This window comes from Halomonas almeriensis (assembly GCF_030409235.1).
GTDB lineage: Bacteria > Pseudomonadota > Gammaproteobacteria > Pseudomonadales > Halomonadaceae > Halomonas > Halomonas almeriensis.
Map to the genome: position 1 here is coordinate 224,842 of NZ_JAUFPO010000002.1, position 57,671 is coordinate 282,512.

Annotated in this window: 48 protein-coding genes, 3 tRNA genes and 1 pseudogene (2 of these 52 only partly in view); 32 read left to right on the top strand and 20 right to left on the bottom strand. The window is 62.7% G+C overall.

All coding sequences use genetic code 11. From position 1 onward, the window contains the following. A protein-coding gene (locus QWY74_RS01235; RefSeq protein ID WP_264827757.1) for a LysR family transcriptional regulator ArgP crosses the window boundary here: on the bottom strand, positions 1–821 show its 5' portion. It extends 49 nt beyond the left edge of the window; the window shows 821 of its 870 coding nt (coding positions 1–821); its start codon is at positions 819–821; its stop codon lies beyond the left edge, outside the window. Positions 822–917: 96 nt separating this feature from the next. Here QWY74_RS01235 and QWY74_RS01240 point away from each other — a divergent pair, with 96 nt between their 5' ends. Both QWY74_RS01240 and QWY74_RS01245 read left to right on the top strand, forming a co-directional pair. Further along, positions 918–1,538, top strand: coding sequence for a LysE/ArgO family amino acid transporter (locus QWY74_RS01240; RefSeq protein WP_264827755.1), 621 nt, complete (start codon positions 918–920; stop codon positions 1,536–1,538). Positions 1,539–1,729: 191 nt separating this feature from the next. Further along, complete coding sequence (locus tag QWY74_RS01245; protein WP_290313598.1) at positions 1,730–4,795, top strand: EAL domain-containing protein; 3,066 nt, start codon at positions 1,730–1,732, stop codon at positions 4,793–4,795. A gap of 95 nt (positions 4,796–4,890) precedes the next feature. Here QWY74_RS01245 and QWY74_RS01250 read toward each other — a convergent pair whose 3' ends face one another. Then, positions 4,891–5,610, bottom strand: coding sequence for a YebC/PmpR family DNA-binding transcriptional regulator (locus QWY74_RS01250; protein ID WP_290313599.1), 720 nt, complete (start codon positions 5,608–5,610; stop codon positions 4,891–4,893). A gap of 144 nt (positions 5,611–5,754) precedes the next feature. On the opposite strand from QWY74_RS01250, the gene QWY74_RS01255 reads away from it, so the two are divergent. From QWY74_RS01255 to QWY74_RS01265, 3 genes are all read left to right on the top strand, one after another. Beyond that, positions 5,755–6,942 carry a M24 family metallopeptidase gene (locus tag QWY74_RS01255; RefSeq protein ID WP_290313600.1) on the top strand — a complete coding sequence of 396 codons (1,188 nt, stop codon included), beginning with the start codon at positions 5,755–5,757 and terminating at the stop codon, positions 6,940–6,942. Positions 6,943–6,963: 21 nt separating this feature from the next. Then, positions 6,964–7,239 carry a YrhK family protein gene (locus tag QWY74_RS01260; RefSeq protein WP_141321527.1) on the top strand — a complete coding sequence of 92 codons (276 nt, stop codon included), beginning with the start codon at positions 6,964–6,966 and terminating at the stop codon, positions 7,237–7,239. 134 nt (positions 7,240–7,373) lie between these two features. Next, positions 7,374–8,114: an outer membrane protein assembly factor BamE gene (locus QWY74_RS01265; protein ID WP_290313616.1), complete on the top strand. Its 741-nt coding sequence runs from the start codon at positions 7,374–7,376 to the stop codon at positions 8,112–8,114. A gap of 22 nt (positions 8,115–8,136) precedes the next feature. Here QWY74_RS01265 and QWY74_RS01270 read toward each other — a convergent pair whose 3' ends face one another. Then, positions 8,137–10,437: a CHASE2 domain-containing protein gene (locus tag QWY74_RS01270; protein ID WP_290313601.1), complete on the bottom strand. Its 2,301-nt coding sequence runs from the start codon at positions 10,435–10,437 to the stop codon at positions 8,137–8,139. Then, the gene (locus tag QWY74_RS01275; protein WP_290313602.1) at positions 10,418–11,677 is read right to left on the bottom strand and encodes a FecR family protein; all 1,260 of its coding nucleotides are present in this window, start codon (positions 11,675–11,677) and stop codon (positions 10,418–10,420) included. The genes QWY74_RS01270 and QWY74_RS01275 overlap by 20 nt, the downstream gene beginning before the upstream one ends. A gap of 428 nt (positions 11,678–12,105) precedes the next feature. On the opposite strand from QWY74_RS01275, the gene QWY74_RS01280 reads away from it, so the two are divergent. Further along, on the top strand, positions 12,106–12,849 hold the full coding sequence (locus tag QWY74_RS01280) for a response regulator transcription factor (RefSeq protein WP_290313603.1): 744 nt from the start codon (positions 12,106–12,108) through the stop codon (positions 12,847–12,849). A gap of 674 nt (positions 12,850–13,523) precedes the next feature. On the opposite strand, the gene QWY74_RS01285 is transcribed toward QWY74_RS01280, so the two are convergent. Continuing rightward, positions 13,524–14,543 carry an IS30 family transposase gene (locus tag QWY74_RS01285; protein ID WP_290313604.1) on the bottom strand — a complete coding sequence of 340 codons (1,020 nt, stop codon included), beginning with the start codon at positions 14,541–14,543 and terminating at the stop codon, positions 13,524–13,526. An 86-nt stretch (positions 14,544–14,629) separates the two neighbouring features. Between QWY74_RS01285 and QWY74_RS01290 the strand changes: the two are divergent. Beyond that, positions 14,630–15,613 (top strand): annotated as a pseudogene (locus tag QWY74_RS01290) (IS481 family transposase); the annotation flags it as partial. Continuing rightward, complete coding sequence (locus QWY74_RS01295; RefSeq protein WP_494337328.1) at positions 15,614–17,998, top strand: cadherin-like domain-containing protein; 2,385 nt, start codon at positions 15,614–15,616, stop codon at positions 17,996–17,998. Between the two features lie 431 nt (positions 17,999–18,429). Here QWY74_RS01295 and QWY74_RS01300 read toward each other — a convergent pair. The 3 genes from QWY74_RS01300 to QWY74_RS01310 form a co-directional block, all read right to left on the bottom strand. Further along, positions 18,430–18,505: transfer RNA gene (locus tag QWY74_RS01300), tRNA-Thr, on the bottom strand. A 74-nt stretch (positions 18,506–18,579) separates the two neighbouring features. Beyond that, positions 18,580–19,890 (bottom strand): glycine cleavage T C-terminal barrel domain-containing protein, encoded by a 1,311-nt coding sequence (locus QWY74_RS01305; RefSeq protein ID WP_290313605.1) that lies wholly within the window; start codon positions 19,888–19,890, stop codon positions 18,580–18,582. A gap of 199 nt (positions 19,891–20,089) precedes the next feature. After that, positions 20,090–20,911, bottom strand: a complete 822-nt coding sequence (locus QWY74_RS01310; protein ID WP_290313606.1) for an acyl-CoA thioesterase — start codon at positions 20,909–20,911, stop codon at positions 20,090–20,092. Positions 20,912–21,005: 94 nt separating this feature from the next. Here QWY74_RS01310 and tadA point away from each other — a divergent pair, with 94 nt between their 5' ends. Next, on the top strand, positions 21,006–21,479 hold the full coding sequence (tadA, locus tag QWY74_RS01315; RefSeq protein WP_264827740.1) for a tRNA adenosine(34) deaminase TadA: 474 nt from the start codon (positions 21,006–21,008) through the stop codon (positions 21,477–21,479). Between the two features lie 41 nt (positions 21,480–21,520). Here the strand turns inward: tadA and mltF are convergent, their stop codons facing one another. Next, complete coding sequence (gene mltF, locus QWY74_RS01320) at positions 21,521–22,990, bottom strand: membrane-bound lytic murein transglycosylase MltF (protein ID WP_290313618.1); 1,470 nt, start codon at positions 22,988–22,990, stop codon at positions 21,521–21,523. 233 nt (positions 22,991–23,223) lie between these two features. Here mltF and purL point away from each other — a divergent pair, with 233 nt between their 5' ends. After that, entirely contained in the window at positions 23,224–27,177 is a 3,954-nt protein-coding gene (purL, locus tag QWY74_RS01325; protein WP_290313607.1) for a phosphoribosylformylglycinamidine synthase, read from the top strand. A 102-nt stretch (positions 27,178–27,279) separates the two neighbouring features. Here purL and QWY74_RS01330 read toward each other — a convergent pair whose 3' ends face one another. Then, entirely contained in the window at positions 27,280–27,480 is a 201-nt protein-coding gene (locus QWY74_RS01330) for a hypothetical protein (RefSeq protein WP_264827722.1), read from the bottom strand. 134 nt (positions 27,481–27,614) lie between these two features. On the opposite strand from QWY74_RS01330, the gene radD reads away from it, so the two are divergent. From radD to QWY74_RS01370, 8 genes are all read left to right on the top strand, one after another. Then, positions 27,615–29,393: a DNA repair helicase RadD gene (radD, locus tag QWY74_RS01335; RefSeq protein WP_290313608.1), complete on the top strand. Its 1,779-nt coding sequence runs from the start codon at positions 27,615–27,617 to the stop codon at positions 29,391–29,393. Positions 29,394–29,504: 111 nt separating this feature from the next. Further along, positions 29,505–30,515: a segregation and condensation protein A gene (locus QWY74_RS01340; RefSeq protein WP_435389096.1), complete on the top strand. Its 1,011-nt coding sequence runs from the start codon at positions 29,505–29,507 to the stop codon at positions 30,513–30,515. Then, entirely contained in the window at positions 30,512–31,444 is a 933-nt protein-coding gene (gene scpB / locus QWY74_RS01345; protein ID WP_264827724.1) for an SMC-Scp complex subunit ScpB, read from the top strand. The genes QWY74_RS01340 and scpB overlap by 4 nt, the downstream gene beginning before the upstream one ends. Beyond that, positions 31,437–32,300: a 23S rRNA pseudouridine(2605) synthase RluB gene (rluB, locus tag QWY74_RS01350; protein WP_264827726.1), complete on the top strand. Its 864-nt coding sequence runs from the start codon at positions 31,437–31,439 to the stop codon at positions 32,298–32,300. The genes scpB and rluB overlap by 8 nt, the downstream gene beginning before the upstream one ends. A gap of 143 nt (positions 32,301–32,443) precedes the next feature. After that, positions 32,444–32,519 (top strand) — tRNA-Lys (locus QWY74_RS01355). Between the two features lie 32 nt (positions 32,520–32,551). Further along, a tRNA-Lys gene (locus tag QWY74_RS01360) sits at positions 32,552–32,627 on the top strand. 300 nt (positions 32,628–32,927) lie between these two features. Then, positions 32,928–33,956 (top strand): quinolinate synthase NadA, encoded by a 1,029-nt coding sequence (gene nadA, locus QWY74_RS01365; protein ID WP_264827727.1) that lies wholly within the window; start codon positions 32,928–32,930, stop codon positions 33,954–33,956. A 262-nt stretch (positions 33,957–34,218) separates the two neighbouring features. Further along, positions 34,219–35,319: an oxidoreductase gene (locus QWY74_RS01370; RefSeq protein WP_264827729.1), complete on the top strand. Its 1,101-nt coding sequence runs from the start codon at positions 34,219–34,221 to the stop codon at positions 35,317–35,319. A 32-nt stretch (positions 35,320–35,351) separates the two neighbouring features. On the opposite strand, the gene nudE is transcribed toward QWY74_RS01370, so the two are convergent. Beyond that, a complete protein-coding gene (nudE, locus tag QWY74_RS01375; protein WP_264827730.1) occupies positions 35,352–35,933 on the bottom strand; it encodes an ADP compounds hydrolase NudE in 582 nt (193 codons plus the stop codon). Between the two features lie 114 nt (positions 35,934–36,047). Between nudE and yrfG the strand changes: the two genes are divergently transcribed. The 6 genes from yrfG (at position 36,048) to leuA (ending at position 42,787) form a co-directional block, all read left to right on the top strand. After that, on the top strand, positions 36,048–36,728 hold the full coding sequence (gene yrfG / locus QWY74_RS01380) for a GMP/IMP nucleotidase (protein ID WP_264827731.1): 681 nt from the start codon (positions 36,048–36,050) through the stop codon (positions 36,726–36,728). Continuing rightward, the gene (locus QWY74_RS01385) at positions 36,721–37,101 is read left to right on the top strand and encodes an RNA-binding S4 domain-containing protein (RefSeq protein WP_264827732.1); all 381 of its coding nucleotides are present in this window, start codon (positions 36,721–36,723) and stop codon (positions 37,099–37,101) included. Before yrfG ends, QWY74_RS01385 begins: the two co-directional genes overlap by 8 nt. Before the next feature lie 109 nt (positions 37,102–37,210). Beyond that, entirely contained in the window at positions 37,211–38,086 is an 876-nt protein-coding gene (gene hslO, locus QWY74_RS01390; RefSeq protein WP_264827733.1) for an Hsp33 family molecular chaperone HslO, read from the top strand. Positions 38,087–38,583: 497 nt separating this feature from the next. Further along, the gene (locus QWY74_RS01395; RefSeq protein WP_264827734.1) at positions 38,584–40,164 is read left to right on the top strand and encodes a phosphoenolpyruvate carboxykinase; all 1,581 of its coding nucleotides are present in this window, start codon (positions 38,584–38,586) and stop codon (positions 40,162–40,164) included. Between the two features lie 110 nt (positions 40,165–40,274). Next, positions 40,275–40,772, top strand: coding sequence for a peptide-methionine (R)-S-oxide reductase MsrB (gene msrB / locus QWY74_RS01400; protein WP_264827735.1), 498 nt, complete (start codon positions 40,275–40,277; stop codon positions 40,770–40,772). Positions 40,773–41,080: 308 nt separating this feature from the next. Further along, positions 41,081–42,787, top strand: a complete 1,707-nt coding sequence (leuA, locus tag QWY74_RS01405; RefSeq protein WP_264827736.1) for a 2-isopropylmalate synthase — start codon at positions 41,081–41,083, stop codon at positions 42,785–42,787. A gap of 130 nt (positions 42,788–42,917) precedes the next feature. On the opposite strand, the gene epmB is transcribed toward leuA, so the two are convergent. Further along, positions 42,918–43,934, bottom strand: coding sequence for an EF-P beta-lysylation protein EpmB (gene epmB, locus QWY74_RS01410; protein WP_264827737.1), 1,017 nt, complete (start codon positions 43,932–43,934; stop codon positions 42,918–42,920). Positions 43,935–44,037: 103 nt separating this feature from the next. Here epmB and efp point away from each other — a divergent pair, with 103 nt between their 5' ends. Then, positions 44,038–44,604, top strand: a complete 567-nt coding sequence (gene efp / locus QWY74_RS01415; protein ID WP_264827738.1) for an elongation factor P — start codon at positions 44,038–44,040, stop codon at positions 44,602–44,604. 199 nt (positions 44,605–44,803) lie between these two features. After that, on the top strand, positions 44,804–45,778 hold the full coding sequence (gene epmA / locus QWY74_RS01420; RefSeq protein WP_264827739.1) for an EF-P lysine aminoacylase EpmA: 975 nt from the start codon (positions 44,804–44,806) through the stop codon (positions 45,776–45,778). Between the two features lie 28 nt (positions 45,779–45,806). Here epmA and asd read toward each other — a convergent pair whose 3' ends face one another. From asd to rsgA, 4 genes are read right to left on the bottom strand one after another with little or no spacing between them, the layout of a single operon-like run. Next, on the bottom strand, positions 45,807–46,664 hold the full coding sequence (asd, locus tag QWY74_RS01425) for an archaetidylserine decarboxylase (protein ID WP_264827742.1): 858 nt from the start codon (positions 46,662–46,664) through the stop codon (positions 45,807–45,809). After that, complete coding sequence (locus QWY74_RS01430; protein ID WP_290313609.1) at positions 46,661–46,939, bottom strand: hypothetical protein; 279 nt, start codon at positions 46,937–46,939, stop codon at positions 46,661–46,663. The genes asd and QWY74_RS01430 overlap by 4 nt, the downstream gene beginning before the upstream one ends. Further along, positions 46,936–47,766 carry a sulfurtransferase gene (locus tag QWY74_RS01435; RefSeq protein ID WP_264827977.1) on the bottom strand — a complete coding sequence of 277 codons (831 nt, stop codon included), beginning with the start codon at positions 47,764–47,766 and terminating at the stop codon, positions 46,936–46,938. Before QWY74_RS01435 ends, QWY74_RS01430 begins: the two co-directional genes overlap by 4 nt. A 28-nt stretch (positions 47,767–47,794) precedes the next feature. Beyond that, entirely contained in the window at positions 47,795–48,856 is a 1,062-nt protein-coding gene (gene rsgA / locus QWY74_RS01440; RefSeq protein ID WP_264827979.1) for a small ribosomal subunit biogenesis GTPase RsgA, read from the bottom strand. 86 nt (positions 48,857–48,942) lie between these two features. On the opposite strand from rsgA, the gene orn reads away from it, so the two are divergent. Then, positions 48,943–49,536 carry an oligoribonuclease gene (gene orn, locus QWY74_RS01445; protein WP_264827981.1) on the top strand — a complete coding sequence of 198 codons (594 nt, stop codon included), beginning with the start codon at positions 48,943–48,945 and terminating at the stop codon, positions 49,534–49,536. A 68-nt stretch (positions 49,537–49,604) separates the two neighbouring features. On the opposite strand, the gene QWY74_RS01450 is transcribed toward orn, so the two are convergent. Continuing rightward, on the bottom strand, positions 49,605–50,408 hold the full coding sequence (locus QWY74_RS01450) for an SIMPL domain-containing protein (RefSeq protein ID WP_264827982.1): 804 nt from the start codon (positions 50,406–50,408) through the stop codon (positions 49,605–49,607). 187 nt (positions 50,409–50,595) lie between these two features. On the opposite strand from QWY74_RS01450, the gene QWY74_RS01455 reads away from it, so the two are divergent. Next, on the top strand, positions 50,596–51,705 hold the full coding sequence (locus QWY74_RS01455; RefSeq protein WP_264827983.1) for an AI-2E family transporter: 1,110 nt from the start codon (positions 50,596–50,598) through the stop codon (positions 51,703–51,705). 112 nt (positions 51,706–51,817) lie between these two features. On the opposite strand, the gene trxA is transcribed toward QWY74_RS01455, so the two are convergent. Next, entirely contained in the window at positions 51,818–52,141 is a 324-nt protein-coding gene (gene trxA, locus QWY74_RS01460; RefSeq protein ID WP_264827996.1) for a thioredoxin, read from the bottom strand. Between the two features lie 260 nt (positions 52,142–52,401). On the opposite strand from trxA, the gene cysB reads away from it, so the two are divergent. After that, entirely contained in the window at positions 52,402–53,373 is a 972-nt protein-coding gene (gene cysB, locus QWY74_RS01465) for an HTH-type transcriptional regulator CysB (RefSeq protein WP_264827984.1), read from the top strand. An 81-nt stretch (positions 53,374–53,454) separates the two neighbouring features. Here cysB and QWY74_RS01470 read toward each other — a convergent pair whose 3' ends face one another. After that, entirely contained in the window at positions 53,455–54,075 is a 621-nt protein-coding gene (locus tag QWY74_RS01470) for a phosphoadenosine phosphosulfate reductase domain-containing protein (protein ID WP_264827986.1), read from the bottom strand. 118 nt (positions 54,076–54,193) lie between these two features. Further along, positions 54,194–55,534 carry an aminodeoxychorismate synthase component I gene (pabB, locus tag QWY74_RS01475; protein WP_264827988.1) on the bottom strand — a complete coding sequence of 447 codons (1,341 nt, stop codon included), beginning with the start codon at positions 55,532–55,534 and terminating at the stop codon, positions 54,194–54,196. 216 nt (positions 55,535–55,750) lie between these two features. Here pabB and QWY74_RS01480 point away from each other — a divergent pair, with 216 nt between their 5' ends. The 3 genes from QWY74_RS01480 to prpC all read left to right on the top strand — a co-directional run. After that, positions 55,751–56,473 carry a GntR family transcriptional regulator gene (locus tag QWY74_RS01480; RefSeq protein ID WP_290313610.1) on the top strand — a complete coding sequence of 241 codons (723 nt, stop codon included), beginning with the start codon at positions 55,751–55,753 and terminating at the stop codon, positions 56,471–56,473. Between the two features lie 64 nt (positions 56,474–56,537). Beyond that, positions 56,538–57,422 carry a methylisocitrate lyase gene (gene prpB, locus QWY74_RS01485; protein WP_290313611.1) on the top strand — a complete coding sequence of 295 codons (885 nt, stop codon included), beginning with the start codon at positions 56,538–56,540 and terminating at the stop codon, positions 57,420–57,422. Positions 57,423–57,477: 55 nt separating this feature from the next. After that, positions 57,478–57,671: the beginning of a bifunctional 2-methylcitrate synthase/citrate synthase gene (gene prpC, locus QWY74_RS01490; protein WP_264827992.1), read on the top strand. It continues 934 nt past the right edge of the window; only the first 194 of its 1,128 coding nucleotides appear in the window; its start codon is at positions 57,478–57,480; the stop codon falls past the right edge of the window.

A 57,671-nucleotide genomic window follows, 5' to 3' on the forward strand; every position in this document is an offset into this window, starting at 1 on the left:
TCGCCGCTGTGACGCCAGAAGTGCCAGTACAGCGGAACCTCCAGCGCATGCTGTGGCGCCAGGCTGATCAATTCGCCACGCCGAACGGCGTCTCGGACCTGCATCATCGGCATCATGCCGTATCCCATGCCGGCGCAGGCCAGGCGCACGAAACCTTCCGACTCCGGACACAGGTGATAGGGGAAGGGGCCGTGGTAGCCGAACTGGGCGAGAAAGCGGTGCTGTAACTGGTCATTGGGGCCATAGACGATGGCGGGGGCCCGTCGGAAGGCCGCCTCGCAGGGGCCGTCGGGGAAATGGTCGGCCGCATACTCGGGCGTGGCCATAGGGTGATAGGTCATCGAGCCCAGCGGCACGCACCGTGCGCCGGTAATCGGCTGGTCGTTGGCACACAGACAGGCGGCCACATCCCCATCTCGCAGGCGTTTGAGGCCGACGTCCTGATCCTCGACCACCAGGTCCATCAATACTTCCTCGCGTCGGCAGAAGCCGGTGACGGCCGAGGCCCACCAGGTCACTAGGCTATCGGCGTTGAGGGCGATACGCAGTCGGGGCGAGGCGACTTCCAGTGTTGGCAGGGCCTGGCCGAGCTCGCGCTCGAGCAGGCAGACGCGTTGATAGTGATTCAGCAGTCGCTGTCCGGCGGGGGTCGCCGCCAGTTGCGGGTGGCGTACCAGCACCGGCTGGCCCAGACGAATTTCCAGTGCCTTGATGCGCTGTGAGACGGCGGACTGGGAAAGGCCGAGTGCCTCGCCGGCGCGTTCGAACCCGCCGCATTCCATGACCGTCGCCAGGGCGCTGAGCAGTTTATAGTCCAGCATAAGCAAAATTAATGTGGGCTAAAGAGAATGATTTTTAAGTATAGCGGTATCCCGCTACGCTGGCCTCATTCCGGTGATACCAGAAGGACGATACCGATGTGGGAAAGTTATCTGACGGGGCTTTTGGTCAGCGGCGGCATCATCATTGCCATTGGCGCGCAGAATGCCTATGTACTGGGGCTAGCCGTGCGTCGCGAACACCACTGGTGGTCAGCAGGGCTATGCATGAGCGCCGATCTGCTGCTGATCACGGCGGGCATGTTCGGGGTCAGTGCGATGCTGGTGGCCATGCCGGAAGCCATGGCAGTGCTGCGGTGGCTGGGTGTGGCGTTCCTGATGTGGCTGGCGGTGCAAGGGTTTTATCGGGCCATCGCCGGCCGCCAGGGGCTCGAACGTGCGGAAGCCGAGAAACGCAGCCTGGTCGGAGTGATGCTGGCGACCCTGGCCGTGACGGTACTCAATCCCCAGGTCTATCTGGACACTCTGCTGCTGATACCTTCGGTCGGTGCTCAACAGCAGAGTGAGGCGGCCTTCGTTGCGGGGGCGGGCAGTGCCTCGGTCCTGTGGTTCGGGTTGCTGGCCGGGTGCGGCGCCCTGCTGTCGCCCTGGCTGGCGACACCCCGTGCCTGGCGGCTGATCGACGGCGGGATCGCCACGATGATGGCAGTGATTGCGTTGAAGCTGGCGCTCGATACTGGTTTTCAGGCAGCTGCGTGACCCACTGTGCATCTGTGGCGGACATTCAACGCAATATAGATTGCGTTTTCTATCAGCATTATCTTAACTCTGGGACGGATAACCTGATTTTGAAAGGTTAACGTTTTTTCACCGCGGGGGTGGGGACCCCCGCCCTCTCAGGATTGGCGTGGCTCGTCAGGCATCGCTGATACCGTCTTGGAGACTATCGAGTGCGTGCTTCACGTTTTTCCCAGTGGCTTTGGGGCTTGGGAATCGTGCTGTTGACGCTGGCATCCGTGACACCGCTGGTCATGGCGTACCTTGGTTCAGAAAAACTTCTGCATGAGTCTCAACAGCATACACTGCAGCGTGACCAGCGCCTCCTGGAAGAGGTGCTGGGCGAACGGTTCATGGATATTCGCTCCCAGAGCCGGGCGATTGCCGGTTCGCCGGATTTGCACAAGGAACTGGGGGATGCCGACTTCGACAGGATTCGGTCGGTCTTGCAGCAGCAACTGGCCAACGGGGGGCGCCGACATATCGATGCACTGGCGCTCGGGTATCGCGAAGAGCGGGTCGTGGCATCGCGGCAGATCAGCCCGGATCGGGTACAGGCGGTGCTGAATGACAATGTCACGGTCAACGAGTGGCAGAGCGTGACGGAGGCGTCCGAAACGTCTGCTGGTGAGTGGTTGGTATTGCCGGTCCAGCTGGATCATCAAGTGAGCGCGGAGGGGCCGGCCTGGCTGTATGCTCTGGTGCGCTTGAATGACAATGATTGGCTGGCCAGCGTCCTGATGAGCACCTTCGGCGCGTCAGCGGTAACGCTGCAACGCAACGACACCGTCCTGGTATCGCGCGAGACAGGCGCCGGCCAGCTGGAGGCACTGGCCGGCATGCGTGACGCTCGGGGCTTGGTCGAGCAGGATTCCGGCATCCTGCGACACCATACATGGCAGGTCGGCAACAGTACCCAATACCAGGTTCGCTCTTGGTTGCCGAATACCGCGTCGCCGCTATGGAGCGACATCTATCTGAGCATGCTGGTCGTGGCCTGCCTGACGGTTGTGGTGCTGGTCGGCATCTGGCTGTTTGCCGTGCGCCATTTGACGGGGCGCTTGTTGGCGGACCCGCTGAGTGATGCACAGGCGGCTCTTCGCCCCGAGACGCGGCCCGGCCGGTCATCGGTGTCGGGTGACCCGGCGACGACCGGCCAGCGCCTGGAACGCACCAGCGACGCCGGGCTGTGGCAGGCGCATGAGCAGGACTCCTTCTTTTCCGGCATTATTCGATATTCCCCCGAATGCATCTTCGTCAAGGATGTTGAAGGCTACCACCGGCTGGTCAACAAGCAGTATGCGCGAACCCTCTGGTCGTCTCCCGAGGCCATGGTCGGCAAACGCGATGACATGGTGCTGCCGGAACACATGCTCGATCAGGCACGCTCCTCGGACAGGGACGTGCTGGACTCCGGCAAAGCGGTGAAATACGAGGCGACGATCCGCACGCCGGATGGTGTCAGAACCTTCCTGGTCACCAAGTTTCCGATCAGTGATGGCGGAGGAGAGCCTCATCTGCTGGGCGGTATCGCGACCGATATCACCGAACTCAAGGAGACCCAGGAGCGTCTGGGGCTGGTACAGAATGTCTTCGCCGAGACCACCGAGGCCATCATCGTGCTGGATGACCGGCATAATGCGCTGATCGCCAACCGTGCCTTCAGCGAACTGAGCGGCTATGACCAGAGCCAGGCGACGTCGGCCATTCAGTCATTTCTGCTCGAGCACCCTGAAGTGGCCAATCAACTGGACAAGCAGCGTCGCTGGCAGGGGCAATGCTTCTTTGCGCATCGCCAGGGCGGCATTCTGCCGGTACTGGTCTCGGTGACCACGCTGCCCAAGTCATCCGGTGAGGCGCGGTATGTCCTGCGTTTCAACGACATCACCGAGCTCAAGCTGGCCGAGCACCGTCTCGAACATCTGGCCTGGTACGACCAGTTGACGGGTCTGCCGAATCGCAGCCTGTTTTCCCAGCGCCTGGAAGAAGCACTGGAACAGGCGTCGACGATGACGGCCATCCTGTTCATCGACCTGGACCACTTCAAGGATATCAATGACAAGTACGGGCACTCCCGGGGGGATCAGGTGTTGTGCCAGGTCGCTGACAGGTTGCGCACCTGCGTCCAGGCCAAGGATGTCATCTCTCGGTTCGGTGCCGATGAATTCACCGTGATGCTGCGGGATATCGATACCGAGGCCCAGGTCATGTCGATTGCCTCGCGGGTGATGAAGACCCTCGAGATGCCCTTCGAGGCGGGCGAGGATGAATGCCTCAACTCGGTGAGCATCGGCATCACATTGAGCATGCGGCATGGTGGTACCGCCGAGACTCTGCTGCGTAACGCCGACCAGGCCATGTACGTGGCCAAGGAGCGGGGGCGGCAGCGTATCGTGTTGTTCGACCCCAGCATCGATGCGCGGCAACAGCAGCGCCTCAATTACGAGATGGGCTTGCGTGAAGCCCTGAACAAGGGTGAGCTCTTCGTGCGTTACCAGCCGCGTTTCGAAATCTCGGGTCGCAGAATCGTCGGCGCCGAGGCCCTGGTACGCTGGGAAAGCCAGGAACATGGTCTGGTACCCCCCGACATCTTCATTCCGATTGCCGAGGGAACCCGGTTGATCGTCGATATAGGCCGCTTCGTACTGGAGCAGGCATGCCATGAGGCGGCGCACTGGGCCGAGCAGGGTGAGGCAGTGCCGGTATCGGTGAACCTGTCGCCCAAGCAGCTGCGTGAAGACGGCCTGTGGAGTGATATCCAGCGGATATTGCGGGAGTCCGGACTGGCCCCGGACATGCTGGAGCTCGAGCTGACGGAGAGCATGCTGGTGGATAACATCGACCTGGTGCTGCCGCTCCTGCAGCGTATACGCGCCCTGGGCGTCAATATTGCCATCGATGACTTTGGCACCGGCTACTCGTCACTGGCCTACCTGAAGCAACTACCCATCGATACGGTCAAGGTGGACCGGAGCTTCATCAATGATGTGCCCGGGTCGCCGGAAGACGAGACGCTGCTGCAGGCCATCGTCAGCATGGCTCGAAGCCTCAACTACCGCGTGGTGGCCGAAGGCGTGGAAAGCGAACAGCAGCGTGCCTTTCTGGAGACCCTGGGGTGTGATGAGTTGCAGGGCTTTCTGCTGGGCCGGCCGGAGCCCGGCAACATGCTGATCAGCCAGGTCATACGCGCTCGAGAAGGCACTCCCGAAGGCGACCGTGGAGGCGGGCGTCTGGGCTAGTCAGCGGGATGGCCAGGCAGCCGCCCGGCCTGCTGTGCGACAGCGCCTACCCTGGTATTGGCACGGCCCTTCGGGCTGTCTGGCCTGACCCCGGCTTAGGTGAGTTCGGCGCTGTGGAAGACGTTCTGCACGTCATCCAGGTCATTGAGCATGTCGAGCAGCTTTTCGAACAGGGCGGCATCCTCGCCTGTCACCGGCGTCGTGGTCTGCGGCACGAACTGGATCTCATCGATTTCCAGGTCCAGCTCGCCATAGGCGTCGATCAGGGCCTGCTTGGCCTTGGCATACTCGGTATGCGGGGCGAAGATGGTGATGCGTCCATCCTCGTTCTCGATATCGGTGACATCGACATCGGCTTCCATCATGGCGTCGAGCGCGCCTTCCTCGTCCTCACCGTCGAAGGCGAAGATCGCGCAGTGATCGAACATGTGGCTGGCGCTGCCGGGGGTTCCCAGCTTGCCCTTGCACTTGTTGATACAGGTACGCACATCGCCGATGGTTCGGTTCGGGTTGTCGGTCAAGCACTCGATGATGACCATGGCGCTGCCCGGGCCGAATCCTTCGTAGCGTGCCAGGGCATAGTCCTCGCCACCGGCACCGCTGGCCTTTTCCAGCGCCTTGTCGATGACATGCGACGGGACCTGCGCCTTCTTGGCGCGCTCGATGAGCCCCCGCAGCGTCAGGTTGGAGTGCGGGTCGCTGCCGCCCTGCTTGGCACAGACGTAGAGCTCGCGCCCGTACTTGCCGTAGACCTTGGCCTTGGCGTCCGAGGTCTTGGCCATGGACTCCTTGCGGTTCTGGAAGGCTCTGCCCATTGTCTTGTCCTGTTGCCGCTAGTGTTGCGCAGGATTTTACGAAACACGCGAAGATGCGAACAGTCTTATTTCAGATTGTGTCCCGGCCGCATACACTGTTGGGGTCTGCCTGAACAGGCATTGTCCGTCATCAGGAGTCTTCCCATGGATTATCAGGCTTATCGCCATGCTCTCGCCGCCACCCAGGGAGGTAAGGAGCTGCCCTTTGCTCCGGCCGAGTTCGAGTCACGTCGTCGTGCCATACGCCAGCGCATGGGAGAGCAGGGTTTCGATGCGTTGCTGCTGACCGATCCGGCCGACATCTACTACCTGACCGGTTACCATACGTTCGAGGTCTCAGTGCATGCCTGTCTGGTCATCAGTCAGGATCGGCTCGTGCTGCAGGTGCCCTCCATCGAGACAGGGCCTGCGGTGGTCACCGCCATGGTGGATGAGAGCCTGGGGTATCGGTGGGAAAGCATCGAGGAAGTGGTCGAGCCGCTGGCAGCGACGCTGGAGCCCCATGCGGTCATCGGGTTGGATGCCTACAATGCCGGCTTGCGTCACGGCGTGATCAGTGAACTGCAGTCACGCCTGGGGGCTCAGCGCTTTCGCCAGGATGGTGGCGCGCTGGTCGATGGTGTGCGGATCATCAAGAGTCCCGCTGAACTGGCATGTCTGCAGGAAAGTGCGCGCTTGACCTCGCTGGGACTGAAGGCGGCGGAGGCGGTGATTCGCCCGGGCGTCACCGACAATGAGGTCGCCGCCGAGGGCGCCAGGGCGATGCTGGCGGCGGGCAGCGAATTCATGAGTCTGCAGCCCATCGTCACCACCGGGCCGCGCATCGGCATCATCCATGTCAATCACAAGCGCCACGTGATCAGAGAGAAAGAGCCTGTCTTCCTGGAGTTCGGAGCCGCCTACGAACGTTACACGGCGCCCATGATGCGTACGGCCGTGGCGGGACGGCCCAGCTCGGAGATGCTGGCCCTGGGGGATGTGTGCCGTCAATTGAGTCTGGTGCTGCGTGATGCCATGCGCCCCGGCAACACCTTCGACCAGGCGGCGCGTGCCGCCGATGCGGTGCTGGCCCCGCATGCGGATCGGGTGTTCTTTTCCGGCGTCTTCGGCTATGCCGTGGGCGCGCAGTTCCCGCCGAGCTGGGTCGAGGGAACCGGTTTCATCGCGCAAGGGCAGAACCGAGTGTTCGAGAGCGACATGGTCTTTCATCTGCCCCTTTGTCTGCGCCTGCCGGGCGAATGGGGCGTCGGCCTGAGTGATACCGTGCGCGTCACTCCCGATGGTGGCGTGGCGCTGACGGACAATGACTGGCAACTGGCCGGCGCCCCGTGACAACCTGAACGAGGAGGAAGTGTGCCCAGGTCCGATATCGATAATCCCTTGACGATCCAGTTGGGACATGAAGAACTGGTGATCCGTCGGCGCTACGAGACGCTCAGCATCGCCAATGACTTTCTCGTCGCTATCTGGTTTCTGGTGGGCAGTATCCTGTTCCTGTTTCCCCGCCATGAAACCCTGGCGATATGGCTGTTTATCATCGGCAGCGTGCAGTTTCTGCTGCGCCCGAGTATTCGGCTGGCGAGCCATCTGCACTTGCAGCGCATCCCGGATAGCCAATGGCATCAGTGAGGGATGGGTCGGCGAGTGTCACCACGGGGGTTGCCAGTGAGCCCCTCAAGAACCATTCGGCATGTCTGGCGCCGGGCCGTCATCGTCGGCCTTTGTCGGTCATTGCCTAGCCGTGGGAGGACCTTCCAGTGAACATGATGCAAGTGATGAAGATCGCCCCCTGTACCGTCTTCGTGATGGTGTCCGGGATATTGGGTGGTTGCGCCGGCACGACGACGACGCAAGCGGCGTTTCCCGAACCGGATAATGCGTACTTCAGGGCCGCGACGCTGGAGTCGCCGGAGGCTGTCATGTCCATCGAGCCGGGGGATGGTCGGGACAGGGTGCGCGACCTGCTGGGCACGCCGCATTTTTCTGCGGGGTTCGCCGAGGAGCGCGCGTGGCACTATCTGTTCGACCTGGAAGCCCGGGGAGATCATGAGCCCATGCGGTGCCAGTATCGTCTGGCGTTCGATAGCGAAGGGCGTGTCGAGCGCGCCGACTGGCGCAGTGCGCGTTGCAAGTTGCGCTTCTCGAACTGGCAGGCCGAGTCGATCGAGGGCGAGGGTGTCGTCCAGAATTATCGCTTGCCGCTCGAGAGTTCCTTTACCGAAGACGGTGAGCTGACGGCCGAGGGACGACGCCTGCTGGAGGAGTTCACGAGGCTGCTGAAACGGGATTTTCGCTCGCCCTCGCTGGCTATTGCCAGCTATCCGGAGGCTGCGACTCATTCCGAACGGAGGCGCAGCGTGCAGACTTTCCTGGCGGCGGCATATGATGCCGGAACCGCTGACATCGTGCTGACCGACAGCGGTGTCTCGCCCTGTGATGCGGTCGAACGAGTCAGCCGCTGCGAGCGCATGGCGCAACTCGTCATTCAGATTCGCGGGAGCTGAGCGGTGCCGGGCTGTCGGTCTCTCAGCTTTCGGCCAGCAACTCGGGGCGCGCCGTGAAGCGCAGCCGGAAGCAGGTCCCGACATTTTCGGTGCTGTCACACTCGATGGTGCCGCCATGGCGTTCGATCACGGACTTGACCAGGGCCAACCCGAGCCCGTAGCCGGCCGATAGATCGGCACCGGTGCTGCGTTGATAGCTGTCGAAGATGGTCGGCAAGTCCTCTGCTGGAATGCCGACCCCCTGATCCTGAATTTCGATGCTCAAATGGTCCGATGTCTCTCTGACGGTGACCGATACAGTGCTGTCAGTCGGACTGTATTTCAGGGCGTTATCTAGCAGGTTGTAGATGGCGCGTAGCAGGTAGGCACGATCACCCTCCATGGGGCCTTCATCCTCGACATCACTGTCGATGCGGATACCGTGCTGACGGGCTTTCGGCCAGGCCTGGTCGATGGCTTCGAGGACCACGTCGGAAAACAGCAGGAAGTCGCGCTCCATGGCGCCGAACTCGATTCGGGTCAGCTGCATGAAGCTGTCGGTCAATGACAGTGCATTGCGTGCCTGCTGGGCGACCCGTTCCAGCAGCACCTCTTCCGTAACACGCGACTCCGGGCTCTGTTGTAGCTGCGTCAGGGCCAGGATGCTCGATTGCGGTGCCTTGAGGTCGTGGGAGAGGAAGCGCAGCAGACTGGCACGCTGTTCTTCGGCCTGGCGCTCACTGGTGACATCGACAAAACCGATCAACCAGCCGACCTCGAAAGCGTCCACGGCAGTCACCAGGGATGACACCTTGAGGTGGTAGTGGCGCTCATCCTGGCTCGTGTACAGGGTGTCCTCGAGGGCCGCGAGCTCGTCGTCCTCCGGCGGTGCCTGTTGCGCAAAGGCGGGGCCTTCTGCCGTCATTCTGGCCAGCAGGTCCTTGATATTGCCGCCAGCGTTGACGTGATGCTGTTGCAGCAGGCGCCTGCCCTGGTGGCTGGGCAGGATGATACGACCCTGTACATCGACCACCAGGGTGGCAATCGGCATCGAGTCGATGGAGTCGGCGATGAACTGGCGGGTGTCGTGGATGCGGGTAATAGCGCGCTCCAGAGAGAGGAGGCGCTGATGGAGAACCAGCCCCCATTCTGCCTGCTGTGCCGGCTCGGGTTCGGGGATGAGGCTGGGCTCCTGCTCCAGGCGGTCGATCTCCTGCTGAAACCATTGCAGGGCAGTGGCCTGACAGCGCCAGCTGATCAGCACGCAGGCAATGATCACCGAGCACAGTGCAGCCAGGGGCGGCCACCACCAACCATGGGCGAGCAATGCCCAGGCGGCGGCCATGACCAAGGACAGGACCAGCAGCGTCAACTTGGCCATGTGACGAAACTTGCACACCCATACCAGACCCATGAACAGCAGCAGCGGCAGGGTAGAGAGCAGAGAGGTCAACCAGGCCGGGGGCTCGCGAATGATGTCGCCATCCAGCAGGCCGTTCAAGAGGTTGGCCTGTATCTCCACGCCCGGCATGCCGCCGCCATCACCGCCGAAGGGGGTTGGATGCCGGTCCCCCAGGCCATTGGCGGTGGCTCCGATCATCACGATACGCTCTTCCAGCAGGGAAGGGGGGACGCGTCCCTGCAGAATATCGACATAGGAAACCCGAGGATAATGGAAGGCCCCGGCGCGATAGGGAATGCGGACATCCGGGTGCGTGCTCGCATGCTCCAGCAATGACTCGGTCGCCCCCTGGGGTGAAACCAGCCCTCGGGAGGCCAGGTGCTGGTAGAGGCGCAGCGTGAGTTGGGGAATGTCGTCTCGATATAGCGCGACATGGCGGACGATGCCGTCCCGGTCGGAGCGGATATTGATGTGCCCCATGCCGCGAGCCGCCTCGCGCAGGGGATTAATGGGTGGCAGATAGGTCGATGCCGACAGCCGTCCAGGGGAGCTGTCGTGGATCACCGGCAGGAAGGCATGGCCGTAACGCTCCAGCGCGGCGGCAAGACGCTGGTCCTGTGAGCCACTGGCGGCTTCGGCGAATACGACATCGAACAGCACGGCATTGACGTTCATGCCGCCCAGCTGGTCCAGGAAGCGGGCATGAACGTCACGGGACCATGGCCACCGGCCCAGCGCTTCCAGGCTGCGTTCGTCGATGGCCGCGATCAGGATGTCATCGTCGGTGGCGAAGTCCTGCCGGGTCAGCAGGCGGTCATACAACTCATGATCGGCCATCCAGTGCTGCTGGCCCGCCCACCAGGTGGCGGCCAGCAGTACCAGGCCGATCAATAGCCAGGTTCGGGTCAGGTCGCGAAACAGGCTATGGCTGGCTTGGTGCACCTTGCCTCCCGGAGGCCACCAGGGTGGCGCCGGTCGTGTCAGTGTCGGCGGGCGCCACCTGCAGGCGCCAGAAGAAGTCATCGATCGGCAGGTTGCGCAGCGTCACGCCCTGGTTGGCGGTGAAGGATCGGCTCATGAGGGGATCCTCGAATGATGCCTCTTCCGCCAGTTCCAGCCGGTAGCTCAGGTCGGGTATCTCGGTCCACTCGAAGGTGTAGTCCTGGCCATCGACCCGCAGGCTTGCCTCGACAGGGCGATGCAGTACCAGTTCTCGATCGTAGCGACCTTCCAACCCCAGTTCATCAACGGCAGAGCCGCGGACATAGTAGAAGCCCCGTGGCACCGACTCGAACGTCATCCTGGGAGACTCGCCGCGCTTGTCACGGAAGATGGTTTGAAAGTCGGGGTCTCTGGCCAGTTGTACCCGGTAGGTCTCGGCCTCGGGCAAGGAGGACAGGGTGACCGTCAAGGGTTGAGTGACCGAGAAGGCTTCTTCCTGCACCTCGGGGGCGGCCAGCAGCTGCTTTTCCTGTATACCGGCATCAGCGCGTGACAGGGCGCCCCGCCCGGCGGGTATGTCCCGGGAGCTGGTGTCGCGGCTCAGGTTGACAGCACCCTCCAGGGTCGTGACTCGAGTGCCATCGTCCGCTCCGGCAACCCGGAAGTGGGTGCCGCGCACCCCGACGATCCCGGCCGGCGTGTCGATATTCAACACTTCGTCCTGATTGCGTTGCGGTGGCACGCGGGCTTCTATCTCGCCGCGCTCCAGGTACAACCGGGAATCCTGGCGGTTCTGCTGTTTCAGTGTGACCCTGGAGCGGGAGGGCAGCACCACATTTTCGCCGTGTGGCAGGTTCAGCGAGACGAAGGCCTGTGTACCGGTTTCCACCGTCTCTCCCGGCGCCACCGTCATGTCATCGGTGAGCGTGACGCGTTGACCATCAGACCTGAATAGCCAGGCTTCACCTTCTGCATGACGCACCTCGGCCGAGAGTTCCGGCAACGGAGGAATTTCCAGAATATCGCCGGGCTGTATGTGTCGTGGCTCCACTACCTTGTTGGTGTCGCGCACGATCGTCCACTCTTCCGGGATACCGCGGTAGCGTTCCGTTATCTCCCAGAGAGTGTCGCCGGGTTGCACCCGATAGCGCTGTGTCTCCTTATCGGCGGTTGCCGCCGGGCTCAGTATCAGGGTCGCCAGACAGGAACCCGCGATACCGTATCTGTGCCAATGGCTCATCATTCTTGTCCCTGCGCACTGTGTCGCTCTAGAGAAACGTGATATCCGCCATACAGGATACGTCATGATATGGCGTTGTCATGCAGCGAGTTGATGTTTGTTCACTTTTTGGCCGAAGCTGGTGGGTTTGTCGGATGCAGGTCTTTGGGGGGCATGGGCAAGCCACTGGCGCGACCGTCAGTCACATCGGGTTTACAATATTTGTTCTGAACCTGCTTAACACCTCAAATGCTGTTTTCTATCATGCTCGAGCCATGGCCTATCCATGGCTCCCTGCTTTTGCCTGGCGTCTCGTCAGGCATTTTTTTCCGCCAGCGCAGTACTCCCCGGCATTTGCTGGATGTTGCCACGGCCGCTAGTCCGCTATACTGCTCGCTGTTCTATTCTGTAAAGTAAACGGTTGTTACAAGGCTTGGGAGCCTACCGCGATGTTCATTGCCATCCTCGAAGATGATTCCGTGTGCCGAGAGCAGCTTGTCGACCTGTTGCGCATGGCATCCGAGCGTAGCCCGCAGGAATGGCGTGTCACCGGAAGCGAAAACGGTTGGCAGATCGATAGCTATCGGAATGCTCGTGAATTCATTCGAGGCATCAAGCGCAATACCTATAATCTGGTGTTGTTGGACTGGATGTTGCCTGACATGGATGGCCCTGATGTGCTGAGCTGGATGGGTGAGTACTTTCAGTCGCCGCCGCCTGTGATCATGGTGACCGGCCGAGATGCCGAGCAGGATGTCGTCGAGGCACTCAAGGCTGGCGCAGAAGACTTCGTCAACAAGCCGTTTCGCTCCGAAGAGCTGATCGCGCGCGTACTGGCGACGCTCAGGCGGCGGCATGTCGGTGGCAAAAATCGCCTCGAGCCCTTTCAGTTGGGAGATGTTCAGGTCCTGCCCAAGGAAGAAACGATCACCGTGAGCGGGGCGCCGGTCAGGTTGACCCATCAGGAGTATCGGCTGGCCCTCCTGCTGCTGCGCAATATCAACCAGCCCCTGAGTCGCTCCTACCTGTACGAGTCGGTATGGGGGCAGGAAGAAAGCCCCATGTCGCGGACACTGGACGTACATATCTATCGCCTGCGGCGCAAGCTGGGATTCAATGCCGAGAATGGCTGGAAACTGGCTTCGGTATACCGCTATGGCTATCGGCTGCAGCGCCTGGAAGCTGACGACTAGAGGCTCGGATTCCTCTGTATAACCTGGCCTTCATTAGAGGCGAGGCCATGGCCCATGCATTCTGTATGGCGCCTACTAGCCCCCGCGTTGGTACTTCTCCGCACCAGGTTGAGGCTCCTGCGGTACTGTGCCTGCTTGCCGCGCTAATGCGAACCACATGACCGGGTTGTCAGCGTTGTGGACGCGACAACCTGTCCTCCAGGGCTCCATATTGCCTTCCCCTTGACGCAGCCCCTTTCACCTGGAGCTCAGGAGCAATCCTTGCCGGAGCTGATCCCAGGCGTCAGCAAAGGACACGGCTACATCCTCTCCACGCAAGATACCGGCCATGAGGTGCACAGCAGCTCGGTCGCCCCTTGTCACCGATATCTTCCTGGGCCTCACCCGGTCGTGTTGAGCCAGGACGAGCGTGGACGTGCCTGACTGTACGAGTCTGCAGTTTATGCAGTTTCGGGCAAGTGTCATAAGTTATGAAATAGTGGTATGAGTAAAGTTGTTGCTTATTGGGCTACTCCTCCAACCCCTTTAACTCCTTGCGTGGTGGTGCATAAGTTTTATGTTTGTGTTTTGTAGGACTTCTCTTATAGATGTAGGGTCCCGGATGATCAAATGAGCTATAGGAGTTATCCTCTGCTGGCAGCCAGAGAGGTCGGTCTCAAGTTCCAAGCGCAACACTATTGAAGGGTGCTCGGGCCCGCGACCGATTTCTTGAGCACCTCGGCGTAAACTTCCAATGGCGTGCGCCAGTCCAGTGTCTGGCGCGGCCGCGTGTTCAGTGAGTCGGCGATCTCGTCGAGCTCGTCCTGGCTGTAGACCGACAGATCCGTGCCCTTTGGCAGGTACTGCCGCAACAGCCCGTTGGTATTCTCATTGGAGCCTCGTTGCCATGGGCTATGCGGGTCAGCGAAGTAAATCGCCGTACCGGTTTTCTGAGTGATCTCGGCATGCTTCACCATCTCTCTGCCTTGATCGTACGTCATGGACAAGCGCAGAGCTCGTGGCACCTCATTGAGCTTGTCGCTGAAGCCAACGGCCGCCGCTGTGGCGGTAGTGCCATCCACTTTCGCCAAGATCACCAGGCGCGTGGTGCGTTCCACCAGCGTACCGACGGCAGAGCGATTGTTGGCGCCCATGATGAGGTCGCCCTCCCAGTGGCCAGGCATCAGGCGATCTTCGATCTCAGGCGGCCGCATGTGAATGCTGACCAGCTCGGGAATCTGCTGGCGTCGATCCTTGCCACGGCTGCGCGGCCGGCGCTTGCCATTGCCCTGACGAAGGCAGGCGATGAGCTCCTTCTTGAGGCTGCCACGGGGCATCACATAGAGCGCGTTGTAAATGGCCTCATGCGAGACCTGGCGACGTGAATCATTGGGAGACATGAGCTTCATTGTGCGGGCTATCTGTTGCGGTGACCAGTACTTGCGCAGCAGGTAGACCACCACCTCGAAGAGCTCCCCATCGGGATGCAGCTTGGGAAGTCGGCGTGGCTGATGTCGTGCCAAACGAGCCCTATAGCTTGCCAGGCTAGCATCGTAGTCTTTCGTCGGACTGACCGTGTGGCGAGCGATTTCTCGCGAAACGGTACTCGGAGCACGACCCAGATGAGTGGCGATGGCTCGGATCGAGTGAGTCGCTCGCATCATCATGATGGCGGCTCGGTCTTCAGCAGAGAGATGGCGATAGCATTGAGTCATAGCAACATCGTACCTGAGGGGTCACGTGTTGCACTTGGTCATTGAGACCGCCGAGCTTCTACAGCAATTCATTCGGGAGCAGGTTCATGGACATCAAGCTGCATAAGCAGGCCACCACGACACCGAAGATTCGTGCTGAAATCCAGGCGGCACCGTCCAGCATCACGGATAGCGAGCTGGCCCGCCAGTATGGTGTTTCCCACGCGACCATCCGGCGTTGGCGGTACCGCGACGATGTCCATGACCGATCGCACACGCGTCACAACCTACTGGCCACCCTTACGTCTGAGCAGGAGGAGGTGCTGATCGCCGCTCGTGAATTCCTGCGCCTCGGCCTGGATGATCTGCTCGTCGTGGCACGTGAGTTCCTGAACCCTCGACTGTCTCGCTCAGGCCTGCACCGCATGCTCCAGCGGCGCGAGGTGCCGACACTGGCAGAATTGGCTCGGCAGGACGCTGGTGATGATGGGAAGCCCCGGCACAAGCCCTTCAAGGACTACGAGCCCGGGTACGTGCATATCGACATCAAGCACCTGCCTCAGATGCCTGATGAGGAGCAGAAGCGTTACCTGTACGTCGCCATCGACCGTGCCACACGCTGGGTCTATCTGGAGGTCAGGCGAAGCCAGTCTGCCAAGGATGCCAAGGCGTTCATGAAGTGCGTCGAGGAGAAGGCTCTCTTCACGATCCAGACGGTGCTCACTGACAACGGCAAGTCGTTCACCGATCGCTTCACACGGGCAGGTGAGCGCAAGCCCAGCGGCCGCCACCCCTTCGACCGGGAGTGCCAAGCCCATGGTATCGAACATCGCCTGATCAAGCCGGGAAGGCCACAGACGAACGGTATGGTGGAGCGGTTCAACGGCCGCATCAGCGACGTGCTGGCGACCCGGCGCTATACCTCAGGCGAGGATCTGGAGCAGACGCTCAAACGCTACGCTTGGCTGTACAATCACCACATCCCTCAGAAGGCGCTGCATCATCAATCACCGATTTCAGCGATGAAGGAATGGCAGGCCAAGCGGCCGGAGTTATTCACCAAGCGGGTAGTCAATCACACGGGACCCGACATGCCGCCGGTCGCGGATGACGACAGCGCCACCACGGCGGAAAATGCCGACACTAACGGCAATGTACTGACCAACGACCAGGACGGCGGCAATGATAGCGATCCGTTGACGGTCAGTGCCGTGGACGGTGCGGCCGGCGATGTCGGCCAGCCGGTGGTCGGCAGCAACGGCGGTGAGTTCACCATCGACGACAACGGCGATTACACCTTCGACCAGAAGGGTGCATTCGATGACCTGGCCGAGGGCGAGACCCGCGAGACCACGGTCAGCTACAGCGTCGATGATGGCAATGGCGGCACCGATACGGCCACGGTCAGCGTGACCGTGACCGGCGAGAACGACGCGCCGACAACGACCGGGCTGGGTGATCAGACGAGTAGCGATGGCGACGCCATCACAGCGGTCGAGACGGCGGGGGCGTTCAGCGATGTCGATAATGGCGATACGCTGAGGTATTCCGCTGCCAACCTGCCATCAGGGTTGTCCATCGACGAGGATACCGGCGAGATCACCGGTACTCTCGATGCCAATGCCTCACAGAATGGGCCGTACAACGTTGAGGTGACGGCAGAGGATGATGCAGGAGACACGGTTACCGCTGCCTTTGATTGGTCAGTCAATAATCCGTCACCGATCGCACAGGAAGACCGCGATAGCGGAGGCCCCTCGCGTAACTACAATGGCAATGTACTGGATAATGACACCGATGGAGGCAACGACAGTGACACCCTGAGTGTCGAGGCCGTGGAAGGCGTTCCCGGTGATGTGGGTGCTGGTATCAGTGGCGACAATGGAGGCCTGTTTACCATCAATGCCAATGGGGCCTATGAATTTGACCCGAATGGCGATTTCGCCGACCTGGAGTCCGGTGAAAGCCGCGAAACCAGTGTCACCTACAGGGTAAGCGATGGCAACGGTGGCACGGATACCGCCACCGTCAGTGTCGAGATTACTCCTGATGAAATCAGTGTCGGGTCCGGTGAGGCCGATACCATCGTTGGCGGCGGTGGCGATGATGTTCTGATCGGCGACACCGGGGGAAATCAGAAAATCATCGAGCCGACGAAAAACTACAACATTGCCTTTGTGGTTGATCGCTCCGGCAGTATGGGTGACGACCTTAACGAAGGAACCGGGACGAGAATGCAGGCGGCCAAGGAGTCCATCAATAACCTGTTGGGCGAGATATCCGGCTTTCCTGGCGAGATCCAGCTACATGTCAACTTCTTCCGTGATGGTGGGGTGGAAATCGAGCCGAATGTCGATGAATTGACCAGCGATAATGTGAACGACGTCCAGGAGTGGGTCAACGACCGAGTCGCGGATGACGGCACCTATCCGGAAAATGGCTTTAATGCCGCTGAGGCCTGGTTCTCGGCATCCGGTGAGCCACAATCGACCAATGGCTTCCAGAACCTGGTGTATTACATTGCCGATGGGGACTCTAACAGTAGTCATACCGGCACCGTCATCCCTGCCTATCAGGATATGCTGACGGCCATGGGGCCGGATGCCATCGTCAATGCCATCGCCCTGGATAACGAGGTGGATCGCGACAACCTCGCGGATCTGGATACCGAGGCACAAACCGGGAGTGACATTCCTGTCGCACTGACTGCGGAAGATCTTGCCAGTATTCTGGAGGGTGGTTCGACGACAACCGAGGACGCTCCTCTCGGCCCCGATACCCTCCTGGGCGGGGCGGGTAACGACGTTATCTTCGGAGACAGTGTTGACCCGGGAAGCCTTGGGGGCCCCGCCGGCTCGGGTTATGAGACGGGTAGCGGGTATGCCGGCGTCATCAACCTCATCACGGAACAGGACGGTACGGAGCCCGATCAGGATCGCATTCTGGAGTTCATCAGGGATAACTACGCCGACCTCACCAGCGCAAGTATTACCGCAGGCGGCCAGGATCAGCTCTTTGGTGAGGCCGGAGACGATGTACTGATCGGCACCAGTGGCGATGATCTGCTGGAAGGTGGCACAGGCAGTGACGATATGCTCGGTGGCGCCGGTGCGGATGTCTTCGAGTGGAAGCTCGACGATGAGGGCAGTACCACCGGTCCGGCTGGTGATACCGTCAAGGACTTCACCCTGGGGGACTATGGCACTGATGCCGACGCCGACCAGTTGAAGCTGGGCGACCTGTTGGAGGGCTATGATGCCGGAAGCGACCCGGACCAGGAGGCGCTGGATGAGTACATCAATGCCAGCGTTGATAATGGCGACACGGTGCTGTCCATCAAGACCGATGGGGGAATCGCCACCGACAGCAGCGATGCCGACCAAATCATCACCCTGGAGGGCACAGGGGTATCCGGCGCTGACTCCCAGACGATGCTGCAGAATCTGGTCAGCAGCGACCAGCTGGATGTTGACTGATGTCGCTGTTCACAGCCTCGGCACGGCAACGCCCGGGCACCATAGCGGTCGGGTGTTTTCATTGGACCGCAATGGGCGGCTGTGGAGCTGGATGCCCGAGCCCTGATGGAAGTAGGTACGGCGGGCTTCACAATAGTTCACGGGATATGGCTGGCTAGGGCCGGCATAGGGTGTCTAGAGTGATGACTGCGGTATTCATCTCAGTGAGAGATCGTGGCTCGCCAGGGATGGCATCCTCCGGGGATCAGCGGAAGGGCGCCCGACGAGATGTCTCCAACAGGGAAGTTGGGGGATACCGCAAACCCAAGGGTCCTCCATGCAGGGCGCTTGGGTTTTTTATTGGTTACTGCCCCGAGCCTCCCGACAAAAGGCTTGCAGTGAAAAGAACGGCCACCGCGTCAATGTGACGGGTGGCCGTTGCCGTTTGCGGCTGGTGCCGGTGAGTGGACTCGAACCACCGACCTACGCATTACGAGTGCGTTGCTCTGCCAGCTGAGCTACACCGGCTTCATGCCGAGCGTAACGCCTGGCGTGCCGCTTTTTCCAGTGGCCTGCCTCGGCGAGCCAGGCCACTGCCGTCCTCAATAGGCATAGTCGCGACCGGCGGCCTTGGCGCGCTCGCGCGAGCTCGGGTTGACGGACTCGCGGAAGGGCATCTCGCATACGGTGGCGGCGACGGGCTGCCCCGGGATGTCGAGAAACTCGTCGGGGAGCCAGGCCACCAGCTCAGTGCCCAGCACGGCTGAGGCGACCGGCACATAGGCCATGGCGATGTTGGTGCCGAGTTCCGGCGAGTACCAGGGCGAGGTGATCCAGCCGCAGGGGTCGCTCTCGGCGTCCGGGCCGACCAGCCAGAAGTCCGGTGCATAGTCCTCGATGGGTTTGCCGTCGAGTTTCAGGCCCACCAGTTGGTGGGTGAAGGGCGGATTTCCGGCATTGACCTGGGCACGCGTCTCTTCCAGGACGTCCTTGCCGATGTAGTTGGCCTCCTTGCCCTTGGGCACCATGTGGCCCAGGTTGCACTGAAAGGGGTTGGTCTCGTGGTCCAGGTCCTGGCCGTAGGAGAGGATGCCGGCGGCGATACGGCGATGGTGGGCCGGGGCGATGACCATCAGGTTGTACTTCTCGCCGACGCTTCGAATGGTGTTCCATACGGTCTCGGCGTTCAATGTCGAATCGTAGGCATAGACCTCGTAGCCCTTCTCGCCGGAGAAGCCGGTCTGCGAGATCAAGACATCGACGCCCTCGATTTGCGCGGCCATCAGGCCGTAGTAGGGCACGTCGCGTACCGCCTCGCCGACCAGGTCGGCGACCAGGTCCTCGGACTTCGGGCCCTGGATCTGCAGCGGGCTGACGTCGATTTCATCGATCTGTACGTCGTAACCCATGCCGTGGTTGATGCCGCGGAACCAGTAGGCCAGGTCGGAGTCGCTGATGGTGAACCAGAACTCGTCGTCGGCGACGCGCAGCATGACCGGGTCGTTGAGCACGCAGCCACGCTCGTCGCAGAGCACCACATAGCGACCCATCATCGTCGGGACCCGTGTCACATCGCGGGTGCAGACGTAATTGCAAAAGGCTTCGGCCTCGGGCCCCTTGACGCGAATGGGGCGCTCCACCGCGACGTTCCACAGCGTCACGTCGTTGACCAGGGCGCGATACTCTTCCATGGCCCCGCCGTCCTCGGGGCGGACATAGGCACGCGGGTGATACATGCGATTGTAGACCGTCGCCTTCCAGCAGCCGGCCTCTACCGAGAGATGCCAGTAGGGCGATTTGCGGACGCGATTGGACAGCAGCAACTGGATACCGGGGTCACCACTCTGACGGAGGTTGACCGGCACCAGACGATCACTTTGGTCGATGGAAGCTTGGTAATTGACGTTGGACATGGGCGCGGCACTCCTCGTCCTTGGCTGAAAGTTCGAGACACTGTGGTCTCGAGCTCCAGGCGGACATCCGCTTGCCGGTGAGGACCGGTGGTGGATGTAACCCGCCATTACTCCCAAGGTAGGAGTGCAGCTGTGTGCCGGCGTCTCCATGACGACGCTGGAGTTGCCAGGGGCGACACGGGGCAGCCCCCGGCAGTGTTCAGCCTTCGGTATCAAGCACTCGCGTCAACCCTTCCTGTGCACTGGAGGCAACCAGTCGCCCGTTGCGGTCGAAGATGCTGCCGCGACTGAAGCCGCGTGCGCCGCCGGTCCAGGGGCTGTCCATGTCATACAGCAACCAGTCGTTGACCCTGACGTCATGGTGGAACCACAGCGAGTGATCGAGGCTGGCGATCTGCAGCCCGGGGTCGCCGAACTGGATGCCATGGGGGACCAGTGCCGTGGTCAGCAGGTTGAAGTCCGAGCTGTAGGCCAGCAGGTAGCGGTGCAGGGCCGGGTCGTCGGGCAGCTCGCCGGCCAGGCGGAACCAGAGGCGTTTGCGGGCCGGCTGGCCGGGTTCGGTGCTGTCCTCGACATGGCGGAATTCGATGGGGTGGCCGGGGAAGCGGGTGATGCGGTCTTCGTCGGCCTCCGGCGCTTCCGGCGTGCCCACGTCCGGCATCCGTGGCTGGTGCGCTATGCTGGTTTCCTGGCCATGAAAGGAGGCGCTGCAGAAGAAGATCGGGCGGCCTTTCTGGATGGCGGTGATGCGGCGCGTGGTGAAACTGGCGCCATCGCGAACGGCATCGACCTGATAGACCACCGGCATCCGCGGGTCCCCGGGGCGCAGGAAGTAGCCGTGCAGCGAGTGCACGCGGCGGCTGGCATCGACGGTATGCGTGGCGGCCGAGAGCGCCTGGCCGAGCACCTGGCCGCCGAACAGCTGGGGCAGGCCCAGGTCCTGGCTGTGGCCGCGAAACAGGTTCTCTTCCAAGGGCTCCAGGGCGAGCAGTTCGACCAGGGCGTTTAGCGAGTCGGACATTCGAGGGGTATCCTTGATTCCTGAGGCGTGCGCGGCATGATGCGTGCCACGTGCCGTTATCTCTATGTCGAGCAGTCTACTGGAGTCCAGGGTGATACGCAGCGATGAATACTACATGCACCGTGCCATAGATCAGGCCCGGCGCGCCGAGCAGGCAGGCGAGGTGCCGGTGGGTGCGGTGGTCGTGGATGCGGCCGGTGACATCATCGGCGAGGGCTACAATGCCCCGGTGTCGACTCATGACCCTAGCGCCCATGCCGAGATTCGAGCCCTGCGCCTTGCCGGCGTCCAAAGCGGCAACTATCGGCTCGACGGCTGCACCCTGTTTGTCACTCTCGAGCCCTGCCTGATGTGTACCGGTGCCATCATTCATGCACGCCTGGCCCGGGTCGTCTATGGCGCCGCCGAGCCTCGCAGTGGCATGGCCGAGTCGCGAGCCAACTTGTTTGCCCAGCCGTGGTACAACCATCGCGTCGAGGTGACCGGGGGCGTGCTGGCGGCGCGTATCGCGAAGCACCTGAAGGGCTTTTTCCGTCAGCGGCGATCCGGGTATCCGCCTTCCGCCTGACAATGGCTGGCGCCAGGAGCCGCCGGATGCGGGAACGGTGCTCAGGAGCTCGGGGGGATGACATCAAAGGTTCCGTTTTCCAGGCTGGCTTCGTCCGGCAGTCGGACATTGAGCGGATGAAACTGCTCCTGACTGCGGTCTACGTAGGTCAGCACCTCGTAATAGCGGCGTATGTTGCGCACATAGACGACCGGCTCGCCGCCTCTCGCATAGCCATGGCGAGTCTGCTCGTACCACTGCTTTTCCTGCAATAGGGGCAGTGAGCGGCGCACATGGACCCAGACGTCAGGATTGCCGCCGCGTTGTGCGGTGATATCGCGAGCATCGTAGAGGTGACCGAGTCCCACGTTGTAGGCGGCCAGCGCCATGTAGAGGCGGTCTTCGCCAGTGATTGACTCGGGCAGCCGCTGTTCGAGGCTTCGCAGGTAGCGTGCGCCTCCCTCAATGCTCTGCTCGGGATCGAGGCGATCCTCGACCCCCAGGTCTCTAGCGGTGGGCAGTGTCAGCATCATCAGGCCGCGCACGCCGGTGGGCGAGGTGGCCTCGGGGTCCCAGTGCGACTCCTGGTAGCCCACTGCGGCCAGCAGCTTCCAGTCGAAGCCGGTGGCACGCGCCGCTTCGCGAAACAGTTCGGCATAGTCCGGCAGTCGTTGCTTGGCATGCTTGATGAAGGTGCGGGCGCCAACGTATTCGAGATAGTTGTCGCGGCCGAAGTAGCGGGTCTCGAGACGCTGCAGCAACCCGGACGCCTGCATGTCGGCCAGAAAGCGGTTGGCTTCGCGCACCAGGCCGAGCCCCTGGCCGGCGGGGAAGGCCCAGGCCAGCGAGAGCGGCTTGCCCAGCGTGAAGCCGTCCTCCACCTCCGGGAAGAAGAGCCGGTTGAGGCGGAACTGGTGCTGGTAGACCACGGCGGCATCCAGCTCGCCGCTCGCCACCCGGCTCAGCAGGGAGGCGATCTCCATGTCGTTGGATTCCTTCCAGCTGAGCTCGGGGTGCTCGGCCTGCAGCTCGCGCATCACGGTGTCGGTGCCGGTGCCACTCAGGGTGCCGATCTCCAGCTCCACCAGGTCGGCGATGCCCTCGGGGGGCGTGAGACCGCGGCGGTAGACCACGAGCGGCTGAAGCGGCATGATCGGCCGACTGAAGATCAGGCCGTCGCGACTCGGGTCGAGGGGCAGGGCGGCCGCCCCCATGTCGCCCTGATCGCGCACGGCCTCCAGCACCTGGGTGCTGGTGTGATCATCGTCGAGTGCCAGGCTGACGCCCAGGTGGTCGGCGAAGCGCCGCATCAGCTCGTATTCGAAGCCGGTCGGGCCCTGGCGGCCTTCGTAATAGGTGGTCGGCGTGTTGCGGGTCTGCACGCTGATGAAGTCGCGCTCGAGCACGTCCTGCAGGTGCTCGCCCGGCTGATGACTCGGGGGAACCGGCCACAGGGCCAACATCACAGCGCTGCACGCTGTCAGGTAGCCACGCCAGTGGCGACGGAAATGGGCGAGCCGGGTTGCGGACATAGCGGTGCTGAGCGGTGAAGGGATCTTCACCTTACCCAGCGAACCCGCGCCTGTCATCATTCCCGATTTCTCGCCATCCCTGCTTTCCAGTATCATATGGCTATTCAGTCGCCGCGGGATCCATCCCGATGCGGCTCCCCGAGGGCGTGTGGCGGGGAGATCCGGGTCGAGGTTCGGCGTTGTCGGCGCTTTATGCTTCCTTCACATTTCGCTTGCTTCAGAGGTCCGAGGATATGCTCGAACTGCGCGGTGCGCCCGCCCTATCCGCTTTTCGTCACGCCAAGCTGCTGGAAGCCCTGTCTCGCGTGGCGCCAGGTGTCGAGGCGCTGGAAGCCGACTATGTGCACTTCGTTGACCATGAAGGCGAGCTGGCGGAGTCGGAGCGGCGGCTGCTCGAGGGGTTGCTCGACGATGGTACGTCGCCTGAGGCGAGGTCGAGTGGTCGGGGGCATCTGTTTCTGGTGGTGCCGCGCATCGGCACTCAGTCGCCCTGGTCGTCGAAGGCCACCGATATCGCGCATAACTGCGGGCTCTCGCGGGTCCGTCGACTCGAACGCGGCATTGCCTACCGCGTGCGGTTCAGCGGCGAGTTTGCCGAGGCCGACTTCGAGGCCGTCACGGCTCAGTTGCATGACCGCATGACCGAAACCGTGCTGTTCGATGCGTCGGATGCCGCCAAGCTGTTCGAGCATCATCAGCCGGCGCCGCTGGGCAGGGTGGAGCTGTTGGCGGGTGGTCGTGAGGCGCTGGCAACGGCCAACGTCGAGCTCGGGCTGGCCCTGGCCGAGGACGAAATCGATTACCTCTGCGAGGCGTTCCGCAGCCTGGAGCGCAATCCCACCGATGTCGAGCTGATGATGTTCGCCCAGGCGAACTCCGAGCACTGTCGTCACAAGATCTTCAATGCCGACTGGGTAGTGGACGGCGAGGCCCAGCTGCGCTCGCTATTCAAGATGATCAAGAACACATATGAAAGCTCGCCGGACGATATTCTTTCGGCCTATAGCGACAATGCGGCGGTCATTCGCGGCAGCGAGGCGGGGCGCTTCTTCGCCGCCCCCCTGACCGGCAAGCATGCCGAGCAGGCGGTTTATGCCGCCCATCGGGAGCCGGTCAACATTCTGATGAAGGTCGAGACCCACAACCACCCCACGGCCATTGCGCCGCACCCTGGGGCGGCCACCGGGGCCGGCGGCGAGATTCGCGACGAGGGCGCTACCGGCATCGGCGGCAAGCCCAAGGCCGGCCTCACCGGTTTCACTGTTTCCAATCTGCGTATTCCCGACTTCGTTCAGCCCTGGGAGGCCTTCGATTACGGCAAGCCCGAGCGCATCACCAGCGCGCTGTCGATCATGCTCGAAGGCCCCATCGGGGGTGCCGCCTTCAACAACGAATTCGGCCGCCCGAACCTGACCGGCTACTTCCGCACCTTTGAGCAGGATGCGCTGGGTGCCGATGGCATTGAGCGACGCGGCTATCACAAGCCGATCATGATCGCTGGCGGCTACGGCAACATCCGCGAGGATCACGTCCAGAAGAGCGAGATTCCGGTGGGTGGCAAGCTGATCGTCATGGGCGGGCCGGCCATGCTGATCGGCCTGGGCGGCGGCGCGGCTTCGTCGATGGCCTCGGGGGCGTCCAGTGCCGATCTGGATTTCGCCTCGGTGCAGCGCGGCAACCCGGAGATGGAAAGACGCGCCCAGGAAGTCATCGACCGCTGCTGGGCCCTGGGCGATGATAACCCGATCTGCTTCATTCATGACGTCGGCGCGGGCGGGCTGTCCAATGCCCTGCCGGAGCTGGTCAAGGATGGCGAGCGCGGCGGGCGCTTCGAGCTGCGTGAGGTGCCCAATGCCGAGCCCGGCATGAGCCCGCTGGAAATCTGGTGCAACGAGGCTCAGGAGCGCTATGTGCTGGCCGTGGCGCCGGAGAACCTGGCGGCTTTCGAGTCACTCTGTCAGCGCGAGCGGTGCCCCTATGCCGTGGTTGGCGAGGCGACCGAAGCGCACCACCTCGAGGTGCGTGATGGTCACTTCGAGTCGTCCACGGCGCAGGCGCCGCCGGTGGACCTGCCGATGAGCGTACTCTTCGGCAAGCCTCCGAAGATGCAGCGGGAGTTCTCTCGGCAAAGCCGCCATCTGCCGGGCATCATGCTCGACAACCTGGATCTGCGCGAGGCGCTGGATCGGGTCCTGAGCCTGCCCACCGTGGCCTCCAAGAGCTTTCTGATTACCATCGGCGATCGCTCGATCACCGGCCAGGTGGCCCGCGACCAGATGGTCGGCCCCTGGCAGGTGCCGGTGGCCGATGTGGCGGTGACCACGGCGACCTTCGACACCCATGCCGGTGAAGCCATGGCGATGGGCGAGCGGCCCCCGGTGGCGTTGATCGATCCGGCAGCCAGTGCACGCCTTTCTGTCGCCGAGACCATCACCAACCTGGCCGCCGCCCCGATCGCCCGGCTGGGTGATATCAAGCTGTCGGCCAACTGGATGAGTGCGGCCAGCCATCCGGGGGAAAACCAGGCGCTGTATGACGCCGTGCATGCCGTCGGCATGGAGCTGTGTCCGGCGCTGGGGATTGCCATTCCGGTGGGCAAGGATTCGATGTCGATGCGCACCGCCTGGCAGGCCGAGACCGGCGACGCCGGCGAGCTGGAGGAGAAGAGCGTCACGGCACCGCTGTCGTTGATTACCACCGGCTTTGCACCGGTGACCGATGCCCTGCGCACCCTGACGCCCGAGATCAACATGGCGCGGGATGAGTCCGATCTGATCCTGGTCGATCTGGGCGGCGGTCGCAATCGCCTCGGCGGCTCGGCACTGGCGCAGGTCTATGGCCAAGTCGGTGACGAGTGCCCGGATCTGGACGACCCGGAGGATCTCAAGGCGTTCTTCTCGGTCATTCAGGGCCTCAATGCCGATGGCAAGCTGCTGGCCTATCACGATCGCAGCGACGGTGGTTTGCTGGTCACCCTGTTGGAGATGGCCTTTGCCGCGCATGCCGGCCTGGAAATCAAGCTCGACTGCTTGATCGACGAGCCCGGCGATGCCTTCAATGCGCTCTTCGCCGAAGAGCTCGGGGCGGTGATTCAGGTGTCCCGTGAGCATACCGAAGAGGTGCTGACCCAGTTTGCCGGCGCCGGGCTCGAGACCTGCGGGGTCATCGCCCGTCCGCGCTATGACGATCAGGTACGCGTCACCCTGTTCGAGGAGCCGCTGCTCGAGACCACGCGCATGCTCACCCAGCGCACCTGGAGCGAGCCCAGTTATCGCATGCAGGCGCTGCGCGACAACGCCGACTGTGCCAAGAGCGAGTTCGATGAGCTTCTGGATGCCCGCGACCCGGGTCTCTCGGCTACGCCGACCTTCGATGTCGACGAGGATATCAGCGCGCCCTTCGTCAACACGGCCCGTCCTCCCATGGCGGTGCTGCGCGAGCAGGGGGTGAATGGCCATGTGGAAATGGCCTGGGCCTTCGATAGGGCCGGGTTCGAGGCCGTCGATGTGCACATGAGCGACATTCTCGAAGGACGCGTCGGCCTCGAGGACTTCAAGGGCCTGGTGGCCTGTGGCGGCTTTTCCTATGGCGATGTGCTGGGAGCCGGCGGGGGCTGGGCCCGGTCCGTGCTGTACAACGCCCGGGCGCGGGAGCAGTTTGCCGCCTTCTTCGAGCGTGACGACAGCTTCGCCCTGGGCGTGTGCAACGGCTGTCAGATGCTCTCGCAGCTCAGGGAACTGATTCCGGGCGCCGAGCACTGGCCGCAGTTCGTGCGCAATGAGTCCGAGCAGTTCGAGGCACGTGTTTCCATGGTCCGCGTGGAGAAGAGCCCGTCGATTCTGCTTGCCGGTATGCAGGGCTCGAAGCTGCCGATCGCCGTGGCCCATGGCGAAGGGCGCGCGGCCTTCCGTGACACGGCCCATCTGCGCCAGGTGCAAAGCAGCGATCAGGTGGCGTTGCGCTACCTGGACAATCATGGTCAGTCGACCACGCGCTATCCGGCCAACCCCAATGGCTCACCGGCGGGTATCACCGGCCTGACCAGCTCGGACGGCCGGGTGACCATCATGATGCCGCATCCGGAACGTGTTGCCAGGGCCGTGACCAACTCCTGGCGCCCCGCCGAGTGGACGCAGGACGGCGCCTGGATGCGCATGTTCCGCAATGCGCGTCACTGGCTGGGCTGAATGGCGCCGGGCCTGATTTGACCCCGTAACGCAAGACGCCGGCGCCCGTGGAGACAGGCGCCGGCGTCTTGCCCATGTACTCAAGCATCGCGGTAATGCGTCTTAGGCGTCGTCCTTGTGCTTCAAGTGCGCCTCCAGGTCGTCGAGCATATGACGGAACTGCGCCACGAAATGGTCATAGCGGCCGAAGTCGTACTCGCAGTGGTCGCAATAGACGTGGTACTGACCCTGGCGTCCGGGTGGCAGTTGCTTGTAACGGCTACCGCATTCCGGGCATTCAGGGCCGGTCGGTTGGGTGGTCATGATGGGCTCTCCTTATCGCTCGTACACTTCAGGTATCGTGCCGGCAGGCCTGGAAATCAAGGTTGACGGCATGATATGAAAAATTTTGGCATGGAATCCGGCAGAATGGCGAGCCGGTATCGCTCAGAGGCCCCATGAACGCTGTTGCCCCACCTCACTTGCGACCCTACCAGCAGGCGGCCGTGACGCGCGTTGTCGAGCACTTTCGTGCCACGCATGATCCCGGGGTGGTGGTGCTGCCGACCGGCAGCGGCAAGTCGCTGGTCATCGCCGAACTGGCCAGGCTGGCCCGCGGCCGCGTGCTGGTGCTGGCGCATGTGCGCGAACTGGTGGAGCAGAACCATGCCAAGTACGAAGCCTATGGCCTCGAGGCGGATATCTTCAGTGCCGGCCTGGGGCGCAAGGAAACCGGGCGTCAGGTGGTGTTCGGCTCGGTGCAGTCGGTCGTGCGTAACCTCGAGGCCTTCGATGACTCGGCAACGGCTTTTTCGCTGCTGGTGATCGACGAGTGTCATCGTGTCTCGCTGGACGAAAACTCGAGCTATCGGCGCGTCATCGATGCCCTGCAGCGCTGTAATCCGAGCCTCAAGATACTCGGCCTGACGGCCACCCCTTACCGGCTGGGCCAGGGGTTCGTCTATCACCGCCACCACCACGGCATGGTCCGGGGCGACGAGGATTGCTTCTTTCGCGATTGTGTCTTCGAGCAACCCTTGCGGCTGATGGTCAAGCAGGGCTACCTGGCCGAGCCGCGCCGCGTGGATGCCGCCGTGGCCCGTTATGACTTTTCGCGCCTGGCCCCGGGAGCGGGCGGTCGCTACCCGGAAGCCGAGCTGGATCGGGTGGTGGCCGGCCACCGCGCGACGCCGGCCATCGTTGCCGAAGTGGTGTCGATGGCCGCCCAGCGTCGCGGTGTCATGCTGTTTGCGGCCACCGTGGCGCATGCCGAAGAAATCCATGCCTTGTTGCCGTCGGGGGAAGCGGCGCTGATTAACGGGGCCACGCCATCCGAGGAGCGCCAAGCGCATATCGCGGCCTTCAAGGCGCAGCATCTCAAGTACCTGGTCAATGTCTCGGTACTCACCACCGGCTTCGATGCGCCGCATGTCGACTTGATTGCCATTCTGCGCCCCACGGAGTCCGTGGGGCTCTATCAGCAGATGGTCGGCCGGGGCCTGCGCCTTGCCGAGGGCAAGCAGGACTGCCTGATACTCGACTACGCCGGCAATCCCTGGGATCTGTATGCGCCCGAGGTGGGTGGCCCGCCACCGGCATCGGACACCGAGCCGGTGCAGGTGCTCTGTCCGGTCTGTGAGCATGCCAACCTGTTCTGGGGACGGCGTGACGGCGAACTGGTCATCGAACATTTCGGGCGTCGCTGCCAGGGGCTGGTCGAAGACGACAACGGTCGCCGGCAGCAATGTGACTTTCGCTATCGCTTCAAGGAGTGCAAGGAGTGTGCTGCCGAGAATGACATCGCCGCGCGGCGCTGCCATGGCTGCCGGGCGATTCTGGTGGATGCCGACGACAAGCTGCGTGAGGCTCTCGGGTTGCGCGATGCCAGGGTGCTGCGCGTGAGTGGTATGCAGCTGGAGGCCACACACAATGGACGCGGCCTGCCACGCTTGAAGGTGACCTACCACGACGAGGACGGTGAGACACTCAGCGAATGGTTCGCCCTGGAGACCGCAGCCCAGCGCGGCGCCTTCGCGGCGGTCTTCCTGCGCCGTCACCTGCGCGCCCCGGGCAGCGACTGGTGGCCGGGCAGCCCGGCCGAGGTGGTGGCGGAGCGTCGTCGCCTCAAGGCACCGGACTTCGTCATCGGCCGCAAGGTCGGACGTTATTGGCAGGTGCGCGAGAAGCTCTTCGACTACGCGGGTCGCTACCGAACGGCCGATTCGGCCGAGGCGTGAGCCAGCCCTGCCTGGCTTACCTTCAAGGGGCAGGTCTTGCTAGACTCTCTCCTTTGTCGAGAGGGCATGCCAGCAGGCTCTCTCGCCACCCCTGAGGAGGCCAGGCCACGCGTGAGCGATACGCCAACGACTGCCGATGGTGAAACCGTCACCGATCATTCTGACTCGACACCTGCCCCAGCACTGGCTCCCGAAGCCGGTGCGGCGCAGGCGGCGTCGCTGGGTCGGTTGTTCGACGAGCCCATCACCCAGTTGCCGGAGGATCTTTATATCCCGCCGGAAGCGCTGCGAGTTTTCCTTGAGGCCTTCGAAGGGCCGCTGGACCTGTTGCTGTACCTGATTCGTCGCCAGAATCTGGATATTCTGGCCATCGATGTGGCGGCCATTACCCACCAGTACATCGAATATGTGCAGTTGATGAAGGCCATGGAAATCGAGCTGGCGGGTGAGTATCTGCTGATGGCGGCGATGCTGGCCGAGATCAAGTCGCGCACCCTGTTGCCGAGTCCGCCCAAGGAAAGCGGCGAGGACGAGGAAGAGGACCCCCGCGCCGAGCTGATCCGTCGGCTTCAGGAATACGAGCGGCTCAAGAATGCCGCCGAGTCTCTCGGCGAGATACCGCGCCAGGGGCGGGACTGGTTCCCGGCTCAAGCGGCTCTGCCGCCCCTCGAGTCGCGGGTCATCCATCCTCAGGTGGAACTTGATGAGTTGCTGGGCGCTCTGGCCGGCATCTTGCGCCGGGCCGAGCTCAACCAGTCACACCAGGTCAGCCGTGAAGTGCTCTCGACGCGTGAGCGCATGCAGGTGATTCTGGGGCGCCTGAGTCATGAACATCACACCCCTTTCGAATCGCTGTTCAGCCTCGAGGAGGGGCGGCCCGGGGTCGTCGTGACCTTCATGGCGATTCTTGAACTGGCCAAGGAGACACTGATCGAGATTGTTCAGAATGCGCCCCTGTCGCCGATTCATGTGCGTGCCAGGGCGCAGACCGGAGCGGTCGACGACGAGGAAGACTTCTACGCTGAAGGCGAGGCGGGAGAAAGTCCCTTCGCCGTCGAGGAGGAAGGGCAGGATGGCCCGGCGGATGACGTGCCCCATGAAGAGGAGCAAGGCTCGGCATGAGTGCCATGGAATCTTCCGAGACCCCGCTGGACGAGATCCTCGAGGCAGCCCTGCTGGCGGCAGGCTCGCCCCTGACGCTGGAACGTCTGGAGGCCTTGTTCGATGATCAGGAACGCCCCTCGAGACGGGCCCTGCGCGAGTCGCTGGCGCGTCTCGAGTCGCGCCATGAACAGGGCGCCATGGAACTGCTGGAAACCGCGTCCGGGTTCCAGTTGCGTATTCGGCCGCGTCTGTCGTCCTGGGTGTCGCGTCTCTGGGATGAGCGTCCGCAGCGTTATTCCAGGGCCCTGCTCGAGACACTGGCCATGGTCGCTTATCGCCAGCCCGTAACGCGGGCGGATATCGAGGATGTGCGCGGCGTCTCAGTGAGTGGCTCGATCATGCGCACCCTGGTCGAGCGAGGCTGGGTGCGGGTTGTCGGCCACCGCGATGTGCCCGGTCGTCCCGCGGTCTACGCAACGACCCGCGCTTTCCTCGATGATTTCGGGTTGAAGACGCTGGATGAGTTGCCGCCGATGCATGAACTGAAGCATTTCGAGCCGGACCCGGGCCCGGAGCCGGAGGAGGAAGCGCCTCCACCCTCCCAGGAGGCGCTGCTGGCGCAGGCGGATGAGCCACTCGATGCCCCCGATACCGATGCGCAGATGCATGGTGGTGTCTCGGGGCAGGCGGAGAAGGCGGCACAGGACAATGAAGAAGGTGCCGGAGAGCCGGCGGAGGCGAGCACGCCATCCCTCCCGGATACCCAGGAACAGACATCGGCCGGGACGGCCGATGATGCATTCATACACGCCGGGACGGCGTCCGAACGGAGGGAACCGAGCTTTGCCGACCTGGAAGCTCGGCTCTCCGAGCGTGCCCGCGGTCGCGTCGATGATGACGCTGCTGCGGGGACGGAACCCATGAAAGGTGAGACAGACAATGAGTAACACCAGCGAAAAACTGCAGAAGGTGCTGGCCCGAGCCGGTCTGGGGTCGCGCCGCGAGATGGAAACGGCGATTGCCGACGGTCGCGTCAAGGTCAACGGCCAGGTGGCGACCCTGGGCGACCGCATGGAAGCGGGAGATCGTGTCGCGCTGGATGATCGACCGGTCACGCTGCGTTCCGCGGAAGAGGTACCGCGCCGCGTCATCATGTACAACAAGCCGGAGGGGGAGCTTTGCACGCGCAAGGATCCCGAAGGACGGCGCACGGTCTTCGATCGCCTGCCCCGGCTCAAGGGTGAACGCTGGATCGCCATCGGCCGCCTGGATATCAACACCAGTGGTCTGCTGTTGTTCACCACCGATGGTGAGCTGGCCAACCGCCTGATGCATCCCTCGACGCAGATCGAGCGTGAGTATGCCGTGCGTATCATGGGGGAGGTCGCCATGGAGCAGATCAAGGCGATGACCGAGGGTGTCATGCTGGATGATGGTCCGGCGCGTTTCACCGATGTTCAGGAGTTTGGCGGCGAGGGTATCAATACCTGGTTTCATGTGGTGATCATGGAAGGCCGCAACCGTGAGGTGCGGCGGCTCTGGGAGTCGCAGAACCTGACCGTCAGCCGGCTCAAGCGGGTGCGCTACGGCAACATCTTTCTCGATAAGCGTGCCAAGGCGGGTGAGTGGATCGAACTCGGGCAGGATGAGATCGATGATCTGGCCGGTCAGGCAGGGCTGGAATCGCGTCGCGTGCCGGAGTTGACACCCGACGAGAAGAATCGCTGGAGCCGCGACAAGAACAAGCGGCGTCCGGTGCAGGGCGTGCGCAAGCCCAGGCCTCCGAAACCGCGCGGTCGCTGAGATTGAGGTGCGGTGATGGGGCAGGGGGCCTGGCTTCATGTCCCGACGCCGCATGTCAGGATGCCACGCGGCGGCAGGTTGCGAAAAAAACGCTTGCCTTGCAGCAGGGTTATCCGTATTATTTGCACCCGTTCGGCAGGGCAGGGTCGTTAGCTCAGTTGGTAGAGCAGTTGGCTTTTAACCAATTGGTCGTAGGTTCGAATCCTACACGACCCACCATCCGAACCTGTGTTGGCCTTCGGGGCCATTCCGGGTCGTTAGCTCAGTTGGTAGAGCAGTTGGCTTTTAACCAATTGGTCGTAGGTTCGAATCCTACACGACCCACCAGATTCGACGCCCCCGTCTCTTCGGAGACGGGGGCGTTTTCGTCGGTGGCTGCCAAGCAATCGACGAATGCCCGAGGGGCGATCAGCCGCCTACTTGCAACCCGTCCTCGGGAGCGTCATCATCAAGGAGAGTCATGCAATCGGTGCTCGCGAACTGCGAAGCGATTGTCCATGACGCGGGTCGATCTCCGCGATAGACGCATTGGTCGGCCCTCTGGTGTGTCGTGCCGTGCGGAGCGCACGTAGCCCGGCACCTGGTGTAACGCAGGGGGATTCCCTGCCGGTCACAGTGGTAGACACGATGACGATCATGACTTCCCGTGCCGAGCTGCGCGATCAGCTGGCACGCAGCTATTGCCCGACACGTATCCCCGCCGAGGACGAAGCGCGCGTCGAGGATATCAAGCGCCTGCTCGAGGACAACAATGCTGTCCTGGTAGCGCATTATTATACCGACGACGCCATTCAGCAGCTTGCCGAGGAAACCGGCGGCTGTGTGGCGGATTCCCTGGAAATGGCTCGCTTTGGCGCGCGCCACCCGGCCGATACCCTCGTGGTGGCCGGTGTGCGCTTCATGGGCGAGACCGCCAAGATCCTGTCTCCCGAAAAGCGCGTCTTGATGCCGACCCTCGAGGCTACCTGCTCACTGGATATCGGCTGTCCGGCGGATGAATTCTCGGCCTTCTGTGACGCCCACCCCGACCGCACCGTGGTGGTGTACGCCAACACCTCGGCGGCGGTGAAGGCGCGCGCAGACTGGGTCGTGACTTCTTCGATCGCCGTGGAGGTCATCGAGCATCTCCAGGCCAGGGGCGAGAAGGTTCTGTGGGCGCCCGACAAGCATCTGGGCAGCTATATCCAGCGCCGCACAGGGGCCGACATGCTGCTCTGGGACGGGGCCTGCATCGTGCATGAGGAGTTCAAGGCCAAGGGCGTTGAGGACCTCAAGGGGCTCTACCCTGATGCGGCCGTGCTGGTGCACCCCGAATCACCGGCGCCGGTGGTTGAGCTGGCCGATGTGACGGGTTCCACCTCGCAGTTGATCAAGGCCGCCAGAGAGCTGCCCCAGCAGGAGCTGATCGTGGCCACCGATCGCGGTATCTTCTTCAAGATGCAGCAGGCCGTGCCCGACAAGACACTCTTCGAAGCCCCCACGGCGGGGGAGGGGGCGACCTGCAAGAGCTGCGCCCACTGCCCTTGGATGGCCATGAACGCGCTGGATAACCTGGCCGGTGCCCTGCGCCAGGCCAGCGGCGAAATCCATGTGGATGAAGACGTGCGCAAGCGTGCCCTCAAGCCGCTGGAGCGAATGCTCAACTTCCATACCTGAGGCGGTGGATACCTGGCGCCGAATGGTGCAACGCCCATAGTGGCACGGCAATGGCCGGATACCGCTCGGTCAGCCGTCACCGACCCGTTACGGGCCGGCAGCATGGCAGGACAGGCCGCTACATGACAGAATCGGCCGGACGGCAGGTTTGTCGCCCGGTCAAGCCTGGTGGACAGCTTCCCCTCGTGGGCTCCGGTCGTGACAAGGACCGGAGGCATGCCGTTGTGTTATAGCATGCCCATGTTTTACAGGATGCCCTGATATGAAGACGCAGACCCTCAACGTTGGCCTGATCGGTTTCGGTATGGCCGGCAAGACCTTTCATGCGCCCTTGATCTCGGCTGCCCCGGGACTGGAGCTTTCCGCCGTGGTCAGTGGAGATGCGGACAAGGTCCAGGCGGTCTATCCCGACATGTCGGTGCATGCCAGGTATCAGAGTCTGTTGGCGGACCCGACCATCGACCTGGTGGTGATCGCCACACCCAATGAGTGGCACTTTTCACTGGCCAAGGCCGCCCTTGCCGCCGGAAAGCATGTGGTGATCGACAAGCCCATGGCGGTGTCGCTGGCCGAAGCGCGCCAGTTGAAGACTCTGGCCGACAACGCCCAACGCCTGCTGAGCGTCTTCCACAATCGTCGCTGGGATAATGACTTCCTGACCCTCAAGGCCCTGATCGAGCGAGGCGACCTGGGTCGTGTCACGGCACTGGAGTCGCGTTTCGATCGTTTTCGCCCGCATGTCGGCGATCGCTGGCGGGAGGTTCATCGCCCCGGTAGCGGGGTATGGTTTGACCTGGGACCTCACCTGCTGGACCAGGCCCGCGAGCTGTTCGGCATGCCGCGCGCCATTCTGCTGGAGCTTTCCAGTGCGCGTGACGGAGCGGAGATCGACGATGACTTCGTGGCGTTACTGGATTACGACGAGGGGCCCCGTATCACCCTGAGCGCCAGCTCACTGATCGCCGAGCCGACACCGCGCTTTGCTGTACATGGCACCCGCGGCAGCTTCACCAAGTATGGGCTCGACCCCCAGGAAGGCTGGCTCAAGGCGGGGGCAACGCCAGAACCCGGCTGGGGCGTCGATGAGGCGCCGGCTCGCCTGATACTTGATGAAGGGCAGGGCGAGGAGATCGCGCTTGTCAGCCGTGAGATGGCCTGCGAGGCCGGGGATTACCGTGCCTACTACGACGCCATCTTCGAGACACTGCTGCATGGCACGCCGCCGCCGGTCACGGCCGAGAGTGCCCTGGATACCATGGCGCTGCTCGAGGCCGGGCTGGACAGCTATCGCCAGGGGCGCTGGGTCAAGCTGAAGGAAGGTAACGGCGCTCGTCGCCGCTTGCTGCACGGCAAGGGCGAGTAGGGGCATGCAGCCCGCCTCCTCTTCGGCAGTCGTCACCACAGCAGGGAGGGGCCGGGCTCGGCGCGCAGCTGGTCGCGGGCGATGAACAGCGCGGCAATGGCTCGGGCCTCATGAAAATCGTCGCGCGCCAGCAGGGCGTCAATGTCGTCGAGGGCATGCGTCTCGACGATCAGGGGTTCGGGCTCATCCCCGGGCAGACGCTCCGGGTAGAGGTCGCTTGCTAGCATCACCTGCATGCGGTGTCGCATGTAATTGGGCGCCAGGCTGAGCTCGACCAAGGGCTCGATTCGATGGGCACCGAAACCGCACTCTTCCTTCAGTTCACGGTTGGCAGCGCTGACCACATCCTCCCCGGGGTCCACCAGTCCCTTGGGCAGGCTGAGAGTGTAGTCCTCCAGCCCCGCCGCGTACTCGCGGATCAGCAGCACATGCTCCGGGTCCGGCATGGCCACGATCATGACGGCGCCGCTGCCATGCGCATTGCCGCCCAGACGTTCGAAGGTGCGCTCGGCGCCATTGGCAAAGCGTAATTCCATTTCCTCGATACGAAACAGTCGGCTGGAGGTGAGCTGGCGTCGTGCCAGCACCTGGGGCCGGGTAAGCAGTTGGCTCATGAGGTCTCCCTGGCACGGCGGGCAAGCCTGCCGAAATGCGTCTCTGTCGTCGATTGGTTACACTACCACGTCTGTTCGACCCAAGAGACGCCTCGGCGTCACCGCGAGGTTCCCATGATTGACTGGCGTGCCATTGATACCGTTCTGCTGGATATGGACGGCACACTGCTCGACCTGCACTTCGACAGCCATTTCTGGCTCGAGCACCTGCCGCGACGTTACGTCGAGCTTCATCGTCTGGATGATGCGACCCAGGAAACCATCCGCGCACGAATTCTCCGCGATCAGGGCAGTCTGGACTGGTACAGCCTGGCGTATTGGCGGCGTGAGCTGGGTGTCGACATCGTCGCCCTGAAGCGCGAGGTTCAACACCTGATCGGACTGCGCAGCGATGCGCTGGATTTTCTGGTATGGCTCAAGCAGGCTCATCCGCGTGTTGTGCTGGCCACCAATGCCGATCGCGAAAGCCTGGACCTCAAGTTACCCCTGACCGGACTGGAAGCGTACCTGGACGCGGTGGTGTCTTCTGCCGACATTGGCGCGCCCAAGGAAGAACAGGCGTTCTGGTCGGCGCTGCAGCGCATCGAGCCCTTCGACCCGGCGCGAACCCTGCTCATCGATGATAATTCCGTGGTGCTGGAAAGCGCCCGTGAGTTCGGCATTCGCCACCTGCTGGGGATTCTGCAACCCGATAGTCAACGCCCCGAACGCCGGCTCGAGTCGTTCAGCGCCGTGGATCGCTTCGCCCGCTTGTTGCCGGAGACATCGCCATCGCAGGAGGAATCCCATGGATAGCGTCAGGCTGGACAAGTGGTTATGGGCGGCGCGCTTCTTCAAGACGCGAGCCCTGGCCAAGAAAGCCATTGAAGGGGGCAAGGTCCACTACAATGGTGGACGCGCCAAGACCAGCAAGAATGTGGAGGTCGGGGCGCTGATTCGAGTGCCCCAGGGCTGGGACACCATGGAAGTGGAGGTGCTGGCGCTCTCGGAACAGCGTCGCGGTGCGCCGGAAGCCCGTGAGCTATACCAGGAAACGGCAGAAAGCGAGAAACGCCGTCGAGACGGAGCCGAGCAGCGCCGCCAGGCCAACCAGGCCATGCAACATCCTTTCAAGCGCCCCGACCGGCGTGACCGCCGCGAAATCAAACGGTTCATGCGCGGGGAGTAAAGCGAGCAGCCTGCTTCGCCCTCCAGTAACGAGACACGAGACGCAAGACGCGAACCCCAACATTGCAGCTCGAAGCTCGAAGCTACCAACCCAATTCCAGGCAGTACTCATGACGGATCAGATACAACGATTTATTTTCGACAACACCAATGTGCGCGGTGAGATGGTGTCGCTGCAGCAGGCTTATGCCGAAGTCCTGGAGCGTCATGACTATCCACCGGCGGTGACCCGCCAGCTTGGTGAGCTGCTGTCGGCGGTGGCGCTGCTGACCGAGACCATCAAGCTGGATGGCACCATGAGCATCGAAGTGCGCGGCAAGGGCGCGCTGTCTCTGCTGATGGCGGAGTCCAATCCTGGCGGCGAGCTGCGCGGCATTGCCCAGCTCGACGAGAATGCCGCGATTCCGGATGCCAACGCCGGCTTTGCCGAGCTGCTCGGGGAAGGGCAGATCACCATTACGCTGGATCCCGATGAAGGCCGTCGCTACCAGGGCATTGTCACCCTGGAGCAGGACAGCCTGGCCGAGTGCCTGGAAGACTACTTCAGCCGTTCCGAGCAGCTGCCGACCCGCCTGTGGCTGGCGGCGAATGACCAGTGCTGCGCCGGCGTGATGCTGCAACGCCTGCCGGATGAGTCGCTGAACCAGGATGAGGATGCCTGGGATCGGATGGTGCATCTGACCGACACCTTGAAAGACGACGAGCTGCTGTCGCTTTCGCATCATGAGCTGCTGCATCGGCTCTTCCATGAAGAAGAGGTGCGCGTCTTCGAGCCCAAGGCACTGCACTTTTCCTGCCATTGTTCGCGGGAACGCATTGCCAGCGCCTTGTTGACGCTGGGAGAGGAAGAGCTGCGCGATATTCTGGCCGAGCAGGGCGGTATCGCCACCCAGTGCCACTTCTGCAACACTCGCTATGAGTTCACCGCCGCTGAAGTTGACGCCTTGATGGACGATCCGTCGGCTGCGCCACCCACGGTTCATTAGGAGCCTGTCGGATTTGACCGATCGTCGCGAGAATCACGGATTTCGAGACAAGTTTATCGATCTGATGAGGCGAATAGCCCGCTATTTAACGAATCAGATCGAATGAAATTGGCCGAAAGCCCGGGCTTCGTAGCAGATCAGCGTTAAGTCCGACAGGCTCCTAGCCCCTGTATGAAAACTACCCGATACCCGGGTGGGGTCGGGGTAGTCGTGATCCTGACGGCAAGCGTCTTCCCGTCCTTCTCGGCGGGTCGGCGCATGAATGAATGATGAGCTGAACGGTCCTGATGTAGTAGTAAAACTACAAGAACGTCGGGCAATGTCGGCGTTTCCCGGCGGTCCGGTTTTTGCCATAATGCGCCCACTCATCCTTCAGCGGGTGTCGTCGAAGACGAGACGGGTAACCGCATGCGACGCCAGCAGGATGGGCTGAGATGCGTCCAGGACGACGCCCGGCAAACCGAGAGAGAATTGGCCGCAAGGCCCCAGGAATCGACATGACCACGACTCAAGCCATTTCCGCATCTGCCCGCACGCAGCCCGCCCTTGCCCATGTCAATCTGAGCAGCGCCGAACTGATCGAGCGCGCGGTGGCCAATGGTGAAGGCCGACTGGCGGCCAATGGTGCCCTGGTGGTGAATACCGGTGAGCGTACCGGCCGCTCACCCGCGGACCGTTTCATCGTCGACGAGCCCTCCACCAGCGACAAGATCGACTGGGGCAGCGTCAATCAGCCGTTCGATGCGGACAAGTTCGACGCGCTGTGGGAGCGTGTCGAGGCCTATCTGCAAGCCAGCGAGCGTTTTGTGTCCGAATTGCACGTCGGCAGTGATCCGACCCATTATTTGCCGGTCAGCGTGACCACGGAAACGGCCTGGCACAACCTCTTCGGTCGCACCATGTTCGTGCGGCCCGAGCTCTACAACCCGGCGACCAGGACCGAGTGGAGCATTCTCAATGCCCCCTTTTTCGAGTGCGACCCGGCGCGTGACGGTACCAACTCGGAAGGCACGGTCATCATCAACTTCGCTCAGCAGAAGGTGTTGATTGCCGGCATGCGCTATGCAGGCGAGATGAAGAAGGCCATGTTCTCGGTGCAGAACTTCCTGCTGCCGGACGCCGATGTATTGCCCATGCACTGTAGCGCCAACGTCGGCGAGGACGGCGAGACCACGCTATTCTTCGGGCTTTCCGGCACCGGCAAGACCACCCTCTCCGCTGACCCGGCGCGTTATCTGATCGGTGATGACGAGCATGGCTGGGGAGTGGGTACCGTCTTCAATATCGAGGGCGGCTGTTATGCCAAATGCATCGATCTCTCGGCGCAGAACGAGCCGGTTATTTGGAATGCCATTCAATTCGGTGCGGTGCTGGAAAATGTTGTCATCGATGATCGCCGTGAGCCGGATTACGCCGATGGCAGCCTGACGCAGAATTCGCGCGCGGCCTATCCGCTCGAGCATATCGACAAGCGTGTGCCGGAAAATCGTGCCGGCGAGCCCAATGCCATCGTCTTCCTGACCTGCGACATGAGCGGTGTGCTGCCGCCGGTGTCGGTGCTGTCCAAGGAAGCCGCGGCCTATCATTTCCTGTCCGGCTATACCGCCAAGGTGGGCTCCACCGAAATGGGCGCCTCCGAAGGGCTGGCCGCGACCTTCTCGACCTGTTTCGGGGCACCCTTCTTCCCGCGTCCGGCACGCGAGTACGCCGATCTGCTGATCAAGCGGGTCGCCGAGCAGGATGCCCAGGTCTATCTGGTCAACACCGGCTGGACCGGTGGTGCCTATGGCGAAGGTGGCGCTCGCTTCGCCATTCCCACGACCCGCGCCATCATTCATGCCATCCAGACGGGCATGCTGCGCGATGTGGAAACCAAGCGCATCGCCGGCCTCAACCTGGATGTGCCGACCGCCGTGCCGGGTGTCGAGACGCGCCTGCTCGACCCGCGTGAAACCTGGTCCGACCAGGCGGCCTATGACCGTCATCTACACGAGCTGGCCGCCAAGTTCGTCGACAACTTCAGGAAGTTCGACGGAGTCAGCGAGGCCATCGTGCAGGCCGGTCCGCAGGTCGACTGATCCGGCTCGTGAACCCTCGGGGGGCCCGGTAGTCAAAAGCGGGGAAGGGTGACCTTCTCCGCTTTCTTGCGTGAGGGGGGGCGGCCATTTACCGAACGAGGAATCATGCCATGCAGCGTCGTCATTTTCTTGGCCTGCTGGGGTTGGGCGGGCTTGCCGGTCTGGCGCCGAGCATCGCCAGCGCCCGACCCAAGCCGGACCTGTCCGCCGCCCCGGGGCTTGAAACCCTGGAGCTGAGTGAAGCCGAATGGCGTGACAGGCTCTCCGACGAAGCGTTCGAGGTGCTGCGCAAGGCCGGCACCGAGCCGGCCTTTTCCAGCCCGCTGGACAAGGAGACCCGCGAGGGCACCTATCACTGTGCCGGCTGCGACCTGCCTCTGTTCGAGAGTCACATGAAGTATGACTCCGGCACCGGCTGGCCGAGCTTTTTCACCCACATAGAGGGCCACCTGCTGGATGAGCTGGATCTGGTGCTGCTGATCCCGCGGACCGAATATCACTGCGCACGCTGCGGTGGCCACCAGGGGCATGTGTTCGATGATGGTCCCGAGCCCACCGGCCTGCGCTGGTGCAACAATGGCCTGGCACTGACCTTCAAGCCGGCCTGATGGCTTGACAACCGGTCCCGCGCCTGATTTTCTAGGCACATGAACATGAATCTCGCCAACCTCGTTCTCGACCTACGACTACTAGCCCGCCGCTGAGCGGGCCGGGTGACGTTGACGTCGCCCCTTCGTACGTCGACAACGAGGTTGCAACATGTTCATCGCCATACCAAACGCCCAGATTCCCGCCTTTCGTGACGCACCTGTATGCCGCTGCGCAACGTCTGGTCAAGTGTCCTGCGCCCCGCTTGCCTTTCGGCAGGCGGGGCGTTGTCATTTAGAACCGTCCATGTCTCAGGGAGAACGCCGCCATGATGCTCGATAATCCTTCCAACAAGTACCGCCCGTTCGTGGGCGTCGACCTGCCGGACCGACAGTGGCCGAGCCGGCGCATCGAGGCTCCGCCCCAGTGGTGCGCGGTCGACCTGCGTGATGGCAACCAGGCGTTGATCGATCCCATGGACCAGGAGCGCAAGCAGCGCCTGTTCGACCTGCTGGTCAGGATCGGCTTCAAGCAGATCGAGGTGGGCTTTCCCTCGGCCTCGCAGACCGATTTCGATTTCGTGCGCTCCCTGATCGAAAACGACAAGGTGCCGGAGGATGTCCACATCCAGGTGCTGACCCAGGCTCGCCCGCATTTGATCGATCGCACCTTCGAGGCCCTGAAGGGCGCGAAGAATGCCATTGTGCACGTCTACAACGCCACGGATCCGGTATTCCGTCGTGTGGTGTTCAACGTCAATCAGGCTGAATGCATCCAGATTGCCGTGGATGCCACGACGCGCATCCGCGAGCACATGGCGGCTGCACCGGAGACCCACTGGACCTTCCAGTATTCGCCGGAGCTGTTCTCGACCACCGAGATGGACTTCGCCGTGGAAATCGTCGATGCGGTGTCGGCCACCTACGAGCCCACCAGCGACAAGCCGATGATCGTCAACCTGCCGGCCACCGTGGAGTGCGCGACCCCCAACAACTATGCCGACCAGATCGAGTGGTTCTGCCGCCACGTGACCCGGCGCGACAGTCTGATTGTCAGCGTGCACCCGCACAATGACCGGGGAACCGGTGTCGCGGCCGCCGAGCTGGCGGTCATGGGCGGTGCCGACCGTATCGAGGGCTGCCTGTTCGGCAATGGCGAACGCACCGGCAACGTCGACCTGGTCACTCTGGCCATGAACCTCTATACCCAGGGCGTGCATCCGCAGCTGGACTTCTCGAACATCACGCCGGTCATGCGCGAGGTCGAGTACTGCAACCAGCTGCCGGTGCACCCGCGCCACCCCTATGTCGGTGACCTGGTCTTCACGGCCTTCTCGGGCTCGCATCAGGATGCCATCAAGAAGGGCATGGCGGCTCGGCGCGAGGATCCGGATGGTGTCTGGGCGGTTCCCTACCTGCCGATCGACCCGCTCGACGTGGGGCGCAGCTATGAGGCCGTGATCCGCGTCAACAGCCAGTCCGGCAAGGGAGGGGTGTCCTATCTGCTCGAAGAGGAACACGGCATCGAGTTGCCGCGTCGCCTGTCCATCGAGTTCAGTCAGGTGGTGCAGGAAGTCGCCGACCGGCTCGGCAAGGAAATCACATCCGAGATGATCTATCAGGCCTTCCGTGACGAATACCTGGAGAAGAACCAGCCATTCGCTTTGGCCAGCCATCGCATGTCCTCCGAGCCCGACAGCCCGGTGGTCAACCTCGAGGCGACCATCGAGGACGGCGGCGAACGGCGCATCATTCAGGGACAGGGCAATGGCCCGCTGGCCGCCTTCGTCAAATCGCTGGTCGCCGAAGGCCACGACGTCGAGATCATCGACTACCACGAGCACTCGCGGGGGCAGGGCTCGGATGCCGAGGCCATCGCTTATGTCGAGGTGCGCATCAACGGCGAAGCCGTGTTCGGCGTCGGCACCGACGAAAGCATCACCAGCGCATCGATCAAGGGCGTACTCAGCGCCATCAACCGCCAGCTCTCCAACGAAGCCCCCGCACCCAATGTGACGGTGGAAACGCTGGCCTGAGCCCTGAGAGACGCGGCTACGCCGCTGGAAGAGGGAAGACCGGCGCTTCGCGCCTTGAAGAGGGAAGTGGAATCATTATTTTGGCTTCTTCCTTCTTCCTTCTTCCTTCTTCCTTCTTCCTTCTTCTAGCTTAGAGCGGTGTCTTGCTGGCTTCGCCGGGGATTTCCCGGACCAGGCGTGGCATCAAAAAGCCCGGCAGGGTCTTGCGGAGTTCGGCGACCAGGCCGCGTGCGGTGTCGTCGTCGATGTCGAAGTGTGCGGCGCCTTCCACCGGGTCGAGCACATGCAGGTAGTAGGGCAGGATGTCGGCTTCGAAGAGGCGTTCGGAGAGCTCGGCCAGGGTCGTGACCGAGTCGTTAACGCCGCTGAGCAGGACGCTCTGGTTGAGCAGGGTCACGCCGGCCTGGCGGAGTCGCTGGCACGCCGAGATGACGCTGTCGTCAATCTCCGCGGCATGATTGATGTGCAGCACGACGACCTTCTGCAGGCGAGTTCTGCCGAGCCAGTCGAGCAGGGCGTCGTCGATGCGGTCGGGAATGACCACGGGCAGCCGTGTGTGGAGTCGCAGTCGTTTCAGGTGCGGAATGGCCTCGAGCTCGTCCACCAGCCAGTCAAGCTGACGGTCGTTGGCGGCCAGGGGGTCGCCGCCGGAGAGTATGACCTCGCGAATGCTGGCGTCGTGGCGTACGTAGTCCAGAGTTTCCTGCCACTGGCTGCGCGAAGGCGCGTTCTCCTCATAGGGGAAGTGGCGTCGAAAACAGTAGCGACAGTTGATGGCACAGGCCGGGCTGGTGATCAGCAGGACGCGTCCGGCGTACTTGTGGATCAAGCCGCGGCGGGCGGTGTGCTCGCGTTCTTCCAGGGGGTCGCTGACGAAGCCGGGGGCCTGCTGTTGTTCGGCCTCCAGCGGCAGCACCTGGCGCAGCAGGGGGTCATGTGGGTCGCCCGGGCGCATGCGCGACAGGTAGGCTTCGGGTACCCGCACCTCGAACAGGGCATGACCGGCCTCGGCGCCGGGCCACCACTGCGCGTCGAGGGCCAGGCGGCGGCATAGTTCCCGCGGGTCGCGTATGGCATGGGCCAGCTGCCGCTGCCAGGTGTCTGCCGAGGCGTGGCGCTGCAAAGGGATGGGGCTTCGGGTTATCATGCGCGACACCTATGGAGACGAGCGAGGGGGATGTCCCTCGTCCACTATCATGTGCTTGCTTGCGCTCGGGATCCCCGGCGCGACGAAAAATGGAAAGACACTCATGGCGAACTATTCTACCAATGAATTCAAGGCCGGGCTGAAGGTCATGCTGGATGGTGACCCCTGCGCCATTCTCGAGAATGACTACGTCAAGCCCGGCAAGGGCCAGGCCTTCAATCGCGTCAAGCTGCGCAACCTGATGACAGGGCGTGTCTGGGAGCGGACCTTCAAGTCCGGCGAGTCGCTGGAAGCCGCCGATGTACTCGAACTCGACATGGAGTATCTGTATACCGATGGTGAGATGTGGTACTTCATGCTCAATGACGGCTCCTTCGAGCAGTACCCGGTAGAAAAGAAGGCGCTGGGCGAGACCGAAAAGTGGCTCAAGGAGCAGGTGGTCTACACGGTGACCCTGTGGAATGACAATGTCATCAATGTCACGCCGCCCAACTTTCTTGATCTGGAAGTTGTCCAGACCGACCCCGGCCTGAAGGGCGATACCGCCCAGGGTGGCTCCAAGCCGGCCACGCTCTCCTCCGGTGCCGTGGCGCGCGTGCCGCTGTTCATCAACGAGGGTGAAGTCCTGAAGATTGATACTAGGACGGGCGAGTACGTCGGCCGCGCGTGATTTCGGGCCCTTCCTGCGCTCGCTCATACGGCGTTGACTCCTGGGACGGCTTGCTCATTTAGCGCTGCTAAACTCCGCCGCCTTCCCCATGAGTCGCCTTGTCTGAGCATCGCTCGGAGAGGGCGCTAGCTGGGCGAGACTCGCCTGCAAGGCCACATTCTGTCGGGTGTGGCCTTTGTCGTCTCTGGAGCAAACATAGATGTCAATGGATTGGCGGCCCTCGGCCGATATCGAGACGTTGCGCGAGCGCGCGCGGTTGATCGCGGAGGTGCGGGCCTTCTTCGCCGAGTGTGGTGTCATGGAAGTGGAAACGCCGGTGCTCGGCCGGGCGGGCAGTACGGATGTGCATCTGGCCTCCCTGCATTGCATCGCCACCACGCCGTCAGGACGGCAGCCACTGTGGCTGCAGACCTCGCCGGAGTTCCACATGAAGCGTCTGCTGGCTGCCGGCAGCGGGCCGATCTTCCAGCTGGCCCGCAGCTTCCGGGATGGCGAGGTCGGCTCGCGCCATAATCTCGAGTTCACCATGCTGGAGTGGTATCGGCCGGGACTCGACCTGGGTGGCCTGATGGCGGAGACCGAGGCGCTGATCCGCCGGCTGTTGCCAGGCGACCCCGGCCCGCTGCGTCGCCATCGCTATCGTGAGCTGTTCCGCGAGGACCTGGATCTCGACCCCTTTCACGAGCCCCTCGAAGCTCTGCGCCGCCTGGCCACCGAGCGGGGCGGGCTCGATATGGCCGAGGCCTGTCGCGATGATTGTCTCGACCTGTTGATGAGCCTTGTCATCGAACCGCGGCTGGGCCGGGACGGCCTCGATATCGTGCTGGACTACCCGGCCAGTCAGGCGGCGCTCGCTCGCTGCCATCGCGATCCGGAAGACGGCGAGTGGGTCGCCTCGCGCTTCGAGGTCTACCTGAACGGGCTCGAGCTGGCCAACGGCTACGACGAGCTCACCGATGCCGAGGAGCAAGGCGCTCGCTTCGCTGAAGACAACGCCGCCCGCCGCACGGCGGGCCTGCGTGAAGTGGACATCGACCAGCACCTGCTGGCCGCCCTCGAGGTCGGCATGCCCGAGGCCAGCGGGGTGGCCCTGGGACTGGATCGGCTGATTCAGCTGGCGCTGGGCAAGGCCAGCGTGGCCGAGGTCATGGCCTTTGCCACACCGCGCGCCTGAGGCTGTGCGCCGCTGAAGGTGTAGCGCGTCAGTCGGCGGTTTGCGCCTCGCCGCTCGTCTCGCCCAGGCTCTGGCCCATCTGCACCTTGCCGCCGGCTTCCAGGGCGTCGAAGGCGACCGAGTCGGAGAAGGCCATGACCACGGTGGAGCCCAGCTTGAAGCGTCCCATCTCGGCGCCTTTCTCCAGGGTGATGGGCGTGTCGAAGCCCAGGCGCTGGACAGCGTGGCGCGGCAGGGGAGCGATCTGCCCGGCCCAGACGGTCTCGATGCCGGCGACGATCATGGCGCCGACCAGCACCATGACCATGGGGCCGTGCTCGGTGTCGAAGTGGCAGACCAGGCGCTCGTTGCGCGCGAACAAGCCGGAGACGTGCTGGGTGGTGGCGTGGTTGACCGAGAACAGCCGGCCGGGCACATAGACCACCTCGCGCAGGGTGCCGGTCAGCGGCATGTGCACGCGGTGATAGTCGCGCGGCGAGAGGTAGACCGTGGCGAAACTGCCGTGGCGATAGCTTGCCGCAGTGCTGTCGTCACCGCCCAGCAGGTCGCCGATGGTGAACTCATGCCCCTTGGCCTGGATCAGGCGGCCCTGAGCGATGGCGCCGAATTGTGACAGGGTGCCATCCGCCGGCGACACCACACCCTGGCCCAGCGGCCGCGCGCCCTCCTTCAAGGGGCGGGTAAAGAATTCATTGAAGGATGGATAGGCGCTCGGCTCGGGTTGCTGCGCCTCGCTCATGTCGACCCGGAAGCGGCGAATGAAGGCCCGAATGGCCAGGTTCTTGACCGCCGTCACCCGGCAATCGGCGAGACGCCCCACCAACCGCGACAGCAGATGGTGGGGCAGGGGGTACTGAACGAGCGCAAAGAGCTTGGAGGGGGTCACGGCACGGGGTTCCTTGGTGTGGACGGGGCTGGAAGAACGCGGCTGGCGCCGCTTGAAGAGGGAAGAACGGCGCTGCGCGCCTTGAAGAGGGAAGAAAAAACCTTGACTCCATGCCGTCGGGGCTCATGCTGCCTTCCTTCTTCCTTCTTCCTTCTTCCTTCTTCCTTCTTCCTTCTTCCTTCTTCCTTCTTCCTTCTTCCTTCTTCCTTCTTCCTTCTTCCTTCTTCCTTCTTCCTTCTTCCTTCTTCCTTCTTCCTTCTTCCTTCTATGCTCATGCCTTCTCGATCGGTGTGTCGTCGCGGTTGCCCCATTCCTTCCAGGAACCGGCGTAGCCGCGCATCCGGAGCCCCAGTGCCTTGCCGACCAGCCAGGTGAAGCCGCTGCGGTGGTGGGTCTGGCAGTGGGTGACGATGTCCATGTCCTTGGTCAGGCCCAGTGCGTCGAGCTCGGTGATCAGTTCGGCGTAGTCGCGTATGCGTAGCTGACGCTCCGGGTCCATGGCGCGAGTCCACTCGAAGTTGACCGCACCGGGGATATGACCGAGGCGCTGGTTGTCGCCCTTGTGGCCGAGGTACTCGTCGCGGCTGCGGGCGTCCCAGACGGCGAGGTTAGCGTCCTCGAGCCGCTCGATGATCTCGTGACGGTCGATGGCGACCTCGGGGTGGTGGAAATCCGCGGTGTAATCGCTGGGAGCCGGGGTCACGGTATCGGTCGCGGTGGGAAGCTCGTCGGCGCGCCAGGCCTGGATGCCCCCATTGAGATAGGAGTACCGAGTATGGCCGATCAGTTCCAGGGTCCACAGCAGCCGGCCGGCCCAGCCGCCGCCTTCATCGTCATAGGCCACGACATGGGTGTCCCGGGTCAGGCCGAGGGACGAGAACAGCTGTGACAGCGCCTCCGCTGACGGAGTCTCGTTGGGTACCTCGCCGCTTCCCGCCAGCAGGCGGCGATGATCCAGGTAGACGGCTCCAGGCACGTGTCCCTGGGCATGACTTTCGGCCTTGAGCGGCACATCGATGATCAGCAGCTCAGGTGCATCCAGGTGGGCCGCAAGCTCTTCTGGCTCGATGATCAGTGGCAAGAGGTTGTCTTCGGAACTCATGGCAGTCTCCTGGCAAGCAAGGTAGGGCCTAGTTGACCTCTAGGCTCTCGATGATACGCCGATAACTGGCGAAACGGTCAGCATGAATTTCGCCCTTCTCCACGGCGGCCAGCAGGGCGCAGCCGGGCTCGGCGCGGTGGCGGCAGTCGCGAAAACGGCAGCGGCTGAGATGGTCACGGAATTCGATGAAGCCCTCGGCGACCTGGTCCGCGCTCAGGTGGGTCAGGCCGAACTCGCGAATGCCGGGAGAATCGATCAGCTCTCCGGGGCTGTCGGTGGCCGCCGGCTGTCCTCCGTCGGCCTCCGCTGCGGGAAAGGGCCGGAAGCGATAGAGCCGCGCCGTGGTGGTGGTATGGGTGCCCTTGCGGCTATCGGCGGAGAGGTCGCCGATGCGCAGGTCCTCCTCGGGCAGCAAGCGGTCGATGAGGGAGGACTTGCCGACGCCACTCTGGCCGACAAAGACCGAAGTCCGACCATGCAATTGGTCAAACAGGGCGTCGAGCCCGGTGTCGTGGGCCGTGGTGGTGGTGATCACCGGGTAGCCGAGTTCGGCGTAGCGATCCAGCAGAGCACGCAGCTCGCCGCCCTCGGCGGGCAGCAGGTCGACCTTGTTGAGCACCAGCACCGGGGCGATGCCGGTCGCTTCGGCCGCCACCAGATAGCGGTCGATCAGGTTGGCATGGGGTTCCGGCTCGACGGCAAACACGATGAGGATCTGGTCGATGCCGGCGGCCACGGGCTTCAGGCGGCCCCGTGGGTCGGGGCGTTGCAGAAGGCTATGACGGGGCTCCCGGGCGACCACGACACCACTGCCATCCTCGCCGGCCCGCCAGATAACATGATCGCCGGTCACCAGGCCATCGAGGTTGGCACGCAGGTGGCAGCGCACTGGCTGGCCCCCGTGGGCCGGCGCCACTTCCAGACTGCGACCGAAATGGGCGATCACGCGACCCGGTTGCTCGGAGCCGTATTCCCCCGCGGCGAGACGCTCGGCATCCATTGCATCGCGCTGCCTGGCCCGCCTGGCGCGTTCGGACTGCGTCTTTTCGATGCGCCAGCGTTGCTGGCGGCTCAACTTGCGTTTGCTCATGATGGCCTGGAGGTCGGTACAATGGGTCTATTGTACCCACCCATCCGCCCGGCTGTCGTCAGCCGGGCGATTGCCAAGGAGCTCTTATGTCCGCCATGAACGAGGTGTCGGACCCGCGCGCTCAGCGCCTGGTCTGGATCGACCTGGAAATGACCGGCTTGGACCCAAACCGTGAACGCATCATCGAAGTGGCGACCCTGGTCACCGATGCCGACCTCGAGGTCGTGGCGGAGGGGCCGGTGATTGCGGTACATCAGCCTGATAGCCTGCTGGATGGCATGGATAACTGGAACCAGAAGACCCACGCCAGTTCCGGGCTGATCGACCGCGTACGTGCCAGCGAGGTCGACACGGCCGAGGCCGAGCGACGCACGCTGGCCTTCCTGCGCGAGCACGTGGCGGCAGGGGCCTCACCGATGTGCGGCAACAGCGTGCATCAGGACCGGCGTTTCCTGGAACGCGAGATGCCTGAGCTGCTGGCTTTCTTCCATTATCGCAACCTGGATGTCTCGACCCTCAAGGAGCTGGCCAAGCGCTGGAACCCGGGGGCCCTGGTCGGATTCAGCAAACGCAACGTGCACCTGGCGATGGATGACATCAAGGAATCAATCGCCGAGCTGGCGCATTATCGCCGCACCTTCCTGCGGCTGGATGATGAGCAGGGGGATGAAGAGGAGTGACCCGGTAGTGTCTCATGGTCTCGCCAGGGCAGGCAGGCCGCCTGGCAGGCCTGCCCGCGCCTCTTGGGTCATTCGGCCGGTCGGATCCCCCAGCTGACGCTGACCATGGCATCCAGGGTGATGGTCCCGGGCCGGTACTCGGCATTCGAACCGCCGCTTTCAGCCGCGGCACCGGCGCTCATTGCCATCATGCGGGGCTGGTATACCGGTGAACGGTTTTCGCTGACACTGATGACCGGCCCCAGTTCGATGCCCAGGGTGTCGGCCATGAGTTCGGCTTTATTACGGGCCTTCTCCAGCGCCTGGGTCAGCGCCTTGTCGGTGGCCGCGTCGCGGTTGGACAGATCGTAGGTGACGCCATCCAGGGCATTGACGCCGGCACGGGTCAGCGCATCGAGCATCACCGGCAGGTTGTCGAGGTCACCGATGTCGATCTCGAAAGGGCGCTCCAGGCGCGTGCGGGTCATGCGTGAACCCTCGGAGCCTTCCTCCTTTCGCCCCTGGATCGTCTCGGGCTGAACCCGCAGCGATCCGGCACTTATGGCCTCCCGGTCGAGGCCCGCTGTCTCCATGGTCTCGATCATGCGGGCCGCCCGTTCCTCCAGACGTTGGCGGGCCTTGCCGAGGGTGTCCGGGTCGGTGCTGGTGTCTTCGCGCTGGGCGATGGCCGGTGTGCGCTCCCAGAGTCGCGCACTCAGGGTGGCCTCGTCGGGCACCACCTGGATCTCTGACTGGGCTTGAACGTCCAGACGTTTGTGCGGTGCTTCCTGCTGTGCCGAGGCGACCCCGGGCGTCGCGAGCAGGGGGCTCGAGAGCAGCAGAAGGGACATTAGAGCGCCGGGAAATCCGCTGTTGCGACGAATCTGAGTCATGGCATCTTCCTTGTGGCTGATGAGGTACAAGTTTGGATCCGGCAGGTTCGGCAAGGGTTCCGCTGACACAGCCATCCTGTCGATTTGCTGCACAATGGCGGGGCTGTGCGCCCTCGGGTGTATTGTGCCGCGGTTCGCCAGTCGTCATTATGATGTCATTCCTGACGATTAGCGGAGTAAAGGCAGCATGGAACTGGGCGACGATGAACGACAATCCACGATCCCACTCAATCTGACGCTGGCACTGGCAGCCCTGGTGGTCATCATCGCCGGCATGCGGGTAGGGTCGGGGTTGCTGGTGCCGGTGATTCTTTCCCTGTTCATCGCCGTGGTCTGCACCGGTCCGGTGCGCTGGCTTCAAGGGCATGGTGTTGGCCAGCGCCTGTCGGTGTGGATCACCCTGATCGTGATCGGTGGCCTGATTTCCTTGTTGGGCATTCTGCTGGTGAACAGCTTCGGTACCTTCGTCGATGAGTTGCCCAACATTCAGCAGAAACTCTTCCAGTACTATCTCGGTATCATCGACGGTTTAAGCCGGATAGGGCTGGGCGTGAACAGCCAGACGGTGTCCGAGCTGGTCGATGCCGAGAAATTCGGCAACTGGCTGCCGGCGCTTTTGAGTCAGGTCGGCAACCTGATGATGCAGAGTGTGGTGGTGGCGCTGTTGGTCACCTTTCTGCTTTTCGAGACCCTCAATTTTCGCGACAAGGTGTCACGCGCTCTGGTCAACCCGGCTCCGAGCCTTAGCCGCTTTCGTGAGTTCAGCCTGACGCTCAAGCGCTACCTGGCCGTCAAGACGCTGGTTAGTCTGGCTACTGGGCTCTTGATCTGGATGGCCTGTCAGCTGGTCGGGGTCGAGTTTCCTCTGCTGTGGGCCGTGTTGGCCTTTGCCCTCAACTACATCCCCAACATCGGCTCGGCGATTGCGGCCGTGCCCCCCGTTTTGTTGCTGATCGTGTCGCCGGATGGCGGACTCTTCAAGGCCCTGTTGCTGAGTGGCGCCTATCTGGGCGTCAACTTCGTGCTCGGCAACATCATCGAGCCGCGAGTCATGGGGCGGGCCCTGGGCTTGTCGACCTTCGTGGCCTTTCTGTCGCTGGTGGTCTGGGGCTGGATCTTTGGCGTGGTCGGCATGCTGCTGTCGGTGGTCCTGACCATGACTCTCAAGATTGCATTGGACAGTCATCCACAGACGCGCTGGATGGCTCACCTGCTGGGGCCCGGCAAGACGCCGATTGATCAGGCAGACCTGCCGCTTTCGGAGCGGGTGAAGAAGGTGCGGGATAAAGCGAAATAGGGGATAAATAGGGGATAGGGTGGTGCTCGAAGGGCCACCACGACGCCGAGGCTGACTGGCGAGCGGGCCTCGGGTCGGGGTGGAAGGCTGTCATGCCGCTGTCGGGTTATGCTCAGGCGTTCTGCTCGATGAACTGCGAAAGCTGAGACTTGGATTGTGCACCGACCAGTGAAGCGACCTTGGCACCGGACTTGAACAGCATCACGGTGGGCACGCCACGCACGCCCTGTTCGGCGGCGATTTCCGGAGCATCATCCACATTGATGCTGACGATCTTGAGGTCGCCGTCACGCTCTTCGGCCACCTCGTCGACAACCGGTGCCATGACCTTGCAGGGGCCGCACCAGGGTGCCCAGAACTTCAGCAGAACCGGTGTTTCAGCGTTCAGGACTTCCTGCTCGAAGTTGGCATTGGTGACATCGACGTTATTGGCCATGGGGGTTCTCCAGTTACTACGTTGCGCGGTATCGCGCGGATTGTTGTGCATGACATGCATGCGGGTAGCATCGATGGTAGCGGTCGACTGTTGTGCTGGCAAATCCTCCCGACCTCTGACAACAGCGGGGCACAGGAGCGTGACGCTAGTCTCGATATGCGATAAGGTAATCACAATTAGTTTTTTTATGCCACAGCAGCGCCTTATCGTGCGCTTCGCACAAGCCTTCCGCAGGTTCCGGTACGCCAGGGAGCAGGACCATGAAACTCCAGCAACTGCGATACATCTGGGAAGTCTCGCGGCACAATCTCAATGTGTCAGCAACCGCTCAGAGTCTTTACACCTCTCAGCCGGGGATTTCCAAGCAGATCCGGCTGCTCGAGGATGAGCTGGGGGTCGAGATCTTCGCGCGTAGCGGCAAGCACCTGACCCGGGTCACGCCCGCCGGTGAGTCGATCATCGAGCTGGCCGGCGAGGTGTTGCGCCTGGCCGACAACATCAAGCAGGTGTCCCAGGAACACAGTGACGAACGCCGTGGAAACCTGGCGATTGCCACGACCCATACCCAGGCACGCTATGCCCTGCCACCTGTCATTCGCCACTTTACCAAGCGCTATCCGGATGTGGCCCTTCACATGCAGCAGGGCACGCCGCGTCAGATTGCACAGATGGTCAGTGATGGCCAGGCGGATTTTGCGATCTGCACCGAGTCGCTTGAGCTGTTTCAGGACCTGGTGCTGCTGCCCTGCTATCGTTGGAACCGCTGTGTCCTGGTACCCCGCGACCATCCATTGGCACAGCTTGACACTCTGACCCTGGAGGCGCTCGCCGAACACCCGCTGGTGACCTATGTCTTTGGCTTCACGGGGCGCTCGCAACTCGACGAGGCGTTTCGTGGCAAGGGGCTTTCCCCCAATGTCGTGCTGACGGCGGCCGATGCGGATGTGATCAAGACCTATGTTCGCCTCGGCATGGGAGTCGGCATCGTCGCTCATATGGCGGTCGACCCCACTGATGATGACGACCTTGTGGCACTGGATGCGAGCCATTTGTTCGCCAGCTCCACCACCAAGATCGGTATTCGGCGGGGTACCTTCATGCGCGGTTATATGTATGACTTCCTCAAGGCCTTTGCCGACCATCTTGACCGCGAGCTGGTTGAGGCGGCACTGGAAGCCGGGCCGCGCCAAGAAGAGGCTCTGTTCGACGATATTGAACTGCCGGTGCGTTGAAACGCGGCGTCGGCATGGCGACACGCACAAGGCCCGTCCAGTTGGGCGGGCCTTTTTGCATCGTGATTGCGGACGGGGCCATCAGTGCTGCAGGTGCAACCCGCATTCGCGCTTGTGCTCGACCTTGGTCGGGTCGAAATAATCGAATTCATTGGGTAGGTCGTGTGCCTGCAGATAGCGGTGGAGATCGCGGCTGGTCCAGTTCAGCAGCGGGGCGACCTTGAGCAGGCCATCGGCGTTGCGTGATACCGCCTGCATGCGGGCACGCTCGGGGGTGTCCTCGGCGCGCAGCGCGGTGAACCAGACATCCGGCGCCATCTCGCGCAGGGCGCGATTGAAGGGCTCGAGCTTGACCTCTTCCGTAAAGGCCGCATGGCGGGGATCTTCGATTCCCGGTGTCAGGCCTTCGACAGCTTCGCGGTGGGCGCGTGAACGCTTCGGCAGGTAGGTGATCAGGTTCAGTCCCAGCCGCCTGGCCAGGTCATCGGCAAACCGGTAGGTGGCCGCGGTGTTGTAACCGTGATCCATCCACACGATCGGTGTATCAGGGCGCTGGCGCGCTACCATGTGCAGGATGACCGCCTCGAAAGGACGAAAGTTGGTCGTGCAGATCGGTCGGTTACCCTGTTCCAGCGCCCAGCGGATCAAGGCTTCCGGATCATTGCCCAGGTCGCGATTGATGATGTCGAGTTGCGGCTCCATAGGGATGCTCCCGGATGGTGGCGTTCAATATGCAGGCCACATTAGCAGAGCCGTCAGCCGCTTCCCCAATACCGATTCATTGGATGTTTATTCCTTTATGGATTAAACAGTCTTTTTCTTATTCCTTGATGTCTGGTTCATCGGTGGACAGGGCTCTCATCAGATGGCGAATCTTGTCGAGCGTCTCGGTGTATTCCTCTTCTCCCTGTGAGTCGGCGACCAGGCCGCCGCCTCCCCAGATATGCAGCGTTTCGGCATCCGCCACGGCGGTGCGAATGGCGATCGATGTATCCATGCGGCCGCGCACGTCAACATAGCCCAGGCTCCCGCAGTAGGCACTACGTGCCGAGGGTTCCAGCTCGTCGATGATCTGCATGGCGCGCACCTTGGGGGCACCGGTGATGGAGCCGCCGGGAAAGGCGGCCGAGAGCAGCTCCAGCGGTGAGTGCCGGTCATCCAGCTCGCCGGTGACCACACTGACCAGGTGATGCACATTGGCATAGCTCTCCAAAGCGCAGAGCCGGGGCACGCGCACGCTGCCCGGTCGGCATACACGCCCCAGATCATTGCGCAGAAGGTCGACGATCATGACGTTTTCCGCGCGATCCTTGAGACTGTGTGTCAGGGCCTCGGCGAAGCCTCGATCCTCCTGGGCGGTCTGGCCGCGTGGTCGTGTGCCCTTGATCGGGCGGGTTTCCACATGACCGTCGGCACATTGTAGAAAGCGCTCCGGTGACAGGGAGAGAATGCCCTTGTCCTCCCAGGCGATAAACCCGGCAAAGGGGGTCGGCGTTGCCTGGCGAAGCCGGCAGTAGGCCTGCCAGAGGTCTCCCTGATAGCCGGCGCTGAAGCGTTGCGAGAGATTGATCTGGTAGCAGTCGCCAGCGCGTATGTAGTTCTGAACCGACTCGAAACGCGCCAGGTAGTCCTCGCGGCGCATTTCGGGCTGAAAGGTACTGGTCAGGCGAAAGGGCTGCGTGGCCTGGGGTGGGGTGGCCAGCCAGGCCATGACCTCCCGACGGCGCTCGGCCGAGGCGACCAGCCAGCAGGTCTGTTGTTGGTGATCCTGAATGATCGCCCAGTCATACAGGCCGACCCGGCTGTCCGGCAGGGCCGCCACTCGGCAGGCCTGGCCGTGCGTCGGTTCCAGCCGGTGCCCCAGGTCATAGCTCCAGTAACCGATCAAGCCGCCCAGAAACGGCAGATCGCTTTCGGGAACCGCGTCGGGCAGGCGTTCGAGCATCGCCTTCTGTGCCTTAAAGGGATCGCTTTCTGATGGCTCGGAGCCGGGCTCGAGTGTCTCCAGCGGGTCGCTGGACATGATGTCGTAACGCCCACCGGGTGCGCCGGGTCGGCCACTGTCGAGCAGCACTGCCCCTGGTCTGTGGCGCAAGTGCGCGAAGGTTTCCAGGGGCGAGCGCCGGTAGGGCAGTGAAGTGATCTCGAGTGATGATGTCATGGGCACGCTTTACCTCAACAGGCGCCTTATTCTAGGCATCTTGAGGCCATTTGTCCCTGCCCCGGTCAGTGTGTCGGTCAACGAAAATCATCCACGGGCAGATTCAGGAGGTTGTCTACAACTAATCGCCAATCCCCGGAGCTTTCAGCCACATTGACCGACCATCTCGTGGTGGCTAACCTGATAGCTCCTCACTAATTGTCGACAATTAACACGATGCCTGCTCCATCTACCCTGTCATCTGCCTCGGAAGTTCGAACCCTGGCAGAGCGTGTTTTCCAACAGCTGCAGGATGCAATCGTGCGTGGCGAGCTTGCGCCAGGCAGCAAGATCACAGAGCCAGGCCTGTCACAGGTTTATGGGATTTCGCGGGGCCCCTTGCGCGAGGCCATGCGCCGCCTCGAGGCCCATCGGCTGATCGAGCGCGTGCCGCACGTCGGTGCTCGCGTGATCAAGCTGTCGATCAAGGAGTTGCTCGAGCTCTTCGATGTTCGCGAGGCCCTGGAAAGCATGGCGGCGCGTCTGGCGGCCGAGTCGATGAGTGCCGAGGAGATTGCCGGTCTGCGTGATGTGCTGGCCGTGCATGAGCGCCAGGCCGATTTGCAGAGCGGCGAGGCCTATTACCAGCGTGAGGGTGATCTCGACTTCCACTATCGCATTGTCCAGGGCAGCCACAATCGCATGCTGATGGGGCTGTTGTGTGACGACCTCTATTACCTGGTGCGCATGTATCGGACCCAGTTCAGTGCCAGCGGCTCGAGGCCTCAGCGCGCCTTTGTCGAGCATCATCGAATCGTGGATGCCATCGAGGCAGGCGATGCCGAGCTGGCTGAGCTGTTGATGCGACGTCACGTCAGCGCATCGCGAGAAAATGTCGTCGAGCGCTACGCCATGGCACTCAAGGAAAGTGAGGTGCTCGAGGAAAGCCGTGGAACCTAGGGGCCACGGCACGACATGACGCCTGTCCGTGTTGTTGTCCCATACCCTGTTCAGGAGATCTGCCATGACCCAGTCAACGCCCGGTGCGCGCTTTCGCGCTGCCCTGGCCGCCAGCCATCCGCTCCCCGTGGTGGGGACCATCAATGCCTATACGGCGATGATGGCCGAGCGCGTCGGCCACCAAGCCATCTATCTGTCGGGTGGCGGGGTGGCCAATGCCTCCTTCGGCCTGCCCGATCTGGGCATGACGACCATGAACGATGTCGTGGAGGACGCCCACCGCATCTGTGGCGCCACCGATCTGCCCCTGCTGGTGGATATCGACACAGGCTGGGGCGGGGCCTTCAATATTGCTCGCACTGTGAAGGAAATGCAGCGCGCCGGCGTCGCTGCCGTGCATCTCGAGGATCAGGTAGCCCAGAAACGCTGTGGCCATCGCCCCAACAAGGCGATCGTGTCTCGCGATGAAATGGTCGACCGCATCAAGGCGGCGTCCGATGCTCGGGTCGACCCGGACTTCTTTGTGATCGCGCGCACCGATGCGTTTCAGAAGGAGGGCTTGGACGCCGCCATCGAGCGTGCCAATGCCTGTATCGAGGCCGGTGCCGATGCCATTTTCGCCGAGGCGGTGCATACCCTGGAAGATTACAAGGCCTTCTGCGAGCACGCCGATGCGCCGATCCTGGCCAATATCACCGAGTTCGGGGCCACGCCTCTGTTTTCCCAGCAGGAGCTCGCCGAGGTCGGCTGCCGGATTGTGCTCTATCCGTTGTCGGCCTTTCGCGCGATGAATGCGGCGGCACTGAATGTCTACCGCAGCATCCTTGATAACGGCCATCAGCGTGATGTGCTGGATCAGATGCAGAGCCGTGACGAGCTCTATGACTTCCTCAATTATCACGACTTCGAGCGCAAGCTCGATGACCTGTTCGCGGATCAGCGCGGGTAGTCGTCATCGCCCGTATGACACTGACACGCCTCGCTCACCAAAAGGAGAGACGACCATGGCAGAGACATCGAACAACGGCACCGGCCTGCGCGGCCAGAGTGCCGGCAGCACTGCCCTTTGCACCGTCGGCAAGAGCGGCGCCGGCCTGACCTATCGAGGATTCGATATTGCCGAGCTCGCCGACAAGGCCCGCTTCGAGGAGGTGGCCTATCTGTTGCTCAAGGGCAAGCTGCCCAATCAGGCCGAACT

Coding starts and splice junctions, on each gene's coding strand:
- QWY74_RS01480 (WP_290313610.1), top strand. CDS start 55,751: ATGCCTGCTCCATCTACCCTGTCATCTGCCTCGGAAGTTCGAACCCTG.
- yrfG (WP_264827731.1), top strand. CDS start 36,048: ATGATTGACTGGCGTGCCATTGATACCGTTCTGCTGGATATGGACGGC.
- purL (WP_290313607.1), top strand. CDS start 23,224: ATGCTCGAACTGCGCGGTGCGCCCGCCCTATCCGCTTTTCGTCACGCC.
- scpB (WP_264827724.1), top strand. CDS start 30,512: ATGAGTGCCATGGAATCTTCCGAGACCCCGCTGGACGAGATCCTCGAG.
- nudE (WP_264827730.1), bottom strand. CDS start 35,933: ATGAGCCAACTGCTTACCCGGCCCCAGGTGCTGGCACGACGCCAGCTC.
- cysB (WP_264827984.1), top strand. CDS start 52,402: ATGAAACTCCAGCAACTGCGATACATCTGGGAAGTCTCGCGGCACAAT.
- QWY74_RS01265 (WP_290313616.1), top strand. CDS start 7,374: ATGATGCAAGTGATGAAGATCGCCCCCTGTACCGTCTTCGTGATGGTG.
- nadA (WP_264827727.1), top strand. CDS start 32,928: ATGACGATCATGACTTCCCGTGCCGAGCTGCGCGATCAGCTGGCACGC.
- QWY74_RS01280 (WP_290313603.1), top strand. CDS start 12,106: ATGTTCATTGCCATCCTCGAAGATGATTCCGTGTGCCGAGAGCAGCTT.
- hslO (WP_264827733.1), top strand. CDS start 37,211: ATGACGGATCAGATACAACGATTTATTTTCGACAACACCAATGTGCGC.
- QWY74_RS01330 (WP_264827722.1), bottom strand. CDS start 27,480: ATGACCACCCAACCGACCGGCCCTGAATGCCCGGAATGCGGTAGCCGT.
- QWY74_RS01250 (WP_290313599.1), bottom strand. CDS start 5,610: ATGGGCAGAGCCTTCCAGAACCGCAAGGAGTCCATGGCCAAGACCTCG.
- leuA (WP_264827736.1), top strand. CDS start 41,081: ATGATGCTCGATAATCCTTCCAACAAGTACCGCCCGTTCGTGGGCGTC.
- QWY74_RS01310 (WP_290313606.1), bottom strand. CDS start 20,911: ATGTCCGACTCGCTAAACGCCCTGGTCGAACTGCTCGCCCTGGAGCCC.
- QWY74_RS01395 (WP_264827734.1), top strand. CDS start 38,584: ATGACCACGACTCAAGCCATTTCCGCATCTGCCCGCACGCAGCCCGCC.
- QWY74_RS01370 (WP_264827729.1), top strand. CDS start 34,219: ATGAAGACGCAGACCCTCAACGTTGGCCTGATCGGTTTCGGTATGGCC.
- QWY74_RS01455 (WP_264827983.1), top strand. CDS start 50,596: ATGGAACTGGGCGACGATGAACGACAATCCACGATCCCACTCAATCTG.
- QWY74_RS01285 (WP_290313604.1), bottom strand. CDS start 14,543: ATGACTCAATGCTATCGCCATCTCTCTGCTGAAGACCGAGCCGCCATC.
- QWY74_RS01295 (WP_494337328.1), top strand. CDS start 15,614: ATGCCGCCGGTCGCGGATGACGACAGCGCCACCACGGCGGAAAATGCC.
- rluB (WP_264827726.1), top strand. CDS start 31,437: ATGAGTAACACCAGCGAAAAACTGCAGAAGGTGCTGGCCCGAGCCGGT.
- mltF (WP_290313618.1), bottom strand. CDS start 22,990: ATGTCCGCAACCCGGCTCGCCCATTTCCGTCGCCACTGGCGTGGCTAC.
- QWY74_RS01435 (WP_264827977.1), bottom strand. CDS start 47,766: ATGAGTTCCGAAGACAACCTCTTGCCACTGATCATCGAGCCAGAAGAG.
- rsgA (WP_264827979.1), bottom strand. CDS start 48,856: ATGAGCAAACGCAAGTTGAGCCGCCAGCAACGCTGGCGCATCGAAAAG.
- QWY74_RS01275 (WP_290313602.1), bottom strand. CDS start 11,677: ATGAGCCATTGGCACAGATACGGTATCGCGGGTTCCTGTCTGGCGACC.
- QWY74_RS01240 (WP_264827755.1), top strand. CDS start 918: ATGTGGGAAAGTTATCTGACGGGGCTTTTGGTCAGCGGCGGCATCATC.
- QWY74_RS01385 (WP_264827732.1), top strand. CDS start 36,721: ATGGATAGCGTCAGGCTGGACAAGTGGTTATGGGCGGCGCGCTTCTTC.
- QWY74_RS01430 (WP_290313609.1), bottom strand. CDS start 46,939: ATGAGCATAGAAGGAAGAAGGAAGAAGGAAGAAGGAAGAAGGAAGAAG.
- pabB (WP_264827988.1), bottom strand. CDS start 55,534: ATGACATCATCACTCGAGATCACTTCACTGCCCTACCGGCGCTCGCCC.
- QWY74_RS01450 (WP_264827982.1), bottom strand. CDS start 50,408: ATGACTCAGATTCGTCGCAACAGCGGATTTCCCGGCGCTCTAATGTCC.
- QWY74_RS01305 (WP_290313605.1), bottom strand. CDS start 19,890: ATGTCCAACGTCAATTACCAAGCTTCCATCGACCAAAGTGATCGTCTG.
- trxA (WP_264827996.1), bottom strand. CDS start 52,141: ATGGCCAATAACGTCGATGTCACCAATGCCAACTTCGAGCAGGAAGTC.
- epmA (WP_264827739.1), top strand. CDS start 44,804: ATGTCAATGGATTGGCGGCCCTCGGCCGATATCGAGACGTTGCGCGAG.
- QWY74_RS01470 (WP_264827986.1), bottom strand. CDS start 54,075: ATGGAGCCGCAACTCGACATCATCAATCGCGACCTGGGCAATGATCCG.
- QWY74_RS01255 (WP_290313600.1), top strand. CDS start 5,755: ATGGATTATCAGGCTTATCGCCATGCTCTCGCCGCCACCCAGGGAGGT.
- orn (WP_264827981.1), top strand. CDS start 48,943: ATGTCCGCCATGAACGAGGTGTCGGACCCGCGCGCTCAGCGCCTGGTC.
- radD (WP_290313608.1), top strand. CDS start 27,615: ATGAACGCTGTTGCCCCACCTCACTTGCGACCCTACCAGCAGGCGGCC.
- efp (WP_264827738.1), top strand. CDS start 44,038: ATGGCGAACTATTCTACCAATGAATTCAAGGCCGGGCTGAAGGTCATG.
- epmB (WP_264827737.1), bottom strand. CDS start 43,934: ATGATAACCCGAAGCCCCATCCCTTTGCAGCGCCACGCCTCGGCAGAC.
- msrB (WP_264827735.1), top strand. CDS start 40,275: ATGCAGCGTCGTCATTTTCTTGGCCTGCTGGGGTTGGGCGGGCTTGCC.
- prpB (WP_290313611.1), top strand. CDS start 56,538: ATGACCCAGTCAACGCCCGGTGCGCGCTTTCGCGCTGCCCTGGCCGCC.